This is a genomic window from Mycobacterium sp. Aquia_216 (assembly GCF_026723865.1).
GTDB lineage: Bacteria > Actinomycetota > Actinomycetes > Mycobacteriales > Mycobacteriaceae > Mycobacterium.
The window spans coordinates 691,110-746,666 of the sequence record NZ_CP113529.1 but is presented as its reverse complement, the minus strand read 5'-3'; the positions used below and the strand labels follow the sequence as shown (position 1 = coordinate 746,666).

Sequence of the window (55,557 nt, the reverse complement as noted above, 5' to 3'; positions counted from 1 at the left end):
CCGCGATGGCGTCGTCGAGCGCGGCCGGATAGGGGTGTTCCGGCGCCAGGCGGTAGTCGACCGATACCACCGTGCAGCGGCCGCGGCGGGCGAGTTCCGCGCACTGCCGGTGATCGGTGTCGAGGTTGCCCAGCGCGAATCCGCCCGCGTGGCAATAGACGACTACCGGCGCCGGTGACGGACCGCCCCGATAAATGCGCACCCGGACTGCGCCCGCCGCATGGTCCTCGCTGATCTGCACGCCCGGCAGGTCGGTGAGGTGTGCGGCATCGCGGCGGCGCAGATCGAACGGTCCGCGCATCAGCTGGATCGCTTCCGGAGAGAAGGCGGTGCGGGTGGTCGCGACCACGCGCAGTGCGGGATCGAGCCTCCGCGCCCCGTCCAACTCCGTCATCGACTCGGCCTGACCACCGCGGTCTCGTCGTCGGCGGTGAGCACGGCTTCGCGCGGGCGGCTGGAGAACGTGAAGTCGGCGGGCTTGAACCTGCGCGTCATCTCCCAAAAGCTACGCGCGCTACGTGGCCATTGTGTTACCACCCGCCCGTTCGCCGCGCGGAAGTAGTTGCTGCACTGAGTCGTCCACACGGTACCGACCATCCACTGGTCGATCTTGGCAATGAATCGCGCCAACGCGGACGGCCGCACCGCCACGTACGTCTTGCCCTTGCGCCGCATGTACTTCAACGCCCGCACGATGTAGTGCGCCTGAGCCTCCAGCATGAAGATCACGCTGTTGGAGCCGACGTTGGTGTTCGGTCCGTACAGCATGAAGAAGTTCGGGAACCCGGGAACGGCCATGCCGAGATAGGCATGCGGCCCATCACTCCAGACGTCGCGCAGCGTCGTTCCACCTTCTCCGGAAACATCCAGCTGCCCGAGGTAGTCGGCGGCGGCGTAGCCGGTCGCGCACACCACGACGTCGACTTCGCGTTCGGTGCCGTCCTCGGTGACCAGTGATCGGGCCTTGAGGTAGCGGGCCGGGCTGGACACCACCTCGACGTTGGATTGGGTCAACGCGGGCAGGTAGTCCGACGAGAACACCAGCCGCTTGCAGCCCATCGGGTGATCCGGAGTCAGCCGCCGCCGCAATTCCTCGTCGGCAATCGTCTTCTCCAGCAGGCCAAGGGCGATCGCGGTGAAATCCTGCGTCTTTTCACTACCGTGCTCGATCACCGAGATGTTGGATTCGCTGCGCCACCACAGCCGGATCCGGTACAGCCTTTTGGCGAACGGCAGGTGGGCGAAGACCCACCGCTCCCGTCGCGTGTAGTGCCGGTCCGGTTTGGGCAGAATCCATGTCGGCGAGCGCTGCACCGAATACACCTGACCGGCCACCTTCGCGAGTTCGGGAAGCAGCTGCGACGCGGTCGATCCGGTTCCCAGCACGGCGACCCGTGCGCCGTGCAGGTCGACCGAATGGTCCCATTGCGACGAGTGCATCACGGTTCCCGAGAACGGCTCCCGCTCGACGAGCTCCGGGAACAGCGGCCGGGTGAACAGACCGACCGCGGAGACCACGACATCGAAGTGGTGTTCTTCGCCGTCCGTGGTGGTCAGACACCACTGCTGGGCATCCTCTTCCCAACGCGCCGCGCGGATTTCGGTGCGCAGTTTCAGGTGCGGCCGCAGTCCGTATTTATCCGCGCAACGCTCGAAGTAGGCAAGGATCTCAGGCTGGCCCGACCACAGCCGTGACCAATGCGGATTCAAGTCGAAGGAGAACGAATACAAGTGCGACTTGACGTCGCAGGCCAGACCCGGATAGGTGTTGATCCGCCAGGTGCCGCCGACGTCGTCTTCGCGGTCGAAGATGGTGAAGTCATGAAAACCGGCGCGGGCCAATAGAATTCCCAACGCCAGCCCACCCGGACCGGCGCCGATGATGCCGACCGACAACGTTGCCTTCATCGAATCTGCAGGCATTGCCCACCGTCGACGACCAGTTCCGAACCGGTGATGAACGACGCCGCCTCCGACACCAGGAAGGCCACCGCGTCGGCGATCTCGGTGGGCTGACCCAGCCGCCCGAACGGCGCCGTCGCCGTCAACCGGGCCTGCGTGGCCTCATCGAGCATCGATGTGGCGATCGGTCCGGGGAACACGGCGTTGACCCGGATACCGAACGCGGCCAATTCGGCCGCCGCGGTTTGGGTCAGCCCCCGAAGCGCCCACTTCGACGATCCGTAGGCGCAGTGCGTGGGGAAAGGGCGGATCGCTCCGGTGCTGCAGATGTTGACGATGGCCGCGTTGTCGGCCTCCCGCAGCTGGCCGAGCGCGGCCTGCATCCCGAGGAATGCACCCAGACAGTTGACCCGCCAGGCATTTTCGAAATCCTCGACCGTCTCGTCGGCCAGCGCGGCGCGATGCAGCACGCCGGCGTTGTTGACCAGTGTGGTCAGCCGTCCGAATCGGTTCACCGTCTTTTCGACGGCGGTTTCCCACTGCTCTGGACTCGTCACGTCGAGCTCGATCGCGATCGATTCGTCGTCGTCCAACGCACCGACCGCGGCGGCGATATCAGCAGCTCGCCGATCACAGGCGGCGACGGAATATCCCTGCGCTCGAAGCTGCTTCGCGATGGCCCAACCTTGGCCGCCCGCGGCGCCGGTGACGAGTGCGACGCTCATGACGACGAAACCTCGGGACTATCGGACAGGCCGTGACTGGTGATGAATCGGCATCGGCGCCGCTGGAAGAGCCACTGCCCGTCGCGGCGGGCCAGTTCGTCGTCGTACAGCGCGGGCCGCAGGTGCAGATCGCTGGCCCTGACGAACAGCACCTGCGATTGCGCGGTCGCGCTGTCAGGTTCGCCCGAGCCGACGTCGATACGCGACACTCCGGTCAAATGCAATCCCCGGGGCGCATCGCGGAACATCTTGGCGATCCCGTCGGGCCCGACGAAAGACCTTCCGTAGACCATGAATTCCCCATCTGGAGTGAACAGTTGCGCGCACGCGTCGATCTCACCGGCATCGAGCGCCAGCGCATAGTCGGCAATCAGTTCGCGGATCGCAGCTTGATCGGTGGAGATGTCGTCGGTCACTGTCCGGTCGCCTCGCGTAGGTGCTCGATCGCCCCGCGCCGCAGCGCCGCCGATTCGGCGGCCAGCGTGATCATCCGAAAGCCGAGCTGCGCCATCGCATGACCGGTCTTGCCCTCGCTGGCATGAATCCCGGTGACCAGTCCGGCCTTGGTGGCGACACGATGGACTTCCACGATCGCGTCCAGCACTGCCCGATGCCGGGTCGACCCGACGACATCGTGGCCCATCGAGATCGCGAGATCTGCGGGCCCGACATATATCCCGGCCAGGCCGTCGACCGCACAGATGTCGGTGAGATTCGTTAGTGCCGGTACGGTTTCGATCATCGCGAACACGCTCGCCCGCGCTTCGTGGACGGCGGGGTTGAGACCCAGGCCGGCACGCAGCGGGCCGAAGCTGCGGACGCCCACCGGCGGATAGCGGGTCGCGGCCACCGCCGCGGCCGCCTGGTCGGCCGACTCGATCATCGCGATGAATACCGCGTCGGCCCCCGCGTCGAGCACCCGCCCGATCGGAGCCGGGTCGGCGTTGGGCAGCCGCACCGCGGTCGCGATGGGCACCTGCTCGAGGCGCCGCAGTACGCCGGCGATGTCGGCGTCATCGAGGTAGCCGTGCTGGGCGTCGAAGCCCACGTAGTCGTAGCCCGCGCGGGCGAATTCCTCCGGCCCGATCAGCGTCGGACCGGTGATCCAGCCGCCCCATATCGGGGTTGACTTGCTCAGCGCCTTCGCAAAGTTGCCCTGCGGCATCCGGGACGTGCTCACTGCGCGATCGCGATCTTCACGCGGTCGGCGACCGGCCGGCACGCGAGGTCGAATGCACCCTGGACGTCATCGGCGCCAAAGGTGTGTGTGAGATAGGAACCCAATAGCTCGGGATGTTCTGCGGCGAACTTGCCCGCGAGCTCGAGTACCCGCCGCCGGTCAAGCGTCACACCGGATTTCAGGGTCAAGTTGTTGCGCAGCATGAGACGCATGCTAATCGGGTACGCCTCATCGTCGGCAACGCCGAAGTAGAAGACGGTCCCGCCGGGCGCTGCAGCTTCGATCGCATGTCCGAGGGTGGCGACCTGATGACCGACGGCCTCGATCACGACATCGGCGCGGTCGGCGGACGCCAGTCGACTGACCCACCGGTCGCTGCTGGCGCGCACCACCTCGTCGACACCGAATGTGGTTGCGAGACTTCGGCGATCGATGGGGTCGACACCGGTGACACGGCGGGCGCCGGCCACCTTCGCGACATAGGAGAACAGCAACCCGATCGAACCCTGGCCGATGATCGCGACGTGCCGGCCGGCCAGCTCCGGCAGCTGCTCGCAGGCATACAGCACGCATGCCAGGGGCTGCAGTCCGACCGCCTGCGCCGGGGTCAGTGCCGGGTCGTACGGCGCAAGCCCGTTGCCGTCGCTGATCACCCGCTCCATCATCCCGTCGAAGCCGGAGGCCCAGCCCACCACGCGATCGCCGGGACGGTGTTCGGGATGCCGGCTGGCGATCACCTCGCCGGCGACTTCGTGGATCGGGAAGCCGTCTTTCTCGGCGGCGCTTGGTCCGTCGTCGCCCGGAAGTCTGCCCTTGACGCCGCGAAAGCCGGGCAGATCGCTGCCGCACACCCCGGCCGCCAAGAACCGCAGCAGCACCTGACCATCGGCCAGGTCGTCGGGGGTTTTGTCCGCGATCGACGTGCGCGCGAACTCATACGGCGCGATGATCCGGTAGGACCACACGTCAGACCTCCACCGGGATCTGGTTCCATCCCCACTGGAAGCTGGACGGCAGCCGGGTGGCGGCCTGGCTCTTGATCTCGAAGTCGGGCACCCGTCGCAGCCATTCCTGCACCAGCACAGCAACTTCCAGCCTGGCCAGGTGATAGCCGATGCAGAAGTGCTGGCCGCGACCGAACACCAGCGAGCGGGCGATGGGCCGATTCCAGATGAAATCGTCGGGGTCGGGGTACTCCCGTTCGTCGCGATTGGCCGAGGCGAGCAGCGTGATCACCCGCTGGCCCGGCTCGATGGTCTGGCCGTGAATGGTGAATGGCCGGCGCGCGGTTCGGGCGAACCACTGCGCGGGCGCACAGAACCGCAGCATCTCCTCCCGGGCCACCGCCACGTTGGCGGCGGGATCGGCGCGCACCGCGGCGAGCTGGTCGGGCCGCCGGCTGAGTTCCCACAGCCCGTGGGCGACGATCTTGGGCACGGTTTCGGTGCCGCCGATGAAGATGCACAGCATCTGGGTCGCGGTTTCGACGTCGGAAAGGGCGCTGCCGTCGGGCAGCCGGTAACCCAGCAGCCCGTCGACCACCGGCAGGGAGCCGCCGGATTGGCCGGCCCGGCGCCGTTCCACCACGGGCATCAGGTATTCGAGGTAGTTGGGCCGCGCTTGTGCGGTGTCGACGCCCTCCCCCGGCGCGGTGAGGCTGCCGGCATTGACCGCGGCCAGTACTTGCGGTGCGAGTTCGGTCGATATTCCCAGTAAGTCGCACACCATCGAGGCTGCCACGATCCCGCCGTAGTCCTGGGTCAGGTCGAACGACCCTTGCGGCAACAGCAGATCGAGGCGCTCGTTGGCCAGCTCACGGATCCTGGCCTCCAGCCCGGCGACCGACCTCGGCCGCAATGGCGCCGAGTGCGCGCGTCGGATCTCGCCGTAGAGGTCGGTGTCGAACACGGCGTGGAAAGGCAAGGGATGCAACGGCGGATCCTCGACCGGACCGGTGTTGTGCTTGGCCAGTACCGCCGCCGGGGGCAGGGTGCCTTCCGATGCGACGAAGGTTCCGTCGTTGACTTCGAGTACCTGCCAGATGTCGTCGAAGCGGGACAAGGCGAAGGTATCCCACTGCGGCATGTAGTAGACCGGATAGTCATCGCGCAGAGTTCGGTAGTACGGCAACGGATTTGCCATGACGTCCGCGTCGAAGGGGTCGTACGCGAAGTCAGCGGCCGAGGCGCTCACTGCAGCGGAGAGGGCGGTAGGGCCTGCAGAATGGAGTCCTCCCAGCCGTTGCGCAATGCCGGTGCCACGCTCATCCAGGTGACGATCTCGGCGGGTGGGCTGTCCTTCCACGAGGGGTAGTGGTTGGCGAAGCATTCCCAGCCGCCGTCCAGCGCCCAGTAGTGGATGACCTCGTTGAACCGGAAGGTGGTGGTGAACGAACCCAACCAGCGTTTCCCGGTGCGCTCCGACCACGGGACGTAGAGGCGCTCCAGCTCGCGGATGTAGTCGTCTTGACGGCCCGGCTTGGTTTGCATGATTTCCTGAATCACCAGTGGCGCAGTGAAATTAGCCTCACGTAGTTGGGCCAGGGTTTTGTTGCTCGGCCCGGGGTACATGATCCGCCCTTCCCCCGAGGCGCCGATCTCGGCCAGAAACGCCGACCACTTACCGGACGCCGCCTCGTGGCTGCCGCCGCGGGCCTGCGCCGTCCCGATCTTCGCGTAGTCGGCGAACCCGTCGATCTCCCAGATGACCGTCACCTGTGGCCAGTGACCGTTGTAGGGCGTGGCTTCCCAGATCGCGAACAGCCGGGCACCGAGTTCGTCCATCATCGGCTGATAGGTGTCGGCGAAAACCTCGGTGAAGCGGTCGCTCAACCCGGATCCCAGCGAGATCGTCTCGTGCAGGTAGAGCAGGGTGTGGCCGTAATACTTCTTCATCAGTCGAACCGGACCAGCTCTGAATCGACGCGCGAATAGCTTGCCTCGCACAGCAGCGCCTCGGTCGGTTCGACCAAGGCACTCGGGATCCCCGCTGCCGCAAGGGCATAGCCTTTGAATGTTCGAGCCGCCGCGCTGAGCACATGTTGCGCTCTGGTCATTCCGCGGTTCACTCCCAACGGCCACCCGTCACCCCAGAGCGCGACCTCGGTCACCCGGTCGTCCAGGGACTTGAACACCTTGTCACGTACTCGAGCGTCCGCGGTGAACGCCTCGGCACTGACCGCCAACGTGTGGCTCGTGGACCCCACCGCGGTCGAGACGAACTCCGATCCGGTGTCCACCCCCACCCCGAGGATGCGCAATGGCCGGGTATCGCATCCGGCCGGCAGCAGGACGGTCGCCTCCCAGCCGGCCATCACCCGGTCGTAGAGCCATCCGCCGGCCGAGTGCACGACGTCGATGGCACTGCCGGCAACGACGTCCAGTCGATAGCGCAGACACTCGGCGTTGCCATGGGTTGATCGTGTGGCGGCAACCCGCCCACTCTGGCCGATGTCGAACGTCGGAGTGACCATCAAATCCGTTCCTCACCGCCACACCCCAGGAGTGCTTCGCCTCTAGGGCATCCAGCTGCAGCGCTTAGTCATGGGCTTCTCACGGGCTGACGCCGCCTCACGCAACGGGTGACGCGGCCCATCAGCCACAGCGTGACACTTATGCCGAATTTTGTAAAGCTCCTCCCGCGCGGTCAGGAGTCGCGGCGGCCCTTCAATTCGGCCAGAATCTCTTCGGTGTGCTGTCCCAGTTCCGGGGCCGCCGAGCGGGGCGCCCACGGCGTGCCGTGGAAATCCGCCGGGGTGGCCACCATCGAGACGCCGGACTGGCCGTCGGGTACATCGACGATGCCGCCCGCGGCATGGAATTGCTCGTCGGCCACGACGTCTTCGAGCGAGTTGATCGGCGACCAGAAGAAATCCGGTTCGGCAGCGAAGGCCTCCGCCCACTCGTCGAGTGAACGGGTCGCGAAGATCTGGTCCAACTCGGCGATCAGCTCCACACCGTGGGCGAACCGTGCCATCGCGTCGCTGAACCGCGGGTCGTCGAGCCATTCGGGGTGCCCGACGACGCGGCACAGCGGCGGCCAGTGCCGGTCGCCTTCCAGGCCGACGATCCAGAAGCGGCGTCCGTCGCCCGCGGCGTAGTTGTTCATGCACGGGTTGCCCATCGTTTCGCGTTGCCCGACGGCGATCGGCTGCCCGGTCAGCAGGTAGGTGTTGAGGTCGAAGCTCACGGTGTAGGCGCCCTGGCGGTAGAGCGAGGTGCTCACCAGCTGACCGGTCCCGGTGCGCTCGCGGGCCACCAGCGCCGCGCAGATGGCCGCGGCCAGGGTCATGCCGGCCGAGTGGTCGCCCATGCCGCCGCGCTGGAACGGCGGCGTCTGGCCGGGGCGGGTCAGCAAGTGGGCCACCCCGGCGCGGGACCAGAACGCGGCCACGTCATAGGCCGCCCGGTCGGCATCCGGGCCGGTCTCGCCGTAGCCGGTGATCAGGCCGTAGACCAGCCGCGGGTTGCGGGCGGACAGCGACTCGAAGTCCAGGCCCAGGCGCTGCAACGCGCCGGGACGGACGTTGGTCACGAAAACGTCTGCATCGTCCAGCAATTCGAAGGCCGTCTCCCGATCCTCGTCGGTGGTGAGGTCTAAGACGATGCTGCGCTTGGAGCGGTTGTCCATTTCGAACGGCGGATTGACACCCAGATCGCAGCCCAGCATCCGGCCGAACATGCGTCCCGGATCGCCGGTCGGCGGCTCGATCTTGATGACGTCGGCACCCCAGTCGGCCAGGATGCCGCTGGCGGCCGGTCCGGCCACCCACACTCCGAGCTCGACGATTTTGATGCCCGCGACCGGTCCTGCCATGGCTACGTTCCTACTCCGTGGCTCAACCGGACCGCGCACACGCCCCCGATCGCGCGCGTCAACTCGCCTTGAGCTGATCCCGTCGCACCAAGCGGCCGTCGTGGTCGAACTCGGCCCGGTTGGCGTTGACGTAGTCGGCCACTGTCATCGGCTTGTGCCCGCCGATCACCTCGACCAGGTTGTTCTCGCCGGAGAAGATGCCGTCTTGGTAGTCCTGGGCGACGCTGCTGATGTGTTGCACGAAGAAATCCGGGAAGCCCGCGGCGGTCAACCCGGCCGCGAACGTGGGGATCGCGACCGGCTCATAGCGGACCGGTAAGCCTAGTGTGTCGGCGATTTCCTCGGCGATCCCGTAGTGGTCGAGTTCGTGGTCGCCGACCAGCGGGTAGATCTGGCGGTCGTGCGGCCCGGGGTTTTGCAGTACGGCGGCGATCACCGCGGCCTGGTCGGACCCGGAGATGGGGGCGTGGCGCCCGTCGCCGAAGGGCAGCCGCAGCAGGCCCTCGTTGTCGTTGCGCTGCCATTGCCATTTCAGCCACTCGGCGAAAAAGGTTGGACGCAGGTGGGTGGCCTTGAACGACGCACGGTCCAACAGCCGTTCGGCGATCCAATGATGCTGGGCCGCATTGCTTTTCGCATCGCGCCGGGCTGACATCTGCGACATGTTGACCACCGCGTCGACGCCGGCCTCGCTTGCGGCCTGAGCGAAAATCGCGGTGGCGGGCAACAGGGCGCCCGGCGCGATCGGATAGCAGAAGTATGCGGCGTCGACACCCGTCATGGCCGAGCTGACGGAGCGGAAGTCCAGCAGATCGCCTTCGACGACCTCGGCGCCGAGAGCGGCCAGTGCGTCGGAGCGGTGATCAATGCGATGGACGAAGGCGCGTACCCGGTGTCCGGCTTGGCGCAGGATTTCGACGGTGGGCGCCCCGGTGTTGCCGGCCGGCGCGGTAATCAGGAACAGTTTCTCGGTCGACATCTTGTCTCTCCAGGGCGATGCGTCTTGCTGGCTAACGGTCTCGTTAGTAAGATCAAATCACTGTCTGCTGACTAACGCAAGCGTTATCCATAGGAGTTCGGGTGGAGTTCGAGAAACGGCTGCAGGACCGCCGGCAGTGGTCGGTCGGCGACTCCTGTTCGATGTCAAAGGTGCTCGAGCTGCTCAGCACCAAGACCACGTTCCAGGTCCTGCGCGAATTGTTCTTCGGCACAACGCGCTTCGAGGACTTCGTGGAGCGGATCGGCACTTCGGCGCCGGCGGCGTCGCGAGCGCTCAAGCAGCTCGAGTCGGCGCAGATCATCACCCGCGTCCCCTATCAGGAACCCGGCAGCCGCGCCCGGGACGAATACCGGCTGACCGACGCCGGGGAGGACCTGTTGCCGGTGTTCATGTCGCTGGTGCAGTGGGGCGACACCCACCTTCAGGACGGACCCGCGCCGCTGTCCTTTGTCGACGCCGACACCGGCCAAACTCTCGCGGTCCGCGTCACCGCCGAAACCGACGGCCCGAAGAAGCGTTCGGCGGACATCGAGATACGCGGCATCGGCGCCGGCCGGCGGCGTTAACCTGGGCACCATGACTCTGGTGGCCGGACGCGGTCCGCTCAGCAGCGATCCGGCGGGGCGGTTCGCTCCCCCACTGCCCGACGGCGTCGTCTACATCGAGCCGCATCCGCGCCGCGTCCAGGCGTTCCTGGGCGGGCGGCCGGTGATCGACACCGAGCAGGTGCTGATGGTGCACCGGCAGGGCCACCCGCTGAGCTATCTGTTCCGCGCCGACGAGGTGGGCGACCTACCCGCCGAACCGGAGGCGGAGGCACCCGGATTCGTCCGCGTGCCGTGGGATGCCGTCGACACCTGGCTGGAGGAAGGCCGCAAACTCGTTCATTACCCACCGAATCCGTATCACCGCGTCGACTGCCGTCCCACCTCGCGCCGGCTGCGCGTTTCGGCGGCGGGCACCACGCTGGTGGATACTCACGACACGGTGATCCTGTTCGAAACCGCACTGCAGCCAAGGCTTTACGTCGATCCCGCGCAGGTGCGCACGGATCTGTTGCAGCGCTCGCAGACATCGAGCTACTGCAACTACAAAGGCTTCGCCACGTACTGGTCGGCCGTCATCGACGGCGATGTCGTCGACGACATCGCCTGGAGCTATCCGGATCCGCCGCCGGAAAGCCTACCCATCAAGGGCTTTCTGAGTTTCGACGACGCACGTGCAGACGTGCTGGCCGAACTGCCCAACTCGTAACGTCGCGAGAATGCAACTGGCGGCGCGTCCCCGAGTAACACCGTAGGTAGTTGCCGTCTCGTGGGCAGGTGATTACCCGCCGCTCAGCGTGCGGGCGAGTCGGCGGCGCGTGGTGACGTCGAGTTTGGTGAATACCTTGCGCAAGTGGTAGGCCACCGTGTTGGGGCTGATGAACAGCTGCGCGCCGATCTCGGCGTTGGTTGCCCCGCCAGCGGCGAGTGTGGCGATTTGCGCCTCGCGCGGAGTTAGGCCGGAACCCGTTCGTAGCAGCGGCTTCTCGGATACACGCTCACCGGTGGCCTCGAGCTCGAGGCGAGCCCGCTCCGCAAAAGCCGACATACCGATGCCGGTAAACGCCGCATAGGCCGACCGCAGCTGGGCACGCGCCTCGAGTGCCCGTCGTTCCCGACGCAGCCACTCCCCGTAGACAAGCCGCGCACGGGCGGCAGCCGGTCGTAAGTTGGTGTGATCGAGGCGCTCGATCGCCTCGCGATAGAGCGCCTCGGCGGGCTCGCCGCTGCTGACGAATGCTCGTGAACATGCGTAAGTTCCCAGCGCCCAATCGGTTCCGGCAGCGTGAGCACTTTCCGCGAGCAGGCCGACCGCGTGATCCGCCTCGGCAGCTTGGCCACAATGTGTTGCCGCTTCTATCAACTCGGGTAGCAAAAAGTTCGTCCACAGTTCGTGCGGGTGCTCGATGCCTTTTCGGGCCGCAACGAGCGCTTCGTCATATCGTCTGAGCCCATTGCACAACAGCGCCGTCGCCAACTCGATGGAGGCCAGGCCCATTCCCTCACCCCGCGCCACTGCCAAGTGCGTGCCGGCTTGTATCAGTCGCCGGGTCTCGGTTTCCTCGCCCCGCCATGCCGCAAGTGGAAGTGCCGCGTAAGGAAATACCGTCGTCGCCGTCGCGGAAGTGATCGAGTCTGCCTCTGTGATCAGCTGGCAAGACGCAGCGAAGTCGCCGCTCCAAATCAGCGCCGCCGCCAACGAATGCAGGGCCACGGGCAGCACCCGTTGATCCGCTGCCTCGCGAGCAAGCGCGAGTTGCCGAGCAGGTAGGTGCTGCCATGCCCGTTCATCCCAGGCGATGATGGCGGCGTGGCAGGCCAGCCACAACCATCGCGTGCCTTCGTCGAGACCGAGTTCGTCCGCGCCGCAGAAAACATCTACGGCTTTTCGGACAGACCCCACCCCGGCGCGGCTGCCGTCGATGATCACGGCCGTCAATCCATCCAGCAAGAGATCCTTTGGACGTCGCGAGTGCGGCCGCGGTGCGGCCGCCGCGGCGATGGCCACTTCCAGAACGCCGCCGCCGCCCGCCAGCCGTCCGGCGAACAGCATCGTCGACAGCGCCTCGAGATACAGGTCGCGCGCCAGCTGTGGATCGCCCGGCGCGTGCTCCCGGGCCAGCTGTATCAGTGCTGCTGCGGCATCGCTGCCGCACTTCGAGGTGAACATCATCTCGCCGCGGAGGACATACGGCAGCGCGCCGCGTCGCCCTACCACTGGCGCGTACTCTGCGGGATCCATCAGCGGTCGCATCCCGGCTCCGCCGACGATGGCCGCGGGCCAGTGCGGCCGGTCGGCGGGGCGACGAGGCGGCACTCGATGACTTCCCGCCCGCCCCGTCTCCGGGCGTAAATCATGTCCGAAGTGTATCGGCTGAGCACGATCGACGCCGCAAGTCCGAATGGGCGCACGAGCCGCCGAGGTCGGATGTCGCCCGCCGGCAACCGCGGTCTGACTACCAGTTGTTGAGGATTCTGAGTGGGCTCGCCGCACATCATCATCTAGGTAGGCCGGGCGGAGTCCACCCGATCGCTTGTGGGTGCGGAAGGGGTGAAGCAGATGGCTGCATCCGACACACTCATCGCGGTTGCGTATGGCGCACGGCGTGCATCGCTTGACGACCGCGCATCCCGGGAGCGATGTTGAGCCTTGCCCCGTGTCCCGCCACGCCGCCGGACGGCGAACGCGCTCCCCTCCAGTGCGATCGCCGCTCCGGTAGGGCGGTCGTAAAGAGCCGGGGGCGGTGAACGGGCATGCCGGCCGTAGCTGACCAAGCGGCGATGGTCCTGATCGCCGAAGAGCTAGAACCTCGCGTTGCCGAGCTGGGCCGGCTGATCATCTCGCGGATACGGCGGGGGGTGCCCTTTTACGCCAACACGGCGCTGATCACCGACGAGGCGCTGACGATCAGCTGCGACGCGATCCTGGGCAGCCTGGTCAACGGCCTCAAAGGCTCGACAATTGACCTCTCGCCGGCGGTGACCAGTGGGTATCGACGAGCCGAAACCGGGGTGCCGCTGCCGGCGGTGATGGCAGCTTTCCGGATCGGCTTTCACCAGGTCTGGGATGCCGTGGCCGAGGTGGCCCGACCGCGACCGGACATTGTGCGCGACGAGTTGCTGCGGGTGGCGACGTGGCTTTGGCAAGCCCAGGGACTTTACACCGACGCGATGGTCACCGGCCACGACCAGCAGATGAGGCAGCGGGTGCTCGATGACGATGCCGAGCGGTTGCGGCTGACGGAGGCTCTCTTCATGGCCCATGTCAGCGATCATCGGACGCGATGGGAAGTCGCCAAGGTCCTCGGCCTGCCTCAATCGGGTCCATACGTCGTCGTCGCCGCCCAGTGCCCGGCCGTCGGAAGGCAGGCTCTACCGGGGGCCACCGCGATGCTGCGCAGCCTCGATGTCTTTTCGGCGTGGCTGCTCTTGTCCGATATTCACGCCGGCATTGCCTTTGTGCCGAACGAAACCCGGTACGCGGCCCTGCTGGGGCTGTTGAAGCGAGTAGCCACCACCCGGGTCGGTGTCAGTCCCCAGTTCGACGACCTGGCCGACACCGCAGAGGCGCTGCGCTACGCGCGGGTCGCGGTCAACGCCGGCAGCAATCGGACCGGTCTGGTCAGTGTCTTCGAAGATTCCCCGCTGGCCGCTTTGTCGGTATCCGCACCGGAGGTCACGCGGAAGCTGGCGAGCACGCTGCTGCGCCACTTCGACGACCAGCAAACCGGCAACGAGCGTGACGTGTTGCTCGACACGTTCCGGGTGTGGATCGACTGTGACGGTTCGATCAGCCAGACGGCGGAGCGTCTTTTCTGCCATGCCAACACGGTGCGCTACCGGCTGCGCCGTATCGAAGAGCACACCGGGCGATCGTTGTCGGCGCCACGGGATCTGACCGAGTTGTGTCTGGCGTTCGAAACGTACTGGCACAAATGGTGATCGGAAGTCGTTCGGCGCGAAGCGTTACGCCTGCAACCCGAGCAGGCTTTGTTCTCCGCACATTTCGGCGTCCGACCTATTGTTGCGTTCTCCAATGACGCGGTGCCCCCGTGATCCGACGATGAGAACGGTGCCGGACACGGCCCGGAGACTGTCGGGGTGAGGAGCTGAGCGTGATCGTTCGACACAACCTGCGGCGCGGACCTATCCGCGCCGACAGCGCCGGTCCGGCCTGGGATCCGGTACGCCCTGTCGCGTCCCAGTCATCGGCCATTCGGTAACGAGAACGCCGATGACCGAGCTCATCGTCTTGAATCTGGTGACCACGCGGGCCATGGAGGCGGTTTCCATGGACGGTTCGCGCGTTCGCACCCTGGTCAGCGATCTCGACGAAGGACCCGACGGCATCGTCGTCGACCAGCAACGCCGCCACATCTATTGGACGAACATGGGCACGCCCGATCCCGGCGCGCTCCCCGGCACGGAACCAACGTTCTTCAGCCGTAACGGGTCGATCGAACGCGTCGACTTCGACGGCACTCACCGCCGCACGATCGTGCCGCGCGGGGCCTTCACCACCGGTAAGCAGATGGCCGCCGACTTCACCGCCGGCAAGTTGTACTGGTGCGACCGGGAAGGCATGCAGGTGCTTCGTTGCGACCTGGACGGGTCCCACCTCGAGACCCTGGTGGCCGCGGGCATCGGTGACGAGGCCCGCGATCCGCGCAATCATTGCGTGGGCATCGCCATCGACACCGACCGAGGCCTGGTCTACTGGTCGCAAAAGGGAGCCCCCGACGCCGGTCAGGGCCGCATCTTCCGGGCGCCCATCGAGATTCCGCGAGGACGTACCCCGACCGAGCGCGACGATATCGAGCTGTTGTGGACCAGCCTTCCCGAACCTATCGACCTCGACCTCGACGGCGCGGGCATGCTGGTGTGGACGGATCGGGGGGCCGAACCCGACGGCAATACGCTTAACCGCGCCCGCGTGCAACCGCACATTGGCAAGCCGCAGATCTGCTCGCGTGGCTACCATGAGGCGATAGGCCTGGCCACCCTCGACGGTCAGACCTATTACGTCGGCGACCTGGCCGGGTCGATCCGCTGCGTAAACCTCACCGACGGAACCGACCGTGAGCTAATCCGGCTCGATGCCGGCCTGACCGGTCTGGCCCTGGCGGACCTCTAGCCGGAAACCTAAGGCGCAGAGACGGTTACGGGTACAGAGACCGCCGGAAAGGGAGATCTTGATGGATCGTCGTAACGTCCCCGGCGAGCGCCTGCTGTTGAAGAATGTGGAGATATTCGACGGGTTGTCGGACCGGGCACGCCCCGGTCACGTGCTGATCGAGGGGACCAGGATTGCCGCGGTCGAGTCCTCGCCGATCGCCGAAACCGATCAGACCACGGTCCTCGACGGCGCCGGTCGCGTGCTGATGCCCGGAATGATCGACGCGCACGTACACCTCGTTGGCATGGCAAACACGTTGATCGGGTTGGCATTGGCCACCCAGACCGAGTTAGCCGCGACGACCTTGGCCCGCGCCAAGGACACTCTGCTGCGCGGATTCACCACCGTGCGCGACATGGCCGGAGACACCGTCGGTATCAAGAAGGTCATCGACGCCGAACCCGACTTGGGTCCGCGGATCTATCCCAGCCAGGCAGCGATTTCCCAGACTGCTGGCCACGGCGACTTCTCCTTTGCGTACGAGGCGCCAACAGCATTGGGCGGCAATGAATCTCGCGCTGAGCAGATCGGTTTCATGCGGGTCGCCGACGGCGCCGACCGGGTCCTGGCCGCGGTCCGCGAGCAACTCAAACTCGGTGCCTCACAGATCAAGCTGATGGTCGGTGGTGGTGTCGCATCGTTGTACGACCCGCTCTATACATTGCAGTTCACGCCGACCGAGCTGCGAGCAGCGGTACAAGCCGCCGAAGATTACGGCACCTATGTAGCTACCCACGTGTACACCGTCGCGGGGATTCGCCGGGCCGTCGAGGCGGGCGTGAAGTCGATCGAGCACGGCCACCTGGCAGACGAGGCGACGGTGGCTCTGCTCGCCGAGCGCGACGTCTGGCTGTCAATGCAGCCCTTCGTCGAACACGACCACAATTTCCCCAACCCGGACAATGCGGAAAAGAATCGGCAGGTGTGCGGCGGCACGGACCAGGTCTACCGGTGGGCCAAGAAGCATGGGGTGCAGGTGGCCTGGGGAACTGATTTGCTGTTCGAACCCGAGAACAACGCGCGGCAAAGCGAGATGATGGCTCGACTCGCCGAGCACTTCACCAACGTCGAAGCTGTCAAAATGGTGACCTCCGGCAACGCCAGCCTGCTTCGATTATCCGGCGAACGAGATCCGTACAAGTCTGCGCGACTAGGTGAGATCACCGTCGACGCTTGGGCGGACGTGCTGCTCATCAATGGGGACCCGCTCGCGGATCTGTCCGTGCTGGCAGCCCCGGCCGACAACATCGCCGTCATCGTGAAAGACGGAACGGTCGTCAAGCGGACGATCTGACACGGCCGGCACCCGGGATCCGCTACTCATTCGGAGCGGAGGAAATCTCAGGCTTGATCTGGGTCCACAAGATGGCTAGGCAAACCAGAGTCTGGTCGAGCGGATTCTGCAAATCAAGACCGCTCAGCTTCTGCACCCGCTGGATCCGATAGAGCACGGTGTTGCGGTGGATGAACAGCTCTGCCGCGGTCGCTCCACGGTCGAAGCTGTTGGCTGCCAGACACCGAAGTGTCGCCACCAGATCAGTATTCTCGTTTCCGTCCAGGCCACCGAAGACCCGGGTGACGACATCGTCGGCGATCTGGGGAGACTGCGCAAGAAGCAGGTGCAGCAGAAAGTCGCGCACGGTCACGACCCCGGTGCGGCCGGTGCTGCTTGCGAAAGTGACCAGCATCCTCAATGTTTCGAGGGCACCCGCGAAACTAGACCTTTCGGTCGCACGCTCGCGGGCCAGCAGTAAGCGCGAATCTTCCAGCGCTGTAGTCCAATCGAAGTCTTCGGCGCACAACCCTGTGATCCGATTGCCCTCGGTGGTAGCAAGCACTCCTTGCGATCGCAGGCGGCCGGCCAGTGCGACATGCTCAGCGGTAGTGGCCGCATCGAGGCGAGCCACAAACGGCCGGTGCGGACCGGCGAGGTCGAACCCGAGATATTCCGCGCGCTCACGGTCCTCGACCGTAAGCGGTTGCTGCGCAGACATTCTGTCCAGCAAGGTGCGGGCGCGGCGTTCGCCCACACTCCCGGGGGTGTCCTGCTCGTCGTCGTAGGCCTGGGAAAACGTGTCGACGACGAGTTCCAGATAACTCCACAGAATGTCCGCTTGATCAAGCAGCAGCGGGCGTTCCTCGTCCGTCGCCGCCTCGACCAACATGTTCCACATGATGCGGATTCCGCGCCGGTAGACCACAAGTCCGTCGCGCATCGGTTCGGCGGCCAGGGCGCGCTCCCGCACCACTTCGTGCAGCTCACCGATCATGCTTTCATCGGGCGCGATGCCCTCGGACAGCCATCGCAGTACCAGGGCCACGTTCCACCGGATCGCCGGATGACCACGGGTGGTGGGGTCGTCGGTGACGAATCGGGCATAGCCGGGCAGCTCACGAAAGGCCCGATCCATTTGGCGCGCCACCTCATCGGCATCCAACCGCGCGAATATTGCCCGGATCGAGCTGCTTGGGGTGGAAAGGCCGGCCACGCGACGATGATGACACGAACCACGGCGATACCCCTGTGCGCAAGCACAAACTTTGGCCACCGATGTTGAGCTGATGACAATTGCGCTGAGGGCCGCCCGGAAAGACGATAGGCAGTAGCCGCAGCGGGGCGGCGCCATCGTGCCACACCGATCGGCCGACGGCCCAATGACTGCCGCTATCGAAGAGACGAGTTGTCATGGCATACGGCGATTTGCAGGACGAGATCTATTTCAGGGGCTTGAGCGGCACGGTGCCGACGTTGCCGATGGCCTGGCACGAACTCGAGCAACGGGCTCAGGCCGCGATGGCCCCGTCGGTCCTGTCCTATGTGGCGGGCGGGGCCGGTGACGAGCGCACCCAGCGAGCCAACGTCAGTGCGTTCGAAGATTGGGGGTTGGTCCCACGAATGTTCGTCGGCGCCACCGACCGTGATCTCTCGATAAACCTTTTCGGGATGTCTTTGCCCTCACCGCTTTTTCTGGCACCGATCGGTGTCATCGGCTTGTGCGCGCAGGACGGGCACGGTGACATCGCGACCGCGCGGGCCGCGGCGCGTACCGGCGTGCCGATGATCGCCTCGACGCTCACCGTCGATCCCCTCGAACAGGTGGCGCCCCACCTCGGTGACACCCCTGGCTTCTTTCAGCTCTACACGCCCACCGACAAGGAGCTGGCGGCCAGCCTGGTGCAGCGTGCCGAGCAAGCCGGCTTCAAAGCCATCGTGGTCACCCTCGACACCTGGATCACCGGTTGGCGCCCTCGCGATCTGTCCCGGTCCAACTTCCCTCAGCTACGCGGGCTGTGCCTGGCAAATTACTTCTCCGACCCCGTCTTTCGGACACTGCTGGCCAAACCGCCGGAGGACGACGTGCCAGCCGCGGTGATGCAGTGGGCGCGGATTTTCGGCAATCCGTTGCGATGGCAGGACCTGGCATGGCTGCGATCCCTGACACAGCTGCCGCTGATAGTCAAAGGAATCTGCCACCCCGAGGACGTGCGCCGCGCCAAAGACGGTGGTGTGGATGCCATCTACTGCTCCAATCACGGTGGGCGACAGGCCAACGGCGGTCTGCCGGCCCTCGATTGCCTGCCCTCAGTTGTCGATGCCGCCGACGGCACGCCGGTGTTGTTCGACTCGGGAGTGCGCAGCGGTGCCGATGCCGTCAAGGCGCTCGCCCTCGGAGCGACAGCGGTCGGAGTCGGCCGGCCCTACGCCTACGGACTCGCGCTCGGCGGGGCCGATGGCGTAGTCCACGTGCTGCGCATGCTGTTGGCCGAGCTCGACCTTCTCATGGCGGTTGACGGCTACCCGACACTGGGTGACCTGAACCGAGAATCACTGCGAGTCGTCAACTGTACTGGGAAATGATAAGCCGCTTAATCAAGCTTTGGAGGCAACATGACCACCGTTCGTGACGCGATTCTCGACCTGCTCCGCGCACACAATTTGACCACTTTTTTCGGCAACCCGGGTTCGTCGGAACTGGCTCTCCTGCATGACTTTCCGGATGATTTTCGCTATGTGCTGGGACTGCAGGAAATGGTGCCTGTCGGGATGGCCGACGCCTACGCGCAGATCACCGGCCGACCCGCTTTGGTCAATTTGCACACCGCCCCCGGAATGGGTAACGCGCAAGGCCAGCTGTACAACGCCTTCGTCAACAAGACCCCGCTGATCGTCACCGCCGGAAACCAGCGCCGCACGATGCAGAACCAGTACTGCCTGCTGACCAATATCGAACCCACTTCTGTACCAAAGCCATTCGTGAAATGGGCAGCCGAACCCGCCATTGCCAGTGAGGCCCCGGCCGTGCTGGCCCGTGCCATTCACCTGGCCACGACCCCGCCGATGGGGCCGGTGTTCGTCTCGCTGCCAATGGATGACATGCCGGTCGAACTCGGCGGCGCGCAGGCCACCGACGTCGCTGCCGTGCGCGGCCGTTCGGTGACTCACGCGGCAGGATTCCCTCCCGAACTCGCCGAACAGATCAGTGGTCGGCTGGAGGCCGCGAAATCGCCGGCGTTGATTGTGGGCGGCGATGTCGAACGCTACGGCGCCTGGGAGGCGGTGATCGGGCTGGCCGAACGCACTCAGTCGGCAGTATGGACGGCACCGCTGACCGGGTGGAGCGGATTTCCCGAGAATCACCCGCTGTATCAAGGGATCTTGCCGCCCGGCGCGGGCTGGATCTCTAATATGCTGGCTGGACACGATCTGTTGTTGGTGATCGGAGCCCCGGTCTTCCGGTACTACCCGCTGGTGCCCGGACCGTATCTCCCCGAGGGCGCGAGCCTGATTCACATCACCAACGATCCGGACGAAGCGGCCCGCGCCCCGGTCGGCGACGCGATCGTCGCCGACGTGGCCAGCGCGGCCGAAGCACTGCTCGCCGCGTCGAAACCCACCCAGCGGCCCGCCCCCGCGGCCCGTGCGCCGATTCCTGACTTGGAACATGCGCAGGCCCCGTTGCGTCCCGAAGCACTATGGACGGCCGTCGGCCGAGCGGCGCCCCCGGAGACGTTGTGGGTCAGCGAGGCCGGTAGCAACGAGGTCGCCATTACGAATAGCATTCGTCCCGGTTACCCGTTCTCGCATCTGTCCGCGGCCGGGGGCGGGCTCGGCTTCGGATTACCGGCCTCCGTCGGCGCGCAACTGGCCGCCCCGGACCGCCCCGTCGTCGCCTTGATGGGCGACGGCTCAATGCATTACGCAATAACCGCGTTGTGGACCGCGGCGCAGTACCACATCCCGCTGACGATCGTGGTCGCATCTAACGCCGAATATGGCGTGGTCAAGGAATTCGGCGTGTGGGAGAAGACGCCGGGTGTTCCCGGGCTCGACTTGCCGGGACTCAACGTGGTGGCAACCGCTGCCAGCTACGGCGTGGATGCTCACGAGGCGCACACGGCCGACGAGGTTGCGGAGTTAGTGAGAAGTGGCATCGCCGACCGGGACCGGCCCACTCTCATCAACGCACGGACGACTCCGGTCCACGGGTAATGCCCGGTTGTAACGCTCAGCCACAAGAACTTTGACCATGGCCAGACTTCTCTATCCCGATCGCACGACGTTCCCGCAGCAGTTACAGGACTTCCTCGCGGAGGTTCCCGAGCATCTGAACTTCGACATGATGTCGTATTCACAGTCCACCATCGAAGCGTTCATCCTGCAGGGACAAGCTCACTACACCGGCCTGGAGTTACCGTCCCGAACACGCGAGCTGGTCATCTTGACCACCGCGGCCGCGGCCGATGCGGAATATGAATTCGTTCAGCACGTGCCGATTTCGGAGGCCATGGGCGTCGATCCGCAAATACGCGAGGAAATCCACCGACTCGATCTGGATGCGCCGGTGCTATCGGCTCATGATCGGGCCGTGACAAAGTTCGTCGCGGCCGTCGTCCACGGCCCGCCAGTCGACGACGACATATTCGGCGCGGTGCACGAGATCCTCAGCAGCAGAGAGGTTGTCGAGGTGCTCCAGGTGATCGGCTATTACTGGTCCTTTGGCCGCGTCGCGACGGTCTTGCAGGTCGAAGTCGAACAGGCACATGGCATCGCGGTGGTCGACGCCAGCGAGAAAGGCAGCCGTGACGAATTGGGGACAGGGGAATAGCAGCATGGATGACACGATCGTTGCCCAGTTCAGCGCTGCACTCGCAGATCCGGACTCGGTGGTTACCGATCCCGGTGTGCTCGCTGAAAAAGGCTGGGACTACTGGGGTTTCGGCGGCACGCCGGGACTACTCGTACTTCCCCGCACCCGTGACGAGGTCATCGCGGTGGTACGGATCGCGGCCGTGCACCACATACCTCTGGTTACTCGCGGTGGCGCTTCGAACTGCGCCGGCGCGATGATGGCCAACCCGGGACGTGTGATGATCGACTTGTCCGCAATGAATCGGATCCTCGACGTCGACCCCGCCGCGCGCACCGCCCGCGTTCAGCCCGGCATCATCAACGCCGACCTTCAGCAGCACGTCGCCCCACATGGGTTGTGTTTCTCACCGGACCCCGTGTCCGCCCACCTGGCAACCGTCGGCGGCAACATCATCGAAAACGCAGGCGGCCCACACGCTCTCAAATACGGCGTCACCTACAACCACGTCCTCGACGTCGAAGCAGTGCTTTCCGACGGTACTGTCATCCACCTGAGCGCCGACGACGACGGCCCCGACCTGCTCGGTGTGCTCATCGGTTCGGAGGGCACGCTCGCAATCCTCACCGAGGCGACGGTGGCGCTGCGCCCGATCGCGCCCGTCACCCGGAGCCTCATGGGGAGCTTCGCTACCGCCCACGACGCCGCGTCCACCATCTCCGCCATCATCCAGACCGGGACCGTGCCCGCCGCGGTGGAATGGCTCGACCGCACCGGCATCGCGGGTCTGCAGAGGTTCACCGAGACCGGCTATCCCACCGACGTCGACGCGATCGTGCTCATCGACATCGACGGCACGAGAGAGCAGGTGGATCGCGACACCGCAATCGTGGAGCAGGTGCTGCGACGCTCCGCCGTCGAGGTTCGTCGCGCCGACGACGAGGACTCCCGGGCCAAGCTTTGGTATGGACGCCTACACGCCCCGGACGCCATAGTGCGCAGCGGCAAGGCCTTTTTCATCGGAGATGTCACGGTCCCTCGCCAACACATCCCCGCCATGCAGGAAGCGATCCAAGCCGCCGCTGTCCGTCACAGCGATGGGCTGCTGTTCATCGCAGTCATGGGTCACGCCGGAGACGGTGACTTGCACCCCACCACGTTCTTCGACCGCGATAACCCGAACGCGGCCGCCGCGCTCGAGGCGGCCAACAACGAAATCGTCGAGGCCGCCCTCAGTATGGGCGGGACCATCACCGGAGAACACGGAGTTGGTACCGAGAAGCGTCAATTCATGACGAAGCGATTCAGCCCGGTCGAGATCGCCGCCCAACGTGCCATCAAGCGGGTTTTCGATCCTGCGATGCTGTTGAACCCGGGCATCATGTTGCCGGACATCTCGCCGGACGAACCCGTCCTCGAGCGTTTCGAAGCCGCGGTGCGCGCCGCACTGTCGCCCTACCGGACAACCACGGCCGCGCCCGCTTCCCCCACCGGGCCGACCGGCAACGGCGCCGCGACAAACATCGTGGTGAACACCGCGAATCTCAGCTTGGTGGTGGGGGCCGCCGTTACCCTCGAGGATCTGTCACGCCACCTCACCCAGCAGGGCGTCACCTGCGGCGCCATCCCCACCGAAGCGACCGATCGGACCGTCGGTGAGCTCATCAGCCACGCGAGCGGCGCCGAGCGGGATGGCGTGCGCCACAGCCTGCTTGGTCTCGATGTCGTTCTGCCTGATGGCCGCGCTCGGGCGCGATTCGGCGGCGAGAACATGAAGGATGTTGCCGGATACGACGCCAAACGACTCTTCATTGGTGGCCGCGACGTCTTCGGGACGATTTCCACGGCCATCTTCAAAATTGCCGTGCAGCCCTAGGCCGAACTGCCGCTCAGCCGCCGTAGCTAGGGCGGCCCAGCTTGAGTTCGTGCTGGGCGATCATGTTGCGGAAGACCTCCAGGGTGCCGCCGTAGATGCCGGCGGGCACGCCGTGCCGGAAGATGAACTCGATAGCGCCGTCGTCCGCGGAACCCGTCGTGTCGGTGGGCAATGCCGATGCCGCCCCTAGCACGTCCATCAATTCGGGCGAGACGTCACGCATTGTCTGAATGAGCGCCACTCGTCCGAACATTCCGGGAGTCGACAGCGCCGCCTCGATGCGGGCGAGGCTGCGCCCAAGCCGGTATTTCATCGATTCGTCGTCGATCGGACGCCGCCCGTCCGCATCCGGCGTGGACAGGATCGCCGCGACTCCGTCGGCCACCTCGGCCATCAGGTGGCCGTGCTCCGACATCATCGAAATGTTCTGCAGGCCTTGGTCGTCGGGATCGGTGATGCCGTGTTCCGCGTCGAGAGCGAAGCGCATCACCGTCCAGCCGCCGTTGACCTCACCGATGCGGTAGCGGTCGTCGACCCGCACGTCGCTGTAATACACGATGTTGGTGCGGTCGCCGTCCAGCGTGCGGATGCCCTGGATCTCGATGCCCGGGGAATCCAGCGGCACCAGAAACATGGTCAGGTTTTTGTGTTTGCGTCCCTGCGGATCGGTGTTGGTGAGCAGGAAGACATACTTGGCGTTCTGTGCGTTGGAGGTAAACATCTTGGAGCCATTGATGACCCAGCTCGATCCATCCGCCTCCCGCACCGCGCGGGTCTTGCACGTCGCGACGTCGGAGCCGCCGTCTGGCTCGGTGTAGCCCAGGCACAGCCTGGTTTCGCCGGACAGCACGCCCGGCAGTACCGCGTCGACGAGTTCTGCTGCCCCGAATTGCTTCACCAACCGCGCGACGACAGCCGTGGTGCCCCAGTGAAACCACGGCGTGTGGGCGCGACCGATCTCGAGGTGGAAGATACGCCGGCGCACCGGAGTGAATCCCCCTTCGGACTCCGGCTTGAAATCCGAGGTCAGATAACCCTGTTCGCCCAGAGCCAAATGCACTTGCTCACTGAAGTTTTCGCCCGTCTCGCGATCACGGCGCCGCACTTCGTCGGTGACGTGTTCGGCGACGAACTTCCGGGTCTGGTCAAGGAATTCTTGATCCTCGGGCGAGAGCGTTACGCGGGAGAAGTCCACTACACCGCGTCGATCACGAGGGTACGGAACCGGTCGAGAGTCTCGAGCGCATGCGCCAGACTGTCGCCGGGCAGGTGCGCGCTCACCCAGGTCACCCCGAGCTTCGCCAGCTTTTCCAGGCCCTCGAGGTATGCGTCGGCGTTGAAGTCGTCGTCGGTGATGCTGCCACCCTCGAAGTTGGTGAAGGTGATGTCGATCGCCGACCAATCCCTGCCCGCCGCGTCGCATCTGCGTCGGAGATCGTCGATGCATTCCGCGAGCTGCTCTCCGGAGGTGATGGATGCCGTGCCGGCGGTCTGGGCAAGTTGGGGCGGGGCGGGAAATGGGCACCAACCGTCGCCGTACCGCGCGACACGGTGCCGAGCAGTCGTGGTGTTGCCGCCGATCCAGATCGGTGGATGCGGGCTGCTGACGGGCCGGGGATGCGCGGTGATGCCGCGCGCGCTGAAATGTTTTCCCTCGAAGGAAATGTCGTCATCGGTCCAGATTGCCCGGATCACCTGCAGGGCCTCCTCGAACAACTCGGCGCGCTCGTCGTAGCTGACGCCCAGCGCCGCGAACTCACGTTTGAGATAGCCCACACCCACCGCGAGCGTGAAGCGGCCCCCGGAGAGCAGGTCCAGGGTGGCCCCGGATTTGGCCACTACGAAGGGGTTTCGGTAAGGCAGCACCACGATGTTCGGGATCAGCCGCAGCGTGGACGTGGTCGCCGCCGCGAAACCCAATGCGACAAAAGGATCCACCGAGTCGTGGCCGCCGGCCTGCAGCCATCGCTGCGATGGGGCCGGATGATCGGTGAAGCCGAATCCGTGGATGCCGGCCGCTTCGGCAGCCGCGGCCACCTTTGCGATGCCGTACCCACTCACCAGCTCCGGGTTGTAGGGATGGCTGTGCATGGGGTGGGTGATCGTGAAGCGCATCTGGGCTCCCGGCGTTAGAAGCGTGCGCGCGAGTCGATCGCGGTGTCGCTGGTGCGCAAGGGCCGGATCAGCGCCTCCTGTGCGAAGGAGGCCAGCAGCTCGCCCTCCTCCGAGTGCACAGCGCCGCGCACATACGACATTCCCGCGCCGACCTGGGTGCTTTCGTGGGTGTAGAGCAGCCATCCGCCCCAGCTCACCGGTTCGTGGAAGGCGACGGAGATGCTCATCGGTGCGGTGGACACGGTCAGGTGCGCCTGGGCGGTACCGATGCCCGGGTGTGCGCGCATGGTGGTGGAGATGCCCAGATGGCCGGTGAAGTACGCCAGCAGGGCCTTGGCCAGATCGTCGCGGGCCGGGATCGGGTCGTAGTGCAGCCACGCGTAGAGCTCGGGCGGCCCGACCTCGTCGGGGCTGTTGACGTCGACGACGTCGACGAGGCGCAGCTCCCGGCCGACCATCGGCATCGGCGAGTGGTTGGCGTCGGCGGGGGCGGCCACATCGGGCCGGGGCAGGTGGTGGCGGATGACGTCGGCGGTCGGGACGTCGGCCAGCACCGTAATGCTCAGGCAGCGCCGCCCGTTCTGATGTACGGCGACGATCGCGGTAGCGGTGGATCGGCCCTCGGACACGACGTCGAGGACGAGCTCGATCGGCGCTCCGACCGTCACGGCACGGGAGAACACCGCGTGTGCCGAGCGCACCGACTTGTCCGGGAATCGTTTGGCCACGGCGACGATCGCCTGGGCGAGCACCTGGGTACCTTCCACGACCTGGCGTTCGTCGCCTATGGCGATGCCGGTGTCGCCGGTGAACCGGTCGTCCCCGTCGGCCCGCACGTCAAACAGATCCAGCAGGCCCTGAACTGTCCACTCAGTCTGCTCAGATTCCGTGGTCAACTCCGGTCCACCTCTCGCATTGGCAGCTTCCGGCTCAGCGTGACACTTTGAGCAAGATTTGTAAAGCTTGGCTAACAAGTCTGCGGCGCGCATTCCGGGCAGTACTTGACTGTGCGAATGGAATGCGCAGCGAAACGTCATCGGGCATCAGATTGACACCAGCACCGGCATTGCATGACACTTCTGCGGTGTTTTGTAAAGCGGAATCATTACCCGTGGGCGTGCCCGGGTGATCCCCGAGCCGCTGGCCAACGGGTTCTGCTTCGGTGAGGGCCCGCGCTGGTTCGAGGGACTGCTGTGGTTCTCCGACATGCTGGGCGAAGCGGTGCACACCTCAACCCTGGGCGGCGCACTGACCACGTTGCCGCTGCCCGGGCACTCGCCGTCGGGCCTGGGCTTCCGTCCCGACGGGTCCCTGCTAATCGCCTCCGCAGACGATCGGCAGGTGCTGCGATACGACGGAGATAGCGTCATCCAGATCGCAGATCTCACCGGCCTGGTTCCGGCCAACCTCGGCGACATGGTCGTCGACGACACGGGCCGCGCCTACATAGGATCCCAGGCTCGTGAGGGCGGCGTCATCGTGCGCCTCGATCCCGATGACAGCGCTGCCAGGGCCACTATTGTCGCCTCCGACCTCGACTTTCCCAACGGCATGGTCATCACGCCGGATAGAAAGACCTTGATCGTCGCCGAATCGGTCGGCCGGCGGCTCACCGCGTTCACCATCGACGACGCAGGCGCGCTGCACGACCGTCGGGTTTTCGCCGACGGCCTGGACGGACCCCCCGACGGCATCGCCCTGGACGCCGACGGCGGCGTGTGGACGTCGACGACGCTGGCGCACCAATTCGAGCGGATCGTCGAAGGCGGCGACGTCACCGATCGCATCGACATGGGCGAACGCGTCGCCGTCGCCTGCACGCTCGGTGGTCCCGAACGCCGCATCCTGTTTCTGCTGTCGAGCACCGACGCTTATCCTCAGCGCCTGGTAGGCACTCGGCTCTCGCGGCTCGACGCCGTGCAGGTCGCCACGCCCGGCGCCGGGTTGCCCTGAGACACCCCAGAGGGAGACACGTGACCGACTCCTACTACGAGCTCGTCGACGCCGACGACGACTTGGGCGAGAAGTTCCGGGCGACCGACCTGGCGCGCGGCACCTGGTCGGCGTCGATCCAGCACGGCGGCCCGGTGTCCGCGCTGCTGGCCCGGGCGCTGGAGCGGTGCGAGCAGCGCGAGGACACACGGCTGTCCCGGGTCGTGATTGACCTGCTGGGCGGAGTGCCGGCCGAGGGCGATCTCTGGGTTCGCTCGCAGCTGCAGCGCGGCGGCAAACAGATCGAGCTGGTCACCGCCGAGATGCTGGCCCTGGGGCCCGACGGCCAGCCCCGCCCGGTCGCGCGCGCCAGCGGTTGGCGGCTACAGCAGCAGGACACCCGGGCGGTGGCACACGCGGCGGCGGAGCTGCCCCGACCGCGCGCCGAGGCCCGAAACCGCAATCTGAAGGCCCGGGAGTGGGACCGTAACTACGTGCACAGCCTTCAGTGGCTCTGGCTGACCGAGCCGCTGACTCCGGGCGCCGGTGAATCGTGGATCAAGCCGGCCGTCGATGTGGTGCAGGGTGAGACGATGACGCAGCTGGAGCGGCTGTTCGCGGTGGCCGACTGCGCCAACGGCATCGGTAGCAAACTGGACATCACCAAGTGGACCTTTCTGAACACCGATCTTGCGGTGCACGTGTTTCGTGTTCCCGACGGGGAATGGGTCGGCATTCGCGCGGAGACCAGCTACGGGCCGGACGGCATCGGGACGACGATCGGCACACTGTTCGATGAGCAAGGGGCTGTCGGCGCCATCCAGCAGTCCGTGCTGGTGCGACAGCGCCCGGCCAAAGCCTGACGGGGGAGCGGAAGAATGTGGCGAGTTCGGCAATACTTCGTAAAGTTTCAGATATGACTCAGCCGGCCGCCGCGATGACCCTGACCGAGGCCGACACCTCGACCCGTCAGCGCATCCTGTTTGCGACCGCCGAGGTTCTCGGGCGCAACGGCAAAACCAAACTCAGCCTGTCCGAGGTCGCTACCCAGGCCGGGGTCTCGCGCCCCACGCTCTACCGCTGGTTCGCCTCCAAGGAGGAGCTGCTGTCGGCGTTCTCGCAGTACGAGCGCCAGCTTTTCGAAAGCGGTCTGGTGAAAGCCACCGCGGGGCTCAAAGGCTACGACAAGCTCGACGCGGTGCTGCGCTTCATCGTCGAGTACCAGCATTCGTATTCGGGTGTGCGCATGGTCGATGTCGAACCCGAGCACACGATCGCCCAGTTCGCCCACGTCATCCCGCAGATGCGCGACGGCCTGCAACGGCATCTGCCCGGTCCCAACGCCGCGGTGAAGGCGGCGACCGTGATCCGGATCGCGATTTCGCACTACATCGTTCGCAGCGACGACGCCGACGAGTTCCTGGCGCAGCTGCGGCACGCCGTCGGGATCAAACCGACCACCGACTAACTGCTCCGCGAAACCGTATTCCGCTACCTATTTCCCGAGAAGACCCGTCGGGGATTACAGTTTCGCGACGAGCAGGTTAGTCGAACAGCACCGCCGCGTTGAGGTATCCGGTCGGGTCCAGCGCCGCCTTGACGGTTCGCATTGCAGCAAGATCGGTTGCTTCCCTTGACATTTCGAGGTAGGCGCGCTTGCGGCTGCCGACACCGTGCTCGGAGCTGACGTTACCCCCGCACTGCGCGATCAAGTCCATCATCGGCCCGTACAACGCCGCCTCCTGTTCGAGCGGCACGCGCAGCACGTTGAGGTGCAGGTTGCCCTCACCGACGTGGCCGAACAGCACGGGTACGGCGTCGCTGACCCGCTCGCGAATCAACGTGACCGCATCCGCGGCGAACCGGGCGATCGCCGCCAACGGTAGCGACACGTCGAACTTCAGCGGCGGTCCGTAGACGCCGAGGACCTCGGCCAGCGATTCGCGAACACGCCATAGTCGTTGCTGGGCAGCAACATCCACACCCACGGCGGGCTCGGCGGACATCGGCACGTCGGCGAGCAGGTCGGCGAGTCGATCGGTCTGATCGTGATCGGCGGCCAGCTCCACCAGCAGCAGCCAGTCCGCCTCGACCGGGGGGCCGACCCCGAGATGCTCGGCGGTCAGCGCACCGGCCCGACCGTCGATCAACTCCAGTGCGGCGATCCCGTCCACATCCCGGAACGCCCGCCCGGTGTCGATCAGCGCCTCGAGATCGGCGAAGCCGCACACCGCGGTCACCCGATGTGACGGTGTGGGGTGCAGCCGCAGATCCAGCGCGGTGATGACACCGAGAGTGCCCTCGGCGCCGACGAACAGCGCCGGCAGGTCGTATCCGGTGTTGTCGCTGCGCACCAGACTGTGCCGGTGCATCAGCGACCCGTCGGGTAGCGCCACGTCCAGGCCGACGACTTGCTCACCCATGTTGCCGTAGCGGACCGTGCGCAGCCCGCCGGCATTGGTCGAGGCCATGCCGCCGACCGTCGCGGTGTCGCGGGCGGCCAAGTCCACACCGAACACCAGGCCCGCTGCCGTCGCGGCGTGCTGCACCGCGGCCAGCGTGGCTCCGGCGCCAACCGCGATACGGCGCTCGACGGTGTCGACATCGCTTAGCGCACAGAGCCGTTCGGTGGAGAGCAGCACGTCGTCGTGCTCGGGGACAGTACCCGCCACCAGCGAGGTGCGGCCGCCCTGCACGGTGACATGGGCTCCGGCGTCACGGCACAACCGCAACACCTCGGCGACCTGCTCGGCCGAGCCCGGACGCACCAGCGCACTAGCGCGGCCTCGGTACCGGCCGGTGTGGTCGACGCTGCGCCCGGACAGCACGTCGGGATCGGTGATGACGTGATTGGATCCGACGACATTCTGCAGGCTACGCAACATGTTCGCGGTTATAGCACCCACGATACTGAGCCAGTCCAGCCCCAGACTCCCGGTCTCGGGTTGTTGGCTTTGCCGAGCGTAACGCCACGGCCAAACTGAGTAGAGATTTTCGCCGTGGCGGTACGCTCGGCGCCGGCCAAAAGCCCCACCGGCCAACCGCCCCTAGAAGTCCTTGTGGTTCACGTCGGTGATCAGCCCGCCGTCCATGATGAACTCGCTGCCGGTGGAATAGGACGACTCGTCGCTGGCCAGGAACAGCACGAACGTCGCGACCTCGCGCACTTCGCCGGGCCGGCCCAGCGGGATGGTCACCATGTCCTCGGGCAGGTGCTTGGTCATCGGGGTGCGGATGAAGCCGGGGTGCACGGAGTTGACCCGGATGTTGTGCGGCGCCAGCTCCAGGGCCGCCGACTTGGCCAGGCCGCGTACGCCCCACTTGGACGCGACGTACGGGTGCACCATGGGTGCACCACGCAGACCCTCGATCGACGACACGTTGATAATCGAGCCGCCGCCGGCCGCGATCATCGGGTCGACGGCCACCCGCATACCCAGGAACGTTCCGGTCAGGTTGACGTCAATGACCTTCTGCCACTTGGTCAGATCAAAGCTCCGGAGTGGACCGAGCGCGACCGTCCCGGCGTTGTTGACCAGCACGTTGAGCTTGCCGAATTCGCCCACCGCGGTCGCGACCGCCGCGTCCCACTGGTCGGGCTGCGTGACGTCGAGGTGCACATAGCGTGCGGCGTCACCGATCTCGTCGGCCAGCGCCTTGCCCTGGTCGTCCAGGATGTCGCCGATCACCACCTTGGCGCCCTCCTCGACGAGCAGGCGCGCGTCTTCGGCGCCCATCCCGCCGGCACCGCCACTGATGAGTGCAACTTTGCCCGCTACGCGTCCTACCTGACCCACGCTAGGGTCTCCTTTCGATTTAAGTGGTCACCAAAGTGCTTGGTGCGTAAAGGCCTTTGCCGGTTACCAGCGGCAAATCGAGTGTGGTCCGGATGCCCGGGGGCGCCGCGATCACCGCCGGGATCGCGTTGACGACGCGGCCCGCGGCGCCGGCAATCGCGGCGTGGTTGTGGTCGCCCTTGCGGCTGCTCGGAACGATGTCGACCGCATACGACGGCTCGCCGGTGATCTCGACGCGGTACGAACCGTCGCCGGAGGCGGGCTGGGGCAGGTCCGGCCGCAGGTCGGGCCGCAATCTCGTGACATGCTCGATGACGACGGCAGGGTGGCCCTTGACCATGCCGCGGATCTCGAACTGCAGCACGGCCAGCGTGCCCTTGGCCACGTGGCCGATCGCGATGTCGAAATCCTCCGGCGCCGGTTCGCGCTGGTAGGACTCGGTGATCTCGTCGACCTCGATGCCGAGGCCGGCCGCCAGCTGACGGATCGCGGTACCCCACGCGATGGAAAGGATGCCCGGCTGCAGCAGCATGGGGATTTCGTCCATGGGCCGAGCGAACCCCATGTAGTTCATGACTTCTTCGCCGTCGTAACTGGCGTAATCGTGAATCTCCATGCAGCGCACCTGTTCGATGCGCTGACACGTCCCGGCGAGCGCGAACGGGATCAGGTCGTTGGCGAATCCCGGATCGACGCCGCTGATGAAGATACTCGAATTGCCTTGCTTAGCAGCATCTTCCACGCGCGCGATGTACTTGTCAGGCATGACTCCCCACGGGTATTGCAGTAGCCCCGGTGACGAGCCGACGACGTTGATGCCGGCGGCCAGGATGCGCATCACGTCGCCCATCGCCTCGGGCAGCCGGGTGTCGCCCATCGCGCAGTACACGACGCACTCGGGCTTGGCCGCCAGGATGGCGTCCAGGTCGTTGACCGCCGCGATGCCCGTGACGGTGGGAGCGTCCAGGCCGACTCCGCACAATTCCCCGGCGTCGCGGCCCACCTTCTCCGGTGTAGACACGCAGACGCCCGTCAGTTCGAACTGCGGATTCGCGATCAGTTCGGCCAGGGCCAGGCCTCCGACATTTCCGGTACCGACGTGCGCGACGCGGATCGCCATCTTCAGTCTCCGTCCCTTGAAACCAGGAAAACTTTTCTAGACACTAGTCCACAACTTCCGGGGCGCCTACAGGGCCGGACTTAACTCCGGCCAGGGAGAATGGAACGCCGATGACACACCGCGACGATGTGCAATTCATCTCCGGCGACGACCGGATCAGTGCCTGGCTGTACCGACCCGCCAGCGATGCGCCCACGCCGTTGTTGGTGATGGCGCATGGTTTAGGGGCGGTGCGCACCATGCGGCTCGATGCCTACGCCGAGCGATTCAGCGCGGCCGGCTACGCCTGCCTGGTCTTCGACTACCGCAACTTCGGCGACAGCGAGGGCCAGCCGCGCCAAGTCCTGGACATCGACATGCAGCTCGCCGACTGGGCCGCCGCCGTCGCCCACGCCCGCACCCTCGACGGCATCGACCATGATCGAATCGCACTGTGGGGCACGTCTTTTGCGGGCGGGCATGTCATCACCACGGCGGCCCGCCTGCCGGGTATCGCGGCCGTCGTCGCGCAATGTCCGTTTACCGACGGCATCGCGTCGGCGCGCACGATCTCCCACCCGTTGGCCACCGCACGCATCGCCGCGCGGGCGATTCGCGACGTCGTCGCCGCCCGGCGGGGCACGTCCCCGGTGATGATCGCCACCGCGGGCAAGCCCGGGGACGTCGCGCTGATGAACACGCCCGACGCCTACACGGGCTACTTGCGGCTGGTTCCCGACGGCGTCGAGCTGCGCAACGAGATCGCCGCTCGGATCACGACGAAGGTCTTCACCTACCGGCCCGGCCTGCTCACCGCGAAGATCTCCTGCCCGATCCTGTTCTGCGTGTGCGAACACGACTCGCTGGCCCCCGCGGACGCCACCCTGCGCCACGCCGCCAACGCTCCCCGCGGTGAGGTGCGGACCTATCCCGAGGGGCATTTCGCGATCTATGTCGACGACGGCTTCGAGCGGGTGATCGCCGACCAGCTCGCCTTCCTCGACAAGCATCTGAAATCTGAGTAGTCCTACCCTGTCCGGCGCACCAGCTGCTTTCGCATGCTGGAGCACATGGAAATTCCCAATGGCATGTCGAAGAACACCGCCGCCTTTTTCATTCAGGCCGCCGTCGCGTTCGGGGTCAGTTTCGTCAGCGCGCTCGGTGGGATCTTCTACCTTCCCCTCGACTCGTGGCAGCGGCTGTTCCTCGGCATCACAGTGTTGTTCCTGGTCTCCAGCGCGTTCACCCTGGCGAAGGTGATCCGCGATCAGCAAGAGGCCACGACCGTGCGCGTGCGCCTGGATGAGGCACGCATCGAGAAGCTGATCGCCGAACACAACCCGTTCACCACCGCGACCTGATCCTTGGCAGAGCCCGCGTCGGTGGGTCGCGGACTTATGCTGGGCGCGATGACGCGCCCGAATCCCGATCCGACCGCGCCGCTGTGGCGCGCGGCGCAGGTGTTTCGGCTGCTGAGTTGCGTTTACGCGGCTGGCTTCCAGATCGCGATCAACCCGGATCTGCGCCGGCCCGCGCTGGGCTGGGTGCTGTTCGCGGTGTTGATCGGCTGCAGCGCGGCCTGCGCGATCGCCTACTTGCGCGGGTTCGGCCGAAAGCCGGTGTGGGTGATCGCCGAAATCGTGATCGTCGTCCTGCTCATGTGGTCCAACAAGATGGTCACTACCGAGCATTGGGCCGCCGACAATCAAACCTGGCCGACGACGTTATGGGCCACCAACCCCACGATCTCGGCGGCCATCCAGTTCGGCCCGGTCGGCGGGATGCTGGCCGGCCTGGCAGTGATGGCTACCAATTTCGCGGTGAAGAACTATTTCGCCCTCAACCTCGGACACAACGCCACCGCCATCATCGAGCTGGCGATCGGCGTGGCGATAGGCATGGCCGCCCAAACCGCGCGACGCGCCCACGACGACTTGCAACGCGCCGCCCAACTGTCCGCCGCGGTTCAAGAACGAGAGCGGCTGTCTCGTGAGGTGCACGACGGTGCCATCCAGGTCCTGGCGCTGGTCGCCAAGCGTGGCCACGAAATCGGTGGTCCCACAGCCGAATTGGCTGACCTCGCGAGCGAACAGGAACGGGCGCTGCGACGATGGGTCACCTCCACCGGTATCGACGAGTACGGGGACCGCACGACGATGGACCTCCGCACGCTGCTACGCCGCCGGGAGGCCGACCGCGTATCGGTGAGCTTGCCGGGCACTCCGGTGGCCGTGGCGCGCCGGGTCGCCGCCGAGCTTGATGCCGCGGTGGGTAATGCCCTGGATAACGCGCGGGCGCACGCGGGGCCCCAAGCCCACGCGTTCGTACTCCTGGAAGATCTGGGCGATTCGGTCATGGTCAGCGTGCGCGACGATGGTGTGGGCATCGTCGATGGCCGACTGGCGGAAGCCGCCCGGCAGGGACGCCTGGGGGTCTCGAAATCGATTGTGGGACGGCTGACATCACTCGGCGGCACCGCCCACTTACGCAGCGTCCCAGGCGAAGGAACCGAGTGGGAGCTGTGCGTGCCGCGCGACGGGGGGTCGAAATGACCGACGACACCGCAACGACGGTGATGGTGGTGGACGATCATCCGATCTGGCGCGACGCGGTGTCCCGTGACCTCGCCGAGGACGGGTTCAACGTGGTCGCCACGGCCGACGGTGTGGCCGCCGCACGGCGCCGGGCGGCCGTGGTCAAGCCGGACGTGGTGCTGATGGACATGAACCTGGCCGACGGCGACGGCGCGCAGGCGACGGCCGAGGTGCTGGCGGTGTCACCGACATCGCGGGTGTTGGTGCTGTCTGCTTCCGACGAGCGCGACGATGTGCTGGAGGCCGTCAAGGCCGGGGCCACCGGTTACCTGGTCAAGAGCGCCTCGAAAGCCGAACTGGCTCAAGCCGTGGCGGCCACCGCAGCCGGTCGGGCCGTGTTCACCCCGAGCCTGGCGGGACTGGTGCTCGGCGAATACCGCCGCATCGCCCAGAGCAAGGACTCCGGACCGGCCGGCCCCAGCTTGACCGAGCGCGAGACCGAGGTGTTGCGGCACGTCGCAAAGGGCCTCTCGGCCAAGCAGATTGCCGAACGACTGTCGTTGAGCCACCGCACCGTCGAAAATCACATCCAAGCCACCTTCCGAAAGCTGCAAGTCGCCAACCGCGTGGAGCTGACCCGCTACGCGATCGAGCACGGCCTGGACGGCGAACCTTAACCCGCATGAACCGGCCATGGCTGTCGCGACAGGGGTGAAAATGCCAGCGCCACAGTCGATATTGCTGTGACGAGGCTGCACACCAAGATGGCCCAGCCCACCGGCTGGGTGGCAAGTCCGGCCATTTCCTTGCCGAATATCAGCGGCGCGGCGACGAGCCGAGTCACCACCAGCAGACCAGCCAGTAAAGCCGGCCCGCATGCCACCATGGTGACCCAGATGCCGGCGCGGCGGCCGCACAGCAGCACGAGCGCGCCGCTGCACAGTCCCACCGCCGCTGCGGCCTCCAACAATCCCACCGCAAGGAGACCAATCCCCAACGGCCCCACCAACAATAGGGGTGCTAAAAAGCCAAGACCGCGAACCATTTTCGTCAACTCAAGGCCACAGGCGACAAAGCCCAGCCCGTTCGCCGCGGAACCGACGAGGCTTAGCAGCGCGAGCGCGATGGATGCGGGCGACTGCCGGAGGGATTTCATGACCGATCCCGGCCGGCCGCGGCCAGCGCGCGGGCACTCACCAGGGCGGCCACCATCGTTGCGACGCAGACGAGCCCGTTGTCTTTGAGGCCCCATTTGATCGCGGCCAGCGTTGCCACCCCGGCAACGCACAGCAGCAGGCCCGCCGCCACACCCCGTCCGATCGAGGTGATTGCCGGAGCACCGTCCCAGCCGGACAGCGGATTGTTCTCCAGGGGCCGCAGTACCACGAACAGCACTGCCACCGCGGCGACCATCAGCAGCAGCTGCATCGCGCCGATGGCGAAGAAATCCGGCTGTCCGGGGTAGCGGGGGTGGCCGAGGTAGTCGAAGAGCAGGTGCATGCCGAGCAGGGCGGGCATATGCCACAGGTACAGCGTCATCGCTCCGGAGTTGCCGACCGTAGTCCACCACCACACGCGCGGGCGCTCTGCCCATCGGGTGATCGCGGGCATTGCCGCGATTGCCATGGCGCTCAAGATGATTGCGTGCCCGGCGAGCAGCAACGACGGCGGGCTGGTGTTGGAAAGACGGTGGTCACCGGTGCCGACCATGCTGATTTCATAGGGCCCCCAGCACACCAGTGCGACGTTGACCGCGAGGACGGCCGCCGCCGTGGCCAGTACGCCGTGCCCGCTGAGCAGCCCGCGCCGGTAAGCGACACCGAACATGGCGGGGATGAGCCAGACCCCGAGGTTCAGATAGCCCAGCGCGGATGCGGCCGGCCAGTGCAGCCGGATGGCGTCGGTCACGGCGATGGCCCCGTAGACCGCGCCGACGCCGGTGGCGAAGCGGGTCGCAGTGGTGATCCGGGCTAATGCCGGCATCGCGGCCAACACCAGCACGTAGGCACCCAGGAACCACAGCAGCTGGATGCTGACGCCGGCGACCGGCTCGTAGATATGTTGGGGCAGAACCGGATACAGCACGGTGAGCGCGACCGCCCAGAAACCGAGGTAGTAGAACACCGGGCGGAACAGCCTGGTGCAGCGTTTCATCAGCCAGCCGCCCCAGTTGGTGCCGGGCCGCCAGGACGACAGGCTCGCCGCGGCACCCGCGAAGAAGAACAACGGCATGATCTGCAGAATCCAGGTGAGAGCCTGAAACACCACCGAGGTGGTGAGCAGGTTGTCCCAGATGAGCACGTGGTTGCGAATGACGCTGATCGCCATCACGGTGTGGCCCGCCACGACGCCGATCAGGGACACGATGCGAATGACGTCGAGGGCGCGGTCGCGGTCGGCCGGCGTGCGTGCCGCCAGCTCGGTGGGGCTGGGAATGCCCAAAGAAGTTGTCATGGCGAAAGCATCGCCGAGCGGCAGGCCCCGAGTCCCGTGCAGTTCTACGCGTTGAGGCTGAGTAGTTCTACTCGACGGGCTACGGCCCGAGCGGGGATTCCGTGCGGATCGCCTCGTCACGGATCAGTCCCCGCAGCAGCGCGGTGCTGAACTCGCCCGCGATTTCCTTGGCGCTGCGCCGCCCGCTGGGCCGCAGCCACCGGTAGCTGCCCAGCGTCATCCCGATGTAGCCCAGCGCCAGCACGTGGGAGTCGCACTGGTAGAACTCGCCACTGGCAATCCCGCGGTCGATCAGGCCGTGCACATGGTGGTAGACCTGAGCCTCCTTCTCGCGGACCTCGGCGACCTGGTCCTCGGTGAACCACTCGGTGATGTAAGGCTGCTCCTGGAAATACACCGCGGCCCGTTCGGGATCGTTGGCGATGCCGGTGAGCAGCCGAATGGTGTATTGGTAAAGCGCTTCGCGTGCCGTCCAGGAGGGATCGTCGTGCACGGCGGCCAGCGTGCCCTCGGCGGCCTGCCGGTAGATGTCGAACAGGATCAGCGATTTGCTGGCGTAGTAGTGGTAGACGGTGGCCTTGTTCAGGCCGATCACGTCGGCGACGTCGTCCATCCGGGTGCCGTGGTAGCCGCGGGCGGCGAACAGCTTGGTGGCAACCGCCAGCAACTCCTCGCGGCGTGTTAACCCGTTGCGGGTGATGCTGTCGGATGACATGTCTGCTCACTATCGTCGCTGCCGGCGGGGCGGCACGGGCTTGCTGCCGGGCCTGGTTTAGGCAAAGTACCAATCAACTGGTTGGACAGTTTAGGGCTCGGTGACTTTTCGGCGCCTGTCGCCCCGGCCCGGATGGGACTAGACTTCATTATTTGAACTAGTCGCGAGTGCAGAGGTGGGGCGATGGATCCGAGTCCGGATTACGACGGCAGCGACGAAATCGAATTCTTCATGAAGTATTTGACCTGGGGCCTGCGCGGGGTTCAGGACGGCAATGGATACCCGCCGCCCGCCTACCCGCCCGTTTAGACCGCCTTTTTCGCGTCCCGAACAAATCGCGTTCCGCCCGCCCAGAAGGCGTCGCGGGCCACAGCTCGGTTTCACGTTTGCCTTGTGCTGCACGGCAATTCGGCCTAGATACGGTTGTGCGGCTAGCACCGGCTCCCTTACTCCGGCCATCCGCGGTTGACATGAGCCCGGATCCGCTGCACGTCGCCGAACCTAGGGTGAGTCGCATGGACCCGAGTCCGGACTACGACGCGAGCGACGAAATCGAATTCTTCATGGGCTATCTGAGCTGGGGCTTGCGTGGGGTCGAAAACGGCCAGGGATACCCGCCGCCCGCCTACCCACCCGTCTAGACAGCCTTAGTCGCGGTCGCCACCGCGGGCGAGCGGTAGGCGACGTCGAGGCGTTTGACTCCATTGATCCAGCCCGAGCGCAGTCGTTGCGGTGCGGCAAGTCTGGTGATGTCGGGCAGCTGCGTGGCGAGCTCGTCGAAGATCAATTTGATCTCCATTCGCGCCAGGTTCGCGCCGATACAGTAATGGGCCCCGTTGCCGCCGAAACTCAGGTGCGGGTTCGGATTGCGCAAGATGTCGAATTGAAACGGGTTTTCGAAGACTTCCTCGTCGAAATTGGCCGAACTGTAGAACAGACCCACACGCTGGCCTTCCCGGATCGTGACGCCGCCCAATTCGACGTCGGCAAGCGCGGTGCGCTGGAAGCAATGCACGGGGCTGGCCCACCGGATGATCTCGTCGACCGCGGTGGCGGGCCGCTCCCGCTTGAACAGTTCCCATTGATCGGGGTTGTCGAAGAACGCGTTCATTCCATGCGTCATGGCGTTGCGGGTGGTTTCGTTGCCGGCCACGGCCAGCAGGATGACGAAGAACGCGAACTCGACGTCGCCCAGTGCATCCCCGTCGATGTCGGCCTGGATCAGGCGCGTGACGATGTCGTCGGCCGGGCATCGGCGCCGCTCGTCGGCCATGTTGTAGGCGTAGGCCATCAGCTCCGCGTTGGCGACGGTGGGATCAGCGGCGAAGTCGGGATCGTCGGTGTTCATGATCGCGTTCGTCCAGTCGAACAGCTTCGCGCGATCCGCCTCCGGCACGCCGATCAGGTCGGCGATCGCCAGCAGGGGCAGGTTCATCGCGATGTCGTCGACGAAGTTGCCGTCCTCTTTGAGCGAGGCATTGCGCACGATTTCGGCCGCCGCCCCACCGAGTTTCTCTTCGAGCTGGGCAATCGCGCGCGGGGTGAAGAGCCGGGATACCAGCTTGCGCAGCCGGGTGTGCTCGGGCGCGTCGTGGTTGACCAGCAAGGCTTTGGTCAACTCGAGCTGATCGGCGGTGACCCCGTCGGGAAGGCGCATGACCGCGCCCTTGCGGTTGGTCGACCAAAGTTCGCTGTTGCGGGAGATGTCTCTGACGTCCTCGTGGCGGCTGATCACCCAGTAGCCGCCATCCCCGAAGATCGATTCGGGCTGCTCGTTCCACCAGACCGGGGCCGTTCGGCGCAGCTCGGCGAATTGGGTCACCGGAAGACCGGCCAACAGAACGTCGGGGTCGGTGAAGTCGAAATTCTCTCCGAACGGACACGTCGTCGTGTTCATGCCATCTCCTTTGATCGCCGGCATCGATCATACATCTGATTGCAAGACGTATGACCAGAACACGGCACGCGCGTCGGCTATCGTCGCGATGTGCGGACTCGCGGATGGGGCGGCAGTGTTCCGGCCAGCGACGAGGAGGCGGTGGCCCGCATCCTGTCGGCCACCCGCCGCACCATCGACGAGCGCGGCGACCAGATCACGTTGGCCGATGTCGCGCGCACGCTGAACGTGACACGGCAGACGATCTATCACTATTTCGCTTCGACCGAAGAGCTGCTTCAGGCGACTGCTCTAGACGCGACTGCCGACTTCATGGACCAGCTGGCGACCGCGCTGCACGGGATGGCCGACCCCGCGGCGGCGGTGATCGAAGGCATCTGCCTGACCCTGGAGCGCTTGCCGAAAGATCCCTACATCGGCCTCTTGCTGCGGACGTCGCGCACCGCGGCGTTCGCCGAACAAGTCACGGTGGCAAACGAGACCGCCCGCGTACTGGGGCGCTCGATTCTGGACCGTCTCGATGTCGACTGGTCGGCATTTCCCCCGTCGGCGATCGAAGACATCCTGCAAATTGTGCTGCGCACGCTGCAGTCGTTCATCATGTCGCCGCCGACCGGAGGGGGCACGGAATTACGCCGCCTGCTCAGCGTGTGGATCGGTCCCGTCGTCGCCGAGCTACAGGCGAAGGTCCGGCCTAAAGGGCCTTGAGCTCCTCGGCGACCGCGGTCACCGACTTCTTCGCATCGCCGAACAGCATGCTGGTGCCCTCGCCGTAGAACAGCGGGTTGTCGATGCCCGCGAACCCGGAGTTCATCGACCGCTTGAGCACGATCACGGACTTGGCCTTGTCCACGTTGAGGATCGGCATGCCGTAGATCGGGCTGGAGGCATCGTTGCGGGCGGCCGGGTTGGTGACATCGTTGGCGCCGATGACGATCGCGACATCGGTGCGCGCGAACTCGTCGTTGATGTCGTCCATGTCCTTCATCGCGTCGTAGTCGACCTCGGCCTCGGCCAGCAGCACGTTCATGTGCCCCGGCATGCGGCCGGCGACCGGGTGGATCGCGTACTTCACCGTCACACCCTTGTTCTCCAGCAGCGCCGCCATGTCCTTGACGGCGTGCTGTGCCTGCGCGACGGCGAGGCCGTAGCCCGGAACCACGATCACCTGATTGGCGTAGGCCATCTGGATCGCCGCATCGGCGGCCGAGGTGGCTTTGACGGTCTTGTCGCCACCGTCGCCGCCGCTCGGGGCCACGCCGCCGCCGCCGAAACCGCCGGCGACGATCGCCGGGATGGAGCGGTTCATCGCCTTGGCCATCAGGTTGGTCAGAATCGAACCGGACGCGCCGACGATCATGCCCGCCACGATCATCGCGGTGTTGTTCAGCGCCAGTCCCGCCGCGGCGGCCGAGAGCCCGGTCATCGCGTTGAGCAGCGAGATGACCACCGGCATATCGGCACCACCGATGGGCAGCACCACCATCAGCCCCAGTACCCCGGCCGCGGCCAGCAGACCGATCATCCACCACAACGGGGCGCCGCCGGTGCCGGGATGCGCGTGCAACCCGATCACCACCGCGGCAGCCACGGCTGCGGTCAGCAGCAGCAGGTTGACCGGTTGCTGGGCCTTGCCGAAGCCGATCGGCGATCCGGAGATGAGCTCCTGCAGCTTGCCGAACGCGATGATCGAGCCCCAGAACGAGATCGAGCCGATGATCGCGGCGAACAACGAGGCCACCACGATGTGCACGGTCGGGGATTCGCCGTGCTGGAAGGCCGAAAAGCCTTTGGTGTCCATGAATTCCGCAAGCGCGATCAGCGCGACCGTTCCACCGCCCACGCCGTTGAAGAAGGCCACCAGCTGTGGCATGGCGGTCATCTTGGTCAGCCGTGCCGGCGGAACGCCCAACACCACACCGACGACCAGGCCGGCGATGATCAGCACCCACGACTCGGTGTGCCGAATCTTGATGAATGTGGCCACGACGGCGAGGGTCATGCCCGCCGCGGCGATCAGGTTGCCACGCACCGCGGTCTTAGGCCCGGTCAGGCCCATCAGGCCGTAGATGAAGAGTGCGAACGAAATGATGTAGAGGCCGATCACCAAGTAGTTCATTTGGCGGCCGGCTCCTCGACTGTGCCGGATTGTCCGGCTCCTCCTCGGGCCGCTGCACGGCCCGCATCGTCGCCAGACGTAGCGGGCACAGGCTTCTTCTTGCCCTTGAACATGCCCAGCATCCGGTCGGTGACGATGAAGCCGCCGATCACGTTCAGCGTGCCGAACACCACCGCGACGAACAGGATGATCTGCACCGCCAGCGACGGGTGCTCGACCTCCCCGAACACCACCAGCGCGCCCAGCACCACGATGCCGTGGATCGCGTTGGTGCCGGACATCAGCGGTGTGTGCAACGTGTTGGGCACCTTGGAGATCACCGCGAACCCGACGAATCCGGATAGCACCAGAATCGCGAGGTTCGCGAAAAGTTCGTCGTACATCTAGGAGTCCTCTCCTGCCGTCTGGCGCCGCTCCTCAGCATCACTGCGTTCTGCAACGTCGCCGGCGCGGTCGCGGGTCACGCACGAGTCCGCGAGCACTTCGTCGTCGAAGTCGGGGGCGAGCTTGCCGTCGGTGATCAGCAGATCCAGCAAGGCGGTGATGTTCTTGCTGTACAGCTCGCTGGCGTGTTCGGGCATCGTGGCGGGCAGGTTCAGCGGCGAGGCGATCGTGACGTCGTGGCGGACGACCGTCTTACCGGGCTCGGTGAGCTCGCAGTTGCCTCCGGTTTCCCCGGCCAGGTCCACCACCACGCTGCCGGGCTTCATCGCCTCCACCGCGGCGGCGGTTACCAGACGCGGTGCGGGCCGGCCCGGAACCAGCGCCGTGGTGATCACGATGTCGAAGCCGCTGATGGCCTTTTCCAATGCCTGCTGCTGCTGGGCGCGCTCGGAGTCGGTGAGCTCGCGCGCGTAACCGCCCTCGCCCGCCGCGTCAATGCCGACATCCAGCCACTGCGCCCCCACCGAACGCACCTGATCGGCCACCTCGGGACGCACGTCGTAGCCGGTGGTGCGCGCACCGAGCCGCTTGGCCGTCGCCAGTGCCTGCAACCCGGCCACGCCCACCCCGAGCACCAGCACCGTGGCCGGCTTCACCGTGCCCGCCGCCGTCGTCAGCATCGGGAAAAACCGGGTCGACTCCGACGCCGCCAGCAGCACGGCCTTGTAACCGGAGACGTTGCCCTGGGACGACAACGCATCCATCGCCTGGGCCCGCGAGATGCGCGGGATGGCCTCCAGCGCGAACGCCTGCACGCCGGCGGCCTTGAGCGCGCCGATCGAGTTCTCGGCGTTGCGGGGGGCCAGGAAGCCGATCAACGTCTGACCGCTGTGCAGCTTGTTGACCTCGTCGGCCGTCGGCGGCGCTACCTTGACGACGACATCGGCAGCCCACGCGTCTCCGATGCTGGCACCGGCCGCGCTGTAGAGCTCGTCGGGAAGCAAAGCCCGCGCACCCGCGCCGGCCTCGACCACGACCGCCACACCACTGGCCACCAGGGACGCGACCGCCTTGGGTACCAGCGCAACACGCCGCTCGTCGGTCCCGGACTCGGCAACCACCCCAACCGTCGTCAGCGCATCTGTCATGGCGCACGCATCTACTTTCCTTAGCTCAGCTGCCCTGTTGCGAACTCCGTTGGATTGAACACCCTAGCCGCCGCTACCAGAGCGGGAAGTCTTGGCCGTGCTCTGACACCGGGCGTGGTCCGAAGTGCCGCCGCTGCGATTCGTCGATCGGCACGTCGTTGATGCTGGCCTCGCGACGCGCCATCAGCCCCGACTCCGCGAACTCCCACAGTTCGTTGCCGTAGCTGCGGTACCACTGCCCGGACTGATCGTGGCATTCGTACTGGAACCGCACGGCGATCCGGTTGTCGTGGAAGTCCCACAGACCTTTGCGCAGTGAGTAGTCGAGTTCGCGCTGCCACTTGCGGGTCAGGAACGCCACGATCGCGGCCCGGCCCACGATGTGCTCGCCGCGGTTTCGCCATTGCGAGTCGGGTGTGTAGGCCAGGCTGACTTGTTCGGGATTGCAGGTGTTCCAGGCGTCCTCGGCGGCCTGGACCTTCTGTAAAGCTGTTTCGTAAGTGAACGGGGGAAACGGAGGACGGGATTCTGCGGCGTCGGTCATGTCTCCATCGTGCTCCACCCCGAGCGCGGGCATTTCGCCGAGACTGCAACCTGGCATACCCGCCACGGCGTGTCGTCTGCGCGGTTTCGGTGTCGCGCCGGTGACCCGGAAGCGAAGCGTTTGTCCCGCCAGCGCCGCCTTTACCCAGGTGTCCTATCGTGGCGGACATGGACTTCGCGATGTCGGCTAAGGCCGCCGATTACCACAAGCGGTTGTCCGACTTCATGACTGAGTATGTCTTTCCGGCCGAGGCCGCCTACGACAGCTACCGCCACGAGGCCGGCCCCGACGACCACACCGTTCCGCCGGTTATCGAGGAACTCAAAATTAAGGCCAAAGAGCGCGGCCTGTGGAACCTGTTCCTGCCGGCCGAGTCGGGGTTGACCAACCTGGAATACGCGCCGCTGGCCGAGCTGACCGGCTGGAGCCTGGAGCTGGCACCCGAAGCCGTCAACTGTGCGGCGCCGGACACCGGGAACATGGAAACCCTGCATCTGTTCGCCACCGCGGAGCAGCGCAAGCAGTGGCTGGAGCCGCTGCTGGCCGGCGAGATCCGCAGCGCCTTCTCGATGACCGAGCCGGCGGTCGCCAGCAGCGACGCCCGCAACATCCAAACGGCCATCGTGCGCGACGGCGGCGACTACGTGATCAACGGCCGCAAGTGGTGGACCTCGGGCGCCTCAGACCCGCGCTGCAAGATCCTGATCGTGATGGGCCGCACCAACCCCGACGCGGCCAGCCATCAGCAGCAGTCGATGGTCCTGGTGCCGATGGACACCCCGGGCGTGACGGTGGTGCGCTCGACACCGGTGTTCGGCTACCAGGACCAGCACGGGCACTGCGAAATCATCTACGACAACGTCCGCGTTCCGGCCACCAACCTGCTCGGCGAAGAGGGCGGTGGCTTCGCGATCGCCCAGGCCCGGCTGGGGCCGGGTCGCATCCACCATTGCATGCGCGCGCTCGGCGGGGCCGAACGTGCCCTGGCCCTGATGGTGCACCGCGCGAACAACCGGATTGCTTTCGGCCGTCCGCTGGCTGATCAGGGTCTGGTGCAGCAAGCAATTGCCAAGTCCCGCAACGAGATCGACCAAGCCAGGCTGCTCTGCGAGAAGGCGGCGTGGACGATCGACCAGCACGGCAACAGGGCCGCTCATCTGCTGGTGTCGCAGATCAAAGCGGTGGCACCGCAAGTGGCCTGCGACGTCATCGACCGTGCGATCCAGGTGCATGGGGCCGCCGGCATCAGCGACGACACGGTGCTGGCCCGGCTCTACGGCTGGCATCGCGCCATGCGGATCTTCGACGGGCCCGACGAGGTGCACATGCGGACGATCGCGCGTTCCGAAATCGGCCGGGAGCAGTCCACTTTCGCCGCAGCGGTGACCCCGCATGACTGAGGCGCTACGAGAACTTTCGGGCGCGTGGAACTTTCGTGACGTCGCCGACGGCGCGCCCGCGCTTCGGCCCGGACGGCTGTTCCGGTCCGGCGAGCTGAGCCGGCTGGACGACGAGGGCCGAGAGACACTGCGCCAGTTGGGTATCACCGACGTCGCCGACCTGCGTGCCGCACGCGAGGTCGCCCGGCGCGGGCCGGGATTGGTTCCTGACGGCATCGACGTCCATCTGCTGCCGTTTCCCGATCTCGGTGACGAGGAGACAAGTGACCACGATGCGCCGCACGAAATCGCGTTTCGGCGGCTGTTCGAGGGCGATCCCGACCAATCCGACGAGGCGGTCAACGAGGCCGCCATCCGCCATATGACCGACGAGTACCAACAGTTCCCGTCCCGCAACGGGGCGCAACGCGCTGTGCGGCAGGTCTTTTCGTTGCTCGCTGCCGGGCGCCCGGTGCTGACGCACTGCTTCGCGGGAAAGGACCGCACCGGTTTCGTGGTGGCTACGGTACTGGAAGCAATCGGTATCGACCGCGACACCATCGTCGCCGACTACTTGCGCAGCAACGACGCGGTACCTCAACTGCGGGACCACATCTACGAAATGATCCAGCAGCGCTCCGACGTCGAACTGACCCAGGAGGTCGTCACGTTCACCAAGGCGCGGCTGGCCGACGGCGTCCTCGGCGTGCGCCCGGAGTACCTGGACGCCTCGCGCCAGGCGATCGACGAGAGGTACGGCTCGCTGGACGCTTACCTGCGCGATGCAGGCGTCACGCAGGCGGATGTGAACCGCCTGCGCAACGAGCTGCTCGCCTAACCCGCTGGGCTTAGCCCAGTTTGAAGTTGGCCTGCTTGGCCGCGGACAAGTCGGTGATCTCGTCCCAGTGCCCGGCGACATCGTCGACCGTCGGCGGCTTGTCGAAGGTGATGCCGTCGTTCTGGAACAGCGCCACACGCTGCACCTTGCCGCCACCGACCACGAAAACCGAAGCGTTGTTGGGGTTTTCCTCGGTGGTCAGGTAGGCCACCACCGGCGCGACGTACTCGGGAGTGAGCTTCTCGAGCACTTCCTTGGGCAGGATGTCCTCGGTCATCCGGGTGGCCGCGATTGGAGCGACGGCGTTGGCGTGGATGTTGTACTTGGCCCCCTCCAACGCCAGGCTGTTGATCAGGCCGACCAGGCCGAGCTTCGCGGCGCCGTAGTTGGTCTGGCCGAAGTTGCCGAACAGGCCGCTGGTCGAGGTGGCGACCACCACCCGACCGTAACTCTGCTCCCGGAAATGCGGCCACGCCGCGCGGATCACGTTGTATCCGCCGTACAGGTGCACCTTGAGCACGGAGTCCCAGTTCTCGAACGTCATCTTGTGGAAGGTGCCGTCGCGCAGGATCCCGGCATTGCTCACCACGCCGTGGATGGCGCCGAACTCGTCGAGCGCGGTCTTGATGATGTTTTCGGCGCCCTCGGGCTCGGCGACGCTGTCGTAGCTGGCGGCCGCCCGGCCACCGGCGTCCTTGATCTCCTTGACCACCTCGTCGGCCATGTTGTGGCCGGCGCCGGTGCCGTCACGGGCTCCACCGAGGTCATTGACGATGACGCTCGCGCCCTCCTTGGCGAGGGTGAGCGCGTATTCACGCCCGAGTCCTCCGCCGGCTCCGGTGACGACGATGACGCGATCCTGCACTCCGGGCATCTGGTTCCTCTCTGCAATTGATCAACGGTCGTGGACGACCCCCGAGCAAGTGTGTCAAAACAGCTTGCGGGCGATCTTCAGGGCCCGGTCCGTGTACGGCGGGTAGGTAAAGCTCGAGAGGTCGGGACGGGTCGGTTTGGTCAGCACCGACTTGCGGTGGCTGAACTCCTCGAAGCCCCACTTGCCGTGGTAGGCACCCATTCCCGAGGCACCGACCCCGCCGAACGGCAGCTTGGCCGTGGACACCTGGAAGGCGAGATGGTTGACCACCATGCCGCCGGCCGGAACTTCACTGATCACCTTTTCACGCACCTCGCGCGACTTGGTGAACAGGTACGCAGCCAGCGGCTTGGGCCGCGAGTTGACGAAACGTATTGCGTCGTCGAGGGATTGGACGGTGATCACCGGCAGCAGCGGACCGAAGATCTCGTTTGCCATCAGCGGGCCGTCCGGGTCGGGATCGACGACGACCGTCGGCTCGATGCGCAGGGTCGACGGGTCACTGCCCCCACCGACGGTGACCTTGCCGCCCGCGCCCTTGAGGTAACCGCTGAGCCGGTCGAACTGCCGCTGGTTGGCCATGCGCATTCCGTTCGGCCCCTCGGAACGGTACTTGGTAATGGCCGCGCCGATTTTGCTCACGAGTTCGTCGCGGATCTTCGCGTCCGCCAGCACGTAGTCCGGTGCGACACACGTCTGTCCGCCGTTGAGCAGTTTGATCCAGGCGATCCGCTTGGCGGCGACGTCCACGTCGGCGTCGGCCGCGACGATCACCGGGCTCTTGCCCCCGAGTTCGAGCGTGCACGGGGTCAGGTGCGGCGCCGCGCCTTCATAGACCTTGCGGCCGATCTCGGTGCCACCGGTGAACACCACCCGGTCCAGGCCTTGCGCGATCAGCTCCTGGCTGACCGTGCCGTCACCTTCGATCACCGCGATCGCATCATTGTCGAGATAGCGCGGCACCAACTCGGCCATCAGGTGCGACGAAGCGGCGGCGACTTCCGAGGGCTTGAGCACCACGGCGTTACCCGCGGCGATCGCGCCGACCGCCGGACCCAAGGTCAGGTAGAACGGGTAATTCCAGGCTCCGATGACCAGCACGGTGCCGTAGGGCTCGTACTGGATCCAGCCCCGCCCGGGAAGCTGCGCCGCCTCGAGCAGCGTGTACTTGCGTCGCGCCCACTTGCGCACCCTCTTGGCCGCGTACTTCGCCTCGCCGATGGTGCCGGCGGTGTCGCCGATGAACGCCTCGAAAGGGTGGCGGTCCAGGTCCTCGGCCAGCGCGGCGTTGATCGCGGCGTCGTTCTCTTCCACCAAACGCGCCAGTTGCAGCAGCTGGCGCTTGCGCCACTCCACGTCGCGGGTGCGACCGCCGGCGAAAGTCTTGCGCAGCCGGGCCACCGTCCCGGGGATGTCGGCGGGTCGAGCCGCCTCCGACGCCGCGGAAGTCCCGTTGGTGAACTCGGATGTCTTGGGTGCAACCGATTCGGTAGTCATCTTTGTCTTCCCCTCTCGCACCTTCCCGGGGCGGCCCACGACTGTGCTCGCGGACACAAACGGGCGATACCGCGATCCTAACCATCCGGTCGGTTGGGCAGTAAAGGAAGATCCCGCGGGACCTGCTCAGCGTTTGGTTGCCGTCACGAAAGTGTTGGTGAACGGCCGATCTTCGGAGTGCGGCTCGCGACCCAGGCGGGTGGCCTCCTCGCGCGCATCCACTGTGCGGACGGTCCACCCCTGCTCGCTGAACCAGTCACCGGCGTCGGGCCGGCCCTCGTCTTCGAACCAGAGGTCGAACGGGTTGAAGGAGGTGTCTTGGCCACGCGCGTCGCGCTTGGCTTTCAGCTCGGCCCACCGCTCTTCGGCCTCGCGACGCCTGTCTGCGTCGACGCCGAAATTCTCGACGGCCACCCGGCTACCCGATCCGCTCAGTGCGTCGATCGAGGTGAACAGCGCTTCCTGCGCGGCCGCCGGCAGAAACGGCAGTAGCCCTTCGGCCAGCCAGGCGGTCGGCTTGTCCGCGTCAAAACCGGTGTCGCGCAGTGCCTGTGGCCAGTCATGGCGCAGGTCGACGGGAACGGGCCGCCGGTCGGCGACGGGCGTCGCGCCGTGGCGCGCCAGGGTCTGCGCCTTGTACTCGAGCACCTTGGGCAGATCGATCTCGTAGACCGTGACGCCGGCCGGCCAGTCGAGGCGGTATGCCCGCGAATCCAGGCCCGCCGCCAGGATGACGATCTGTCGGATACCCGCGGCGGCGGCGTCGGCGAAATATGCGTCGAAGAAATGCGTGCGTACCGCCTGGTAAGCGATCATGTGCTCGGCGTCCGGGGCTCCATCCTCGGAGTCGTCATCCGGGTCGCCCGCCCACCAGACGGCCACCTGCTCACGAACGCCCTCGAGTTCGGGCGTGGAGACCAACGGCTCGGCGAACTGATCGCGGATCAGCGGGTCGGCGCAGGCGGTCTCGGCGGCGCGGGCCAGCGCCACCATCACCGCGGTCGCCCCGACGCTGGTGGCGATATCCCAGGAGTCGTCCGCGGTGCGTGGCATTTACCAGCGCTCCGCGATCACGAAGTCCGAGAAGGCATCCTTGTCGTCGTCCAGTTCGACGCTGTCGATCCTGCGGCCCAGGCGGTCCATCTCATCGACCGAGTTCTGCGCCGTGGCGCGCCAGCCGTTGTGGTTCAGCCACTCCGCGACGTCCGCCCGATTCTCGTCGCGGTACATCAGCTCGCCGACGTCGACACTCTGCTCAATGCCGATCTCGTCGGCCACCTTCTTGAACCGTTCGCGCATCTGCTCACGCCGTTCGTCGGAGTGCGTGGGTGCGGTTTCGGCCGCGACCCGGCTGCCCGCCGGGCTCAGCTCGCCGATCTGGGTGAACAACTTGTCCTGCGCCTCGGCGGGCAGGTACATCAGCAATCCCTCGGCTAGCCAGGCGGTGCGCTGAGTCGGGTCGAAGCCCGCGGCGCGCAGCGCGGCCGGCCAGTCCTCACGCAGGTCAATGGCTACTTCGCGACGATCGGCGGACGGGGTGGCGCCGCTTTCGGCCAGCGTGGCGGATTTGTATTCCAACACCTGGGGCTGGTCGATCTCGTAGACCGTGGTCCCGGCCGGCCAGTCCAGCCGATAGGCCCGCGAGTCCAGGCCCGACGCCAGAATCACCACCTGCCGTATCCCGGCGCCGACGGCGTCGGCGAAATAGGAGTCGAAGAAATGAGTCCGCACCGCCTGGTAACCGCGCATGTGCTGGATGCGGGCGGCGGATTCTTTGTCGATGGCTTCGATCTTGGCCACGACCTCCGGGTCGAGCATGGCCTCCCATAAGATCTCGGCCCCGGAATTGCTGACCAGCAGCTTGGCGTAGGGGTCGCGGATCAGCGCGTCGGGCTGCTCGGTTTCGATGGCCCGCGCGGCGGCCACCATGACCGCGGTGCTACCGACGCTCGTCTTGATGTCCCAGGTGTCGTCATGTGTGCGAAGTGAACTCATCGGCAGGTACTCCAGGTCTTGTTCGTTTGGGTCAGTGGGACGTTCCCGCGAAACGCGCGCGCAGCAGGGAGCTGCGGACGGCATCGTCGGCCAGGTCTTCGGGGACCGCGCGACCCAGCCGGGCCATCTCCTCGCGGTTGTTGACGACTTTCACCTGCCAGCCATGGTCGGTCAACCACTCGGCGGCGTCGGATCGGTCAGGCTCGTGGAATGTCAGCGCCTGGACGTTGACGTCCAGTCCGAGCCGCTCCCGCATCCGCTGCCAGCGGTTGGTATTGCTGCTCGAGTTGATGCCGAACACCTCGATGGCGACCTGACTGCCGGGTGCGCTGAGCGCGGTGAACATCTCGAAAAGCCGGTCCTGGGCATCGCTCGGCAGATACGGCAGCAAGCCCTCGGCAAGCCAGGCCGTCGGTTGGGTGCGGTCGAATCCGGCCGCCGTCAGCGCCGCCGGCCAGTCGTCACGCAGATCCACCGCTACCGTGCGCCGGCTGGCGGTGGGCACCGCGCCGTACGACTCCAGAATCCCGGTCTTGTATTCCAGCACCTTGGGCTGGTCGATCTCGTAGACCGCGGTTTCGGCGGGCCAGTCCAGCCGGTAGGCGCGCGAGTCCAGACCGGCGGCCAGGATCACCACCTGCCGGAGCCCGTCGCCGGCGGGCCCAACAGCATCCGCGAAGTACTCGTCGAAGAAGTGCGTGCGGACGGCCTGGTAGTCGATGCCGAGCCGATGCCCGCGCTGTCCCTGCTCGTCGCCGTCCAGCCAGGCCACGTCGGGGTCGGTCAACCGGGCCCAGGCCGGTCCCGCGGGAGAGACCAATTTCCGGGCGAATTCGTCACGAATCAGCGGATTGGATCCGGCTGTCTCCGCGGCGCGCGCGGCCGCGACGCCCAAAGCGGTGGCACCGACGAGTTCGGTGATGGCCCACGAGTCCCCCGCGGTGCGTAGCGAGGAAGGCAACGGGGGCTGCAACGAGGAAGAGTCGTCGAGATCAGTCATTTCGGGGCTATGGTACCCGAAAAAGTTAGTTAGCCTATGCGCTTTGTGCGCGATCTCACTGCGCCCGACCGGCGCGCTACCGGTCTAACACTCGGACCGAAACAGCGCGCCGTCCAGCAGCCGCCCGAGCATGTCGGTGACGGCCTGCATCTCCTGGTAGTTCCGGACGTAACCGGCATAGAATCCGGCGCCGCACAGCACCACCAGCAGTGTCTCGATCAACGCATGGGCATCGACCGCGGCAGCAAACTCTCCCCGCTTGATCGCATCGTTGACGACCCGGGTCAAGAATTCCCGGCAAATCAGCACCGCGTCGTTTTCAGATTGGCTCAATTCCGGGTGGCGCTGGGATTCCAGAATCGAGCTGATCAGAAACGCCGACGCGGAGGGATGCTCGGAATTCACCGAAACCGCCGCCGAGATGAAGCCGGTGAGCCGCGCCATCAGCGTTGTCTCCCGATCTGCCTGTGCAATACCGGCGCCGAATAGCAGCTCGGCGGTTTGGCTCAGTACTTCCCGGTACAGCACCCGCTTGCTGGAGAAGTAGTGGTTGATCGCCGGCCGGGTGAGATCGGCGCGCACCGCGATGGCCTGGAAAGTAGCGCCCTCGTAGCCGCGTTCGCTGAACACAACTCGCCCGGCGCGCAAGATTCTCTTGCGCGTCTCGTCGGCCTTTGCGGCGGGTGGGCGGCCCGGCCGGCGCCTCGCCGTTGACGGCACCGTTAAAGTGTGCCACCCGCACGATGCGGCATTAAGGCGTTTGGCGGAATGTTGCCAAACTTTCCCGCTTGGTAGTCCTCCAGAGCTTGGACCAATTCCGCGCGCGAGTTCATCACAAATGGCCCGTAGTGGAAAACCGGCTCGCGAATGGGCTGTCCACCAAGCAACAGCACGTCCATTGCCGAGGTCGATGACGATTGTTGAGTCGCCTCGGCGGTCACGGTGATCCGGTCGCCGGGCCCCAGCACAGCTAACTGACCCTGGTGGATCGGATGACCGACCGGACCGACCGTACCGCTCCCGGCCAACACGTACACCAACGCGTTGAAATCGCGCCGCCACGGAAGGTTGAGCCTGGCCCCGTTTTGGATCGTGGCGTGCGCCAGCGTGATCGGCGTGTGGGTGACGCCGGGTCCGCGGTCGCCGTCGATCTCTCCGGCAATGATGCGGACCAACGCTCCACCGTCGTCGGAGGCCAGCAGCTTGGCGTCGTTGCCTTCGATGGCCTGGTACCTGGGCTGGGTGAACTTGTCTTTCTTCGGCAGATTCACCCAGAGCTGGATGCCGTGGAACACACCGCCGCTTTCGACGAGTTCGGCGGGCGGGGTCTCGATGTGCAAAATGCCCGAGCCGGCCGTCATCCACTGCGTCGCACCGTCCGTGATCAGGCCGCCACCGCCGTGGGAATCCTGATGCGCGAACTTGCCGTCGATCATGTAGGTGACGGTTTCGAAGCCGCGGTGTGGGTGCCAATCCGTACCACGGGGCTCGCCCGGCTCGTAGTCCACCTCGCCCATCTGGTCCATGTGCACAAACGGGTCCAGGGCGGCGGCGCCGACGCCGGCGAATGCCCGGACGACGGGGAACCCCTCACCCTCGTATCCACGCGGGCCCGTCGTGATCGACCGGACCGGGCGTTCCGTGTCCTGCGGATTGGCCGCGCTGACCCGGGGCAATGTCAATGTATCTGCGGTGATGGCGGGCATATCAATCTCCTTCATTTCGAACTACCCGTATAACCGGACCAGAGTCCGTTTATTCCTGAGTGGAAGCCACCGGGGTCCCGGGTCAGACTCGTACGGTGACCGAGCCGACGGACGACGAAACTCAGCCCGCGGTCGCCCCGCCCGCCGCCGCCGGCGGACGCTTCGGGGCATCCATCAGACGCTCGGGCTACCTGCGCAAATGGTTTCTACTGGGCATCACGATCGGCGTGATCTCGGGCCTGGGCGCAGTTGTGTTTTACCTGGTCCTCAAATACGCCGGCGAGTTCCTGCTGGGCTATCTGGCGGACTACCGCATTCCGACCCCGGTGGGCGACGGTGGCAGCCACGGGTCGGTCGGCTTCACGCGTCCGTGGGCGATTCCGTTGGTGACGACGGCCGGCGCCCTGCTGTCGGCGATGCTGGTGGCCAAGCTCGCACCTGAGGCCACCGGGCATGGCACCGACGAAGCCATCGAGGCGGTGCATACCGATCCGCGCGCGATCCGCTTCCGCGCGGTGCTGGTGAAGATGGTCGCCAGCGCATTGACCATCGGATCGGGCGGTTCGGGTGGCCGCGAGGGCCCGACGGCACAGATTTCGGCGGGCTTCTGCTCGCTGCTCACCCGGCGCCTCGGCCTGTCCGACGAGGACGGCCGGGTGGCGGTGGCGTTGGGCATCGGCGCGGGTATCGGCGCGATCTTCGCCGCGCCCCTGGGCGGGGCGGTGCTGGCCGCATCGATCACCTACCGCGACGATTTCGACTATCGCTGTCTGCTGCCCGGGTTCATCACCTCGGGAACGGCGTATGCGGTGCTGGGCGCGTTCTTGGGCTTCAACCCGTTGTTCGGCTACATCGACGCCGAGTACCGCTTCGAAAAGGCCTGGCCGCTGTTGTGGTTCGTGGTGATCGGGCTGGTCGCGGCGGCAGTCGGCTACCTGTATGCCTGGATCTTTCACGCCGCCGTCCGGCTCACCCGCCGACTTCCGGGCGGGCCGGTGCTGAAGCCGGCGGTGGGCGGACTGCTGGTCGGGCTGTTGGGCCTGCTGATCCCCGAGATTCTCAGCAGCGGCTACGGCTGGGCCCAGCTGGCCGCCGATCGCGGATCGCTGATGGGAATCCCGCTGTGGATCGTCATCGTCCTGCCGCTGGCCAAGATCGTCGCGACCTCGCTCTCGATCGGCACCGGAGGCTCCGGTGGCCTGTTCGGCCCCGGAATCGTGATCGGCGCCTTCGTCGGCGCCGCCATTTGGCGGCTGGGCGAGTTATCCGGAGTGCCCGGCATACCCGAAGGGCCGGGCATCTTCGTCGTGGTCGGCATGATGGCCTGTTTCGGCAGCGTCGCGCGCGCACCGCTGGCCGTCATGATCATGGTCGCGGAGATGACCGGCTCGTTCTCGGTGGTTCCCGGCGCCATCATCGCGGTGGGGATCGCGTCGTTGCTGATGTCGCGCACCAACGTCACCATCTACGAAGCACAGCGGCTTAACCGGGAGACCGCCGAGGCCGAACGCGCGCGCGAAACCGCCCCCGAATAGTTACTTGGACTTGCCGCGCGCGGTGTTCGCGGCGCTCTTTTCCGTCGTCTTGCCGCCGTGGCTCAACTTGCCGCCTGTGCTCTCGAGATGCGCGCGCACGAACCATTGGAACTTCTCCAGCGGCCCGGCCTGGCCGATCAACAGGTCCTGCGTCACGGGGTCGAGTTCGTCCGTCTCGTCGATGGCCGCGCGGAGATCTTCGATCACGCCGTTGTAGACCAAGTCCAGCGCGGCTAGGTGTGCCGGCACGGTGTCGCGGCCGACCGAATAGTCATCCCAGGACCGGTCCCTGATGATCGCACCGGGTGTGCCCTCGGGCGAAGCGCCAAGCGCCGCAATACGTTCGGCGACGTCGTCGGCGAACGCGCGCACCACCTCTACCTGAGGGTCGATCATCTCGTGTACACCAATAAAGCTGGGCCCCACCACATTCCAGTGAATGTGCTTGAGCGTCAGATGAAGATCGTTGTAAGTGCTCAACTGCTTCTGCAGCAACTCGGTCAGCCGCAACGCCTGCTTGTCGGTCAACCCCGGAATAGTGAATTGAGTCATCGCTTCCTTCCTCACATATCGCGTGCGAAGACGGGTACCCGAAGGCTCAGCTCGAAAACACCGGCTGGTCAGAGCGAGTGGATCTGCTGCACCGGCAGTCGCGCCCCACGGCGCGGCTCGTAGGCCAATCCGCTG

General features: G+C 66.0%; 58 protein-coding genes (2 of these 58 running past the window's edge). 22 read left to right on the top strand and 36 right to left on the bottom strand.

Annotation, left to right across the window (positions count from 1 at the left end; all coding sequences use genetic code 11):
• The 11 genes from OK015_RS03555 to OK015_RS03505 form a co-directional block, all read right to left on the bottom strand.
• On the bottom strand, positions 1–394 hold the 5' end (the start) of the coding sequence (locus OK015_RS03555) for an alpha/beta hydrolase (protein ID WP_268129311.1). Its footprint begins 533 nt before the window's first position; the window shows 394 of its 927 coding nt (coding positions 1–394); its start codon is at positions 392–394; its stop codon lies off the left edge, out of view.
• Entirely contained in the window at positions 391–1,923 is a 1,533-nt protein-coding gene (locus OK015_RS03550) for a flavin-containing monooxygenase (protein ID WP_268129309.1), read from the bottom strand. Before OK015_RS03550 ends, OK015_RS03555 begins: the two co-directional genes overlap by 4 nt.
• Positions 1,905–2,627: an SDR family NAD(P)-dependent oxidoreductase gene (locus tag OK015_RS03545; protein WP_268129308.1), complete on the bottom strand. Its 723-nt coding sequence runs from the start codon at positions 2,625–2,627 to the stop codon at positions 1,905–1,907. Before OK015_RS03545 ends, OK015_RS03550 begins: the two co-directional genes overlap by 19 nt.
• Positions 2,624–3,043: a nuclear transport factor 2 family protein gene (locus tag OK015_RS03540; RefSeq protein WP_268129306.1), complete on the bottom strand. Its 420-nt coding sequence runs from the start codon at positions 3,041–3,043 to the stop codon at positions 2,624–2,626. The genes OK015_RS03545 and OK015_RS03540 overlap by 4 nt, the downstream gene beginning before the upstream one ends.
• Positions 3,040–3,792 carry an HpcH/HpaI aldolase family protein gene (locus OK015_RS03535; RefSeq protein WP_268132407.1) on the bottom strand — a complete coding sequence of 251 codons (753 nt, stop codon included), beginning with the start codon at positions 3,790–3,792 and terminating at the stop codon, positions 3,040–3,042. The genes OK015_RS03540 and OK015_RS03535 overlap by 4 nt, the downstream gene beginning before the upstream one ends.
• Before the next feature lie 11 nt (positions 3,793–3,803).
• A complete protein-coding gene (locus OK015_RS03530) occupies positions 3,804–4,772 on the bottom strand; it encodes a zinc-binding dehydrogenase (RefSeq protein ID WP_268129305.1) in 969 nt (322 codons plus the stop codon).
• Between the two features lies 1 nt (position 4,773).
• The gene (locus OK015_RS03525) at positions 4,774–5,949 is read right to left on the bottom strand and encodes a cytochrome P450 (protein ID WP_268132406.1); all 1,176 of its coding nucleotides are present in this window, start codon (positions 5,947–5,949) and stop codon (positions 4,774–4,776) included.
• Between the two features lie 47 nt (positions 5,950–5,996).
• Positions 5,997–6,701 carry an NIPSNAP family protein gene (locus tag OK015_RS03520; protein WP_268129303.1) on the bottom strand — a complete coding sequence of 235 codons (705 nt, stop codon included), beginning with the start codon at positions 6,699–6,701 and terminating at the stop codon, positions 5,997–5,999.
• Positions 6,701–7,279 (bottom strand): hypothetical protein, encoded by a 579-nt coding sequence (locus tag OK015_RS03515; RefSeq protein WP_268129302.1) that lies wholly within the window; start codon positions 7,277–7,279, stop codon positions 6,701–6,703. Before OK015_RS03515 ends, OK015_RS03520 begins: the two co-directional genes overlap by 1 nt.
• 173 nt (positions 7,280–7,452) lie before the next feature.
• Positions 7,453–8,622: a CaiB/BaiF CoA transferase family protein gene (locus OK015_RS03510; protein WP_268129300.1), complete on the bottom strand. Its 1,170-nt coding sequence runs from the start codon at positions 8,620–8,622 to the stop codon at positions 7,453–7,455.
• Positions 8,623–8,680: 58 nt separating this feature from the next.
• Complete coding sequence (locus tag OK015_RS03505; RefSeq protein ID WP_268129298.1) at positions 8,681–9,601, bottom strand: NAD(P)H-binding protein; 921 nt, start codon at positions 9,599–9,601, stop codon at positions 8,681–8,683.
• A 161-nt stretch (positions 9,602–9,762) separates the two neighbouring features.
• Between OK015_RS03505 and OK015_RS03500 the strand changes: the two genes are divergently transcribed.
• Both OK015_RS03500 and OK015_RS03495 read left to right on the top strand, forming a co-directional pair.
• Positions 9,763–10,188, top strand: a complete 426-nt coding sequence (locus tag OK015_RS03500; RefSeq protein ID WP_442791260.1) for a winged helix-turn-helix transcriptional regulator — start codon at positions 9,763–9,765, stop codon at positions 10,186–10,188.
• A 10-nt stretch (positions 10,189–10,198) separates the two neighbouring features.
• Positions 10,199–10,876: a DUF427 domain-containing protein gene (locus tag OK015_RS03495; RefSeq protein ID WP_268129295.1), complete on the top strand. Its 678-nt coding sequence runs from the start codon at positions 10,199–10,201 to the stop codon at positions 10,874–10,876.
• 72 nt (positions 10,877–10,948) lie between these two features.
• Here OK015_RS03495 and OK015_RS03490 read toward each other — a convergent pair whose 3' ends face one another.
• On the bottom strand, positions 10,949–12,484 hold the full coding sequence (locus OK015_RS03490) for a helix-turn-helix domain-containing protein (protein ID WP_268129293.1): 1,536 nt from the start codon (positions 12,482–12,484) through the stop codon (positions 10,949–10,951).
• 437 nt (positions 12,485–12,921) lie between these two features.
• On the opposite strand from OK015_RS03490, the gene OK015_RS03485 reads away from it, so the two are divergent.
• From OK015_RS03485 to OK015_RS03475, 3 genes are all read left to right on the top strand, one after another.
• A complete protein-coding gene (locus tag OK015_RS03485; protein ID WP_268129292.1) occupies positions 12,922–14,109 on the top strand; it encodes a PucR family transcriptional regulator in 1,188 nt (395 codons plus the stop codon).
• Between the two features lie 292 nt (positions 14,110–14,401).
• Positions 14,402–15,301 carry a hypothetical protein gene (locus OK015_RS03480; protein ID WP_268129290.1) on the top strand — a complete coding sequence of 300 codons (900 nt, stop codon included), beginning with the start codon at positions 14,402–14,404 and terminating at the stop codon, positions 15,299–15,301.
• Between the two features lie 61 nt (positions 15,302–15,362).
• Positions 15,363–16,637, top strand: coding sequence for a metal-dependent hydrolase family protein (locus OK015_RS03475; RefSeq protein ID WP_268129289.1), 1,275 nt, complete (start codon positions 15,363–15,365; stop codon positions 16,635–16,637).
• A 22-nt stretch (positions 16,638–16,659) separates the two neighbouring features.
• On the opposite strand, the gene OK015_RS03470 is transcribed toward OK015_RS03475, so the two are convergent.
• Positions 16,660–17,832 (bottom strand): PucR family transcriptional regulator, encoded by a 1,173-nt coding sequence (locus tag OK015_RS03470; protein WP_268129287.1) that lies wholly within the window; start codon positions 17,830–17,832, stop codon positions 16,660–16,662.
• Between the two features lie 197 nt (positions 17,833–18,029).
• Between OK015_RS03470 and OK015_RS03465 the strand changes: the two genes are divergently transcribed.
• Genes OK015_RS03465 through OK015_RS03450 form a run of 4 tightly spaced genes read left to right on the top strand, consistent with a single transcriptional unit; the run spans position 18,030 to position 23,308 of the window.
• Positions 18,030–19,202 (top strand): alpha-hydroxy-acid oxidizing protein, encoded by a 1,173-nt coding sequence (locus OK015_RS03465; RefSeq protein ID WP_268129285.1) that lies wholly within the window; start codon positions 18,030–18,032, stop codon positions 19,200–19,202.
• A gap of 30 nt (positions 19,203–19,232) precedes the next feature.
• On the top strand, positions 19,233–20,834 hold the full coding sequence (gene mdlC / locus OK015_RS03460) for a benzoylformate decarboxylase (protein WP_268129283.1): 1,602 nt from the start codon (positions 19,233–19,235) through the stop codon (positions 20,832–20,834).
• Between the two features lie 37 nt (positions 20,835–20,871).
• A complete protein-coding gene (locus OK015_RS03455; RefSeq protein ID WP_268129281.1) occupies positions 20,872–21,450 on the top strand; it encodes a carboxymuconolactone decarboxylase family protein in 579 nt (192 codons plus the stop codon).
• 4 nt (positions 21,451–21,454) lie between these two features.
• Complete coding sequence (locus OK015_RS03450; protein ID WP_268129279.1) at positions 21,455–23,308, top strand: FAD-binding oxidoreductase; 1,854 nt, start codon at positions 21,455–21,457, stop codon at positions 23,306–23,308.
• 13 nt (positions 23,309–23,321) lie between these two features.
• Here the strand turns inward: OK015_RS03450 and OK015_RS03445 are convergent, their stop codons facing one another.
• Genes OK015_RS03445 through OK015_RS03435 form a run of 3 tightly spaced genes read right to left on the bottom strand, consistent with a single transcriptional unit; the run spans position 23,322 to position 26,319 of the window.
• Positions 23,322–24,503 (bottom strand): acyl-CoA dehydrogenase family protein, encoded by a 1,182-nt coding sequence (locus OK015_RS03445; RefSeq protein ID WP_268129277.1) that lies wholly within the window; start codon positions 24,501–24,503, stop codon positions 23,322–23,324.
• The gene (locus OK015_RS03440) at positions 24,503–25,423 is read right to left on the bottom strand and encodes an LLM class F420-dependent oxidoreductase (protein ID WP_268129276.1); all 921 of its coding nucleotides are present in this window, start codon (positions 25,421–25,423) and stop codon (positions 24,503–24,505) included. Before OK015_RS03440 ends, OK015_RS03445 begins: the two co-directional genes overlap by 1 nt.
• Before the next feature lie 14 nt (positions 25,424–25,437).
• On the bottom strand, positions 25,438–26,319 hold the full coding sequence (locus OK015_RS03435) for an acyl-CoA thioesterase (protein ID WP_268129274.1): 882 nt from the start codon (positions 26,317–26,319) through the stop codon (positions 25,438–25,440).
• A 229-nt stretch (positions 26,320–26,548) separates the two neighbouring features.
• Here OK015_RS03435 and OK015_RS03430 point away from each other — a divergent pair, with 229 nt between their 5' ends.
• Genes OK015_RS03430 through OK015_RS03420 form a run of 3 tightly spaced genes read left to right on the top strand, consistent with a single transcriptional unit; the run spans position 26,549 to position 28,823 of the window.
• Positions 26,549–27,376 carry an SMP-30/gluconolactonase/LRE family protein gene (locus tag OK015_RS03430; RefSeq protein WP_268129272.1) on the top strand — a complete coding sequence of 276 codons (828 nt, stop codon included), beginning with the start codon at positions 26,549–26,551 and terminating at the stop codon, positions 27,374–27,376.
• Positions 27,377–27,396: 20 nt separating this feature from the next.
• The gene (locus OK015_RS03425) at positions 27,397–28,218 is read left to right on the top strand and encodes a thioesterase family protein (RefSeq protein ID WP_268129270.1); all 822 of its coding nucleotides are present in this window, start codon (positions 27,397–27,399) and stop codon (positions 28,216–28,218) included.
• 53 nt (positions 28,219–28,271) lie between these two features.
• The gene (locus OK015_RS03420) at positions 28,272–28,823 is read left to right on the top strand and encodes a TetR/AcrR family transcriptional regulator (protein ID WP_268129268.1); all 552 of its coding nucleotides are present in this window, start codon (positions 28,272–28,274) and stop codon (positions 28,821–28,823) included.
• A gap of 76 nt (positions 28,824–28,899) precedes the next feature.
• Here the strand turns inward: OK015_RS03420 and OK015_RS03415 are convergent, their stop codons facing one another.
• The 3 genes from OK015_RS03415 to OK015_RS03405 all read right to left on the bottom strand — a co-directional run bounded on the left by OK015_RS03415 (position 28,900) and on the right by OK015_RS03405 (position 32,272).
• The gene (locus OK015_RS03415; RefSeq protein WP_268129266.1) at positions 28,900–30,240 is read right to left on the bottom strand and encodes an FAD-binding oxidoreductase; all 1,341 of its coding nucleotides are present in this window, start codon (positions 30,238–30,240) and stop codon (positions 28,900–28,902) included.
• A 162-nt stretch (positions 30,241–30,402) separates the two neighbouring features.
• Positions 30,403–31,092 carry an SDR family oxidoreductase gene (locus tag OK015_RS03410; RefSeq protein WP_268132404.1) on the bottom strand — a complete coding sequence of 230 codons (690 nt, stop codon included), beginning with the start codon at positions 31,090–31,092 and terminating at the stop codon, positions 30,403–30,405.
• Between the two features lie 79 nt (positions 31,093–31,171).
• Positions 31,172–32,272 (bottom strand): NAD(P)H-dependent amine dehydrogenase family protein, encoded by a 1,101-nt coding sequence (locus OK015_RS03405; RefSeq protein ID WP_268129264.1) that lies wholly within the window; start codon positions 32,270–32,272, stop codon positions 31,172–31,174.
• A 110-nt stretch (positions 32,273–32,382) separates the two neighbouring features.
• Here OK015_RS03405 and OK015_RS03400 point away from each other — a divergent pair, with 110 nt between their 5' ends.
• Genes OK015_RS03400 through OK015_RS03385 form a run of 4 tightly spaced genes read left to right on the top strand, consistent with a single transcriptional unit; the run spans position 32,383 to position 35,462 of the window.
• Positions 32,383–33,276 (top strand): alpha/beta hydrolase, encoded by an 894-nt coding sequence (locus OK015_RS03400; protein WP_268129262.1) that lies wholly within the window; start codon positions 32,383–32,385, stop codon positions 33,274–33,276.
• A gap of 45 nt (positions 33,277–33,321) precedes the next feature.
• Positions 33,322–33,612 carry a YiaA/YiaB family inner membrane protein gene (locus OK015_RS03395; RefSeq protein WP_268129260.1) on the top strand — a complete coding sequence of 97 codons (291 nt, stop codon included), beginning with the start codon at positions 33,322–33,324 and terminating at the stop codon, positions 33,610–33,612.
• A 48-nt stretch (positions 33,613–33,660) separates the two neighbouring features.
• The gene (gene macS, locus OK015_RS03390; RefSeq protein WP_268129259.1) at positions 33,661–34,803 is read left to right on the top strand and encodes a MacS family sensor histidine kinase; all 1,143 of its coding nucleotides are present in this window, start codon (positions 33,661–33,663) and stop codon (positions 34,801–34,803) included.
• On the top strand, positions 34,800–35,462 hold the full coding sequence (locus tag OK015_RS03385; RefSeq protein ID WP_268129258.1) for a response regulator: 663 nt from the start codon (positions 34,800–34,802) through the stop codon (positions 35,460–35,462). Before macS ends, OK015_RS03385 begins: the two co-directional genes overlap by 4 nt.
• On the opposite strand, the gene OK015_RS03380 is transcribed toward OK015_RS03385, so the two are convergent.
• From OK015_RS03380 to OK015_RS03370, 3 genes are all read right to left on the bottom strand, one after another.
• Entirely contained in the window at positions 35,459–35,941 is a 483-nt protein-coding gene (locus OK015_RS03380) for a hypothetical protein (protein ID WP_268129256.1), read from the bottom strand. The two genes, OK015_RS03385 and OK015_RS03380, sit on opposite strands and share 4 nt — an antisense overlap.
• The gene (locus OK015_RS03375) at positions 35,938–37,239 is read right to left on the bottom strand and encodes an acyltransferase family protein (protein ID WP_268129254.1); all 1,302 of its coding nucleotides are present in this window, start codon (positions 37,237–37,239) and stop codon (positions 35,938–35,940) included. Before OK015_RS03375 ends, OK015_RS03380 begins: the two co-directional genes overlap by 4 nt.
• A 79-nt stretch (positions 37,240–37,318) precedes the next feature.
• Positions 37,319–37,954, bottom strand: coding sequence for a TetR/AcrR family transcriptional regulator (locus tag OK015_RS03370; RefSeq protein WP_268129252.1), 636 nt, complete (start codon positions 37,952–37,954; stop codon positions 37,319–37,321).
• Positions 37,955–38,137: 183 nt separating this feature from the next.
• Between OK015_RS03370 and OK015_RS03365 the strand changes: the two genes are divergently transcribed.
• On the top strand, positions 38,138–38,263 hold the full coding sequence (locus tag OK015_RS03365; protein ID WP_139826857.1) for a hypothetical protein: 126 nt from the start codon (positions 38,138–38,140) through the stop codon (positions 38,261–38,263).
• Positions 38,264–38,469: 206 nt separating this feature from the next.
• Positions 38,470–38,595: a hypothetical protein gene (locus tag OK015_RS03360; protein ID WP_268129249.1), complete on the top strand. Its 126-nt coding sequence runs from the start codon at positions 38,470–38,472 to the stop codon at positions 38,593–38,595.
• Here OK015_RS03360 and OK015_RS03355 read toward each other — a convergent pair.
• Positions 38,592–39,851, bottom strand: coding sequence for a cytochrome P450 (locus tag OK015_RS03355; RefSeq protein WP_268129248.1), 1,260 nt, complete (start codon positions 39,849–39,851; stop codon positions 38,592–38,594). The two genes, OK015_RS03360 and OK015_RS03355, sit on opposite strands and share 4 nt — an antisense overlap.
• Positions 39,852–39,941: 90 nt before the next feature.
• Between OK015_RS03355 and OK015_RS03350 the strand changes: the two genes are divergently transcribed.
• Entirely contained in the window at positions 39,942–40,559 is a 618-nt protein-coding gene (locus tag OK015_RS03350; protein ID WP_268129246.1) for a TetR/AcrR family transcriptional regulator, read from the top strand.
• Here the strand turns inward: OK015_RS03350 and OK015_RS03345 are convergent.
• From OK015_RS03345 to OK015_RS03330, 4 genes are all read right to left on the bottom strand, one after another.
• Positions 40,546–41,970 carry an NAD(P)(+) transhydrogenase (Re/Si-specific) subunit beta gene (locus OK015_RS03345; protein WP_268129245.1) on the bottom strand — a complete coding sequence of 475 codons (1,425 nt, stop codon included), beginning with the start codon at positions 41,968–41,970 and terminating at the stop codon, positions 40,546–40,548. The genes OK015_RS03350 and OK015_RS03345 overlap by 14 nt on opposite strands.
• Entirely contained in the window at positions 41,967–42,353 is a 387-nt protein-coding gene (locus OK015_RS03340) for an NAD(P) transhydrogenase subunit alpha (protein WP_268129243.1), read from the bottom strand. Before OK015_RS03340 ends, OK015_RS03345 begins: the two co-directional genes overlap by 4 nt.
• Positions 42,354–43,502: a Re/Si-specific NAD(P)(+) transhydrogenase subunit alpha gene (locus OK015_RS03335; RefSeq protein WP_268129241.1), complete on the bottom strand. Its 1,149-nt coding sequence runs from the start codon at positions 43,500–43,502 to the stop codon at positions 42,354–42,356.
• A 73-nt stretch (positions 43,503–43,575) separates the two neighbouring features.
• Positions 43,576–44,046, bottom strand: coding sequence for a nuclear transport factor 2 family protein (locus tag OK015_RS03330; protein WP_268129239.1), 471 nt, complete (start codon positions 44,044–44,046; stop codon positions 43,576–43,578).
• Between the two features lie 179 nt (positions 44,047–44,225).
• Between OK015_RS03330 and OK015_RS03325 the strand changes: the two genes are divergently transcribed.
• Positions 44,226–45,446 (top strand): acyl-CoA dehydrogenase family protein, encoded by a 1,221-nt coding sequence (locus OK015_RS03325; RefSeq protein WP_268132403.1) that lies wholly within the window; start codon positions 44,226–44,228, stop codon positions 45,444–45,446.
• Positions 45,439–46,263 carry a tyrosine-protein phosphatase gene (locus OK015_RS03320; RefSeq protein ID WP_268129237.1) on the top strand — a complete coding sequence of 275 codons (825 nt, stop codon included), beginning with the start codon at positions 45,439–45,441 and terminating at the stop codon, positions 46,261–46,263. Before OK015_RS03325 ends, OK015_RS03320 begins: the two co-directional genes overlap by 8 nt.
• A 10-nt stretch (positions 46,264–46,273) precedes the next feature.
• On the opposite strand, the gene OK015_RS03315 is transcribed toward OK015_RS03320, so the two are convergent.
• From OK015_RS03315 to OK015_RS03285, 7 genes are all read right to left on the bottom strand, one after another.
• Complete coding sequence (locus tag OK015_RS03315; RefSeq protein WP_268129236.1) at positions 46,274–47,137, bottom strand: SDR family oxidoreductase; 864 nt, start codon at positions 47,135–47,137, stop codon at positions 46,274–46,276.
• Between the two features lie 54 nt (positions 47,138–47,191).
• Complete coding sequence (locus OK015_RS03310; protein WP_268129235.1) at positions 47,192–48,634, bottom strand: aldehyde dehydrogenase family protein; 1,443 nt, start codon at positions 48,632–48,634, stop codon at positions 47,192–47,194.
• Positions 48,635–48,760: 126 nt separating this feature from the next.
• Positions 48,761–49,687: a class I SAM-dependent methyltransferase gene (locus tag OK015_RS03305; protein WP_268129234.1), complete on the bottom strand. Its 927-nt coding sequence runs from the start codon at positions 49,685–49,687 to the stop codon at positions 48,761–48,763.
• A complete protein-coding gene (locus OK015_RS03300; RefSeq protein ID WP_268129232.1) occupies positions 49,688–50,629 on the bottom strand; it encodes a class I SAM-dependent methyltransferase in 942 nt (313 codons plus the stop codon).
• 31 nt (positions 50,630–50,660) lie between these two features.
• Positions 50,661–51,629 (bottom strand): class I SAM-dependent methyltransferase, encoded by a 969-nt coding sequence (locus OK015_RS03295; RefSeq protein ID WP_268129230.1) that lies wholly within the window; start codon positions 51,627–51,629, stop codon positions 50,661–50,663.
• An 84-nt stretch (positions 51,630–51,713) separates the two neighbouring features.
• Entirely contained in the window at positions 51,714–52,349 is a 636-nt protein-coding gene (locus tag OK015_RS03290) for a TetR/AcrR family transcriptional regulator (protein WP_268129228.1), read from the bottom strand.
• 2 nt (positions 52,350–52,351) lie between these two features.
• A complete protein-coding gene (locus tag OK015_RS03285) occupies positions 52,352–53,335 on the bottom strand; it encodes a pirin family protein (RefSeq protein ID WP_268129227.1) in 984 nt (327 codons plus the stop codon).
• 95 nt (positions 53,336–53,430) lie between these two features.
• On the opposite strand from OK015_RS03285, the gene OK015_RS03280 reads away from it, so the two are divergent.
• Entirely contained in the window at positions 53,431–54,870 is a 1,440-nt protein-coding gene (locus OK015_RS03280) for a chloride channel protein (protein WP_268129225.1), read from the top strand.
• Here the strand turns inward: OK015_RS03280 and OK015_RS03275 are convergent, their stop codons facing one another.
• Positions 54,871–55,422, bottom strand: a complete 552-nt coding sequence (locus OK015_RS03275; protein ID WP_268129223.1) for a Dps family protein — start codon at positions 55,420–55,422, stop codon at positions 54,871–54,873.
• Positions 55,423–55,490: 68 nt separating this feature from the next.
• Positions 55,491–55,557 carry the end of a DNA-3-methyladenine glycosylase family protein gene (locus OK015_RS03270; protein ID WP_268132402.1) on the bottom strand. The gene runs 845 nt beyond the window's last position, so only the last 67 of its 912 coding nucleotides appear in the window; its start codon lies off the right edge, out of view; its stop codon occupies positions 55,491–55,493.

Bases quoted from the DNA above. Each gene is read 5' to 3' on its own strand.
- OK015_RS03550 (WP_268129309.1), bottom strand. From the start codon at position 1,923: ATGCCTGCAGATTCGATGAAGGCAACGTTGTCGGTCGGCATCATCGGC.
- OK015_RS03545 (WP_268129308.1), bottom strand. From the start codon at position 2,627: ATGAGCGTCGCACTCGTCACCGGCGCCGCGGGCGGCCAAGGTTGGGCC.
- OK015_RS03535 (WP_268132407.1), bottom strand. From the start codon at position 3,792: ATGCCGCAGGGCAACTTTGCGAAGGCGCTGAGCAAGTCAACCCCGATA.
- OK015_RS03525 (WP_268132406.1), bottom strand. From the start codon at position 5,949: ATGGCAAATCCGTTGCCGTACTACCGAACTCTGCGCGATGACTATCCG.
- OK015_RS03520 (WP_268129303.1), bottom strand. From the start codon at position 6,701: ATGAAGAAGTATTACGGCCACACCCTGCTCTACCTGCACGAGACGATC.
- OK015_RS03515 (WP_268129302.1), bottom strand. From the start codon at position 7,279: ATGGTCACTCCGACGTTCGACATCGGCCAGAGTGGGCGGGTTGCCGCC.
- OK015_RS03510 (WP_268129300.1), bottom strand. From the start codon at position 8,622: ATGGCAGGACCGGTCGCGGGCATCAAAATCGTCGAGCTCGGAGTGTGG.
- OK015_RS03505 (WP_268129298.1), bottom strand. From the start codon at position 9,601: ATGTCGACCGAGAAACTGTTCCTGATTACCGCGCCGGCCGGCAACACC.
- OK015_RS03500 (WP_442791260.1), top strand. From the start codon at position 9,763: ATGTCAAAGGTGCTCGAGCTGCTCAGCACCAAGACCACGTTCCAGGTC.
- OK015_RS03495 (WP_268129295.1), top strand. From the start codon at position 10,199: ATGACTCTGGTGGCCGGACGCGGTCCGCTCAGCAGCGATCCGGCGGGG.
- OK015_RS03485 (WP_268129292.1), top strand. From the start codon at position 12,922: ATGCCGGCCGTAGCTGACCAAGCGGCGATGGTCCTGATCGCCGAAGAG.
- OK015_RS03480 (WP_268129290.1), top strand. From the start codon at position 14,402: ATGACCGAGCTCATCGTCTTGAATCTGGTGACCACGCGGGCCATGGAG.
- OK015_RS03475 (WP_268129289.1), top strand. From the start codon at position 15,363: ATGGATCGTCGTAACGTCCCCGGCGAGCGCCTGCTGTTGAAGAATGTG.
- OK015_RS03465 (WP_268129285.1), top strand. From the start codon at position 18,030: ATGGCATACGGCGATTTGCAGGACGAGATCTATTTCAGGGGCTTGAGC.
- mdlC (WP_268129283.1), top strand. From the start codon at position 19,233: ATGACCACCGTTCGTGACGCGATTCTCGACCTGCTCCGCGCACACAAT.
- OK015_RS03455 (WP_268129281.1), top strand. From the start codon at position 20,872: ATGGCCAGACTTCTCTATCCCGATCGCACGACGTTCCCGCAGCAGTTA.
- OK015_RS03450 (WP_268129279.1), top strand. From the start codon at position 21,455: ATGGATGACACGATCGTTGCCCAGTTCAGCGCTGCACTCGCAGATCCG.
- OK015_RS03440 (WP_268129276.1), bottom strand. From the start codon at position 25,423: ATGCGCTTCACGATCACCCACCCCATGCACAGCCATCCCTACAACCCG.
- OK015_RS03420 (WP_268129268.1), top strand. From the start codon at position 28,272: ATGACTCAGCCGGCCGCCGCGATGACCCTGACCGAGGCCGACACCTCG.
- OK015_RS03415 (WP_268129266.1), bottom strand. From the start codon at position 30,240: ATGTTGCGTAGCCTGCAGAATGTCGTCGGATCCAATCACGTCATCACC.
- OK015_RS03410 (WP_268132404.1), bottom strand. From the start codon at position 31,092: ATGGGCGCCGAAGACGCGCGCCTGCTCGTCGAGGAGGGCGCCAAGGTG.
- OK015_RS03405 (WP_268129264.1), bottom strand. From the start codon at position 32,272: ATGGCGATCCGCGTCGCGCACGTCGGTACCGGAAATGTCGGAGGCCTG.
- OK015_RS03400 (WP_268129262.1), top strand. From the start codon at position 32,383: ATGACACACCGCGACGATGTGCAATTCATCTCCGGCGACGACCGGATC.
- OK015_RS03395 (WP_268129260.1), top strand. From the start codon at position 33,322: ATGGAAATTCCCAATGGCATGTCGAAGAACACCGCCGCCTTTTTCATT.
- macS (WP_268129259.1), top strand. From the start codon at position 33,661: ATGACGCGCCCGAATCCCGATCCGACCGCGCCGCTGTGGCGCGCGGCG.
- OK015_RS03385 (WP_268129258.1), top strand. From the start codon at position 34,800: ATGACCGACGACACCGCAACGACGGTGATGGTGGTGGACGATCATCCG.
- OK015_RS03380 (WP_268129256.1), bottom strand. From the start codon at position 35,941: ATGAAATCCCTCCGGCAGTCGCCCGCATCCATCGCGCTCGCGCTGCTA.
- OK015_RS03375 (WP_268129254.1), bottom strand. From the start codon at position 37,239: ATGACAACTTCTTTGGGCATTCCCAGCCCCACCGAGCTGGCGGCACGC.
- OK015_RS03370 (WP_268129252.1), bottom strand. From the start codon at position 37,954: ATGTCATCCGACAGCATCACCCGCAACGGGTTAACACGCCGCGAGGAG.
- OK015_RS03365 (WP_139826857.1), top strand. From the start codon at position 38,138: ATGGATCCGAGTCCGGATTACGACGGCAGCGACGAAATCGAATTCTTC.
- OK015_RS03360 (WP_268129249.1), top strand. From the start codon at position 38,470: ATGGACCCGAGTCCGGACTACGACGCGAGCGACGAAATCGAATTCTTC.
- OK015_RS03355 (WP_268129248.1), bottom strand. From the start codon at position 39,851: ATGAACACGACGACGTGTCCGTTCGGAGAGAATTTCGACTTCACCGAC.
- OK015_RS03345 (WP_268129245.1), bottom strand. From the start codon at position 41,970: ATGAACTACTTGGTGATCGGCCTCTACATCATTTCGTTCGCACTCTTC.
- OK015_RS03340 (WP_268129243.1), bottom strand. From the start codon at position 42,353: ATGTACGACGAACTTTTCGCGAACCTCGCGATTCTGGTGCTATCCGGA.
- OK015_RS03335 (WP_268129241.1), bottom strand. From the start codon at position 43,502: ATGACAGATGCGCTGACGACGGTTGGGGTGGTTGCCGAGTCCGGGACC.
- OK015_RS03330 (WP_268129239.1), bottom strand. From the start codon at position 44,046: ATGACCGACGCCGCAGAATCCCGTCCTCCGTTTCCCCCGTTCACTTAC.
- OK015_RS03325 (WP_268132403.1), top strand. From the start codon at position 44,226: ATGTCGGCTAAGGCCGCCGATTACCACAAGCGGTTGTCCGACTTCATG.
- OK015_RS03320 (WP_268129237.1), top strand. From the start codon at position 45,439: ATGACTGAGGCGCTACGAGAACTTTCGGGCGCGTGGAACTTTCGTGAC.
- OK015_RS03315 (WP_268129236.1), bottom strand. From the start codon at position 47,137: ATGCCCGGAGTGCAGGATCGCGTCATCGTCGTCACCGGAGCCGGCGGA.
- OK015_RS03310 (WP_268129235.1), bottom strand. From the start codon at position 48,634: ATGACTACCGAATCGGTTGCACCCAAGACATCCGAGTTCACCAACGGG.
- OK015_RS03305 (WP_268129234.1), bottom strand. From the start codon at position 49,687: ATGCCACGCACCGCGGACGACTCCTGGGATATCGCCACCAGCGTCGGG.
- OK015_RS03300 (WP_268129232.1), bottom strand. From the start codon at position 50,629: ATGAGTTCACTTCGCACACATGACGACACCTGGGACATCAAGACGAGC.
- OK015_RS03295 (WP_268129230.1), bottom strand. From the start codon at position 51,629: ATGACTGATCTCGACGACTCTTCCTCGTTGCAGCCCCCGTTGCCTTCC.
- OK015_RS03285 (WP_268129227.1), bottom strand. From the start codon at position 53,335: ATGCCCGCCATCACCGCAGATACATTGACATTGCCCCGGGTCAGCGCG.
- OK015_RS03275 (WP_268129223.1), bottom strand. From the start codon at position 55,422: ATGACTCAATTCACTATTCCGGGGTTGACCGACAAGCAGGCGTTGCGG.